The sequence below is a fragment of the Loktanella salsilacus genome (assembly GCF_900114485.1).
Classification (GTDB): Bacteria; Pseudomonadota; Alphaproteobacteria; order Rhodobacterales; family Rhodobacteraceae; genus Loktanella; species Loktanella salsilacus.
In genome coordinates this window covers 1-56,050 of the sequence record NZ_FOTF01000010.1, presented here as the reverse complement: position 1 = coordinate 56,050, position 56,050 = coordinate 1, and the positions used below count along the sequence as shown (strand labels likewise).

Annotated in this window: 57 protein-coding genes, 1 tRNA gene and 1 pseudogene (1 of these 59 cut by a window edge); 29 read left to right on the top strand and 30 right to left on the bottom strand. The window is 61.9% G+C overall.

Annotation, left to right across the window (positions count from 1 at the left end; all coding sequences use genetic code 11):
- Nucleotides 1-266: the 5' portion of a WecB/TagA/CpsF family glycosyltransferase gene (locus BM131_RS20670; protein WP_090189233.1), read on the bottom strand. It extends 1,114 nt beyond the left edge of the window; only the first 266 of its 1,380 coding nucleotides appear in the window; the start codon lies at nucleotides 264-266; its stop codon lies beyond the left edge, outside the window.
- 508 nt (nucleotides 267-774) lie between these two features.
- On the opposite strand from BM131_RS20670, the gene BM131_RS10530 reads away from it, so the two are divergent.
- Nucleotides 775-2,220, top strand: a complete 1,446-nt coding sequence (locus BM131_RS10530; RefSeq protein ID WP_090189229.1) for a GumC domain-containing protein — start codon at nucleotides 775-777, stop codon at nucleotides 2,218-2,220.
- Complete coding sequence (locus BM131_RS10525; protein ID WP_090189227.1) at nucleotides 2,217-3,494, top strand: capsular biosynthesis protein; 1,278 nt, start codon at nucleotides 2,217-2,219, stop codon at nucleotides 3,492-3,494. The genes BM131_RS10530 and BM131_RS10525 overlap by 4 nt, the downstream gene beginning before the upstream one ends.
- 366 nt (nucleotides 3,495-3,860) lie before the next feature.
- On the opposite strand, the gene BM131_RS10520 is transcribed toward BM131_RS10525, so the two are convergent.
- A tRNA-His gene (locus tag BM131_RS10520) sits at nucleotides 3,861-3,937 on the bottom strand.
- Between the two features lie 82 nt (nucleotides 3,938-4,019).
- Between BM131_RS10520 and BM131_RS10515 the strand changes: the two genes are divergently transcribed.
- On the top strand, nucleotides 4,020-4,211 hold the full coding sequence (locus tag BM131_RS10515) for a DUF6324 family protein (RefSeq protein ID WP_090189225.1): 192 nt from the start codon (nucleotides 4,020-4,022) through the stop codon (nucleotides 4,209-4,211).
- 4 nt (nucleotides 4,212-4,215) lie between these two features.
- Here BM131_RS10515 and BM131_RS10510 read toward each other — a convergent pair whose 3' ends face one another.
- From BM131_RS10510 to BM131_RS10480, 7 genes are all read right to left on the bottom strand, one after another.
- Nucleotides 4,216-4,626, bottom strand: coding sequence for a thioesterase family protein (locus tag BM131_RS10510; RefSeq protein WP_090189223.1), 411 nt, complete (start codon nucleotides 4,624-4,626; stop codon nucleotides 4,216-4,218).
- Between the two features lie 4 nt (nucleotides 4,627-4,630).
- Nucleotides 4,631-5,107, bottom strand: coding sequence for an MmcB family DNA repair protein (locus BM131_RS10505; protein WP_090189221.1), 477 nt, complete (start codon nucleotides 5,105-5,107; stop codon nucleotides 4,631-4,633).
- A 267-nt stretch (nucleotides 5,108-5,374) separates the two neighbouring features.
- Nucleotides 5,375-5,923 (bottom strand): HdeD family acid-resistance protein, encoded by a 549-nt coding sequence (locus BM131_RS10500; protein WP_090189219.1) that lies wholly within the window; start codon nucleotides 5,921-5,923, stop codon nucleotides 5,375-5,377.
- Nucleotides 5,924-6,061: 138 nt separating this feature from the next.
- Nucleotides 6,062-6,529 (bottom strand): transcription antitermination factor NusB, encoded by a 468-nt coding sequence (gene nusB / locus BM131_RS10495; RefSeq protein ID WP_090189217.1) that lies wholly within the window; start codon nucleotides 6,527-6,529, stop codon nucleotides 6,062-6,064.
- Complete coding sequence (locus BM131_RS10490; RefSeq protein WP_090189215.1) at nucleotides 6,526-7,053, bottom strand: 6,7-dimethyl-8-ribityllumazine synthase; 528 nt, start codon at nucleotides 7,051-7,053, stop codon at nucleotides 6,526-6,528. The genes nusB and BM131_RS10490 overlap by 4 nt, the downstream gene beginning before the upstream one ends.
- Nucleotides 7,053-8,183 carry a 3,4-dihydroxy-2-butanone-4-phosphate synthase gene (ribB, locus tag BM131_RS10485; protein WP_090189214.1) on the bottom strand — a complete coding sequence of 377 codons (1,131 nt, stop codon included), beginning with the start codon at nucleotides 8,181-8,183 and terminating at the stop codon, nucleotides 7,053-7,055. The genes BM131_RS10490 and ribB overlap by 1 nt, the downstream gene beginning before the upstream one ends.
- 108 nt (nucleotides 8,184-8,291) lie before the next feature.
- The gene (locus tag BM131_RS10480; RefSeq protein ID WP_090189212.1) at nucleotides 8,292-8,888 is read right to left on the bottom strand and encodes a riboflavin synthase; all 597 of its coding nucleotides are present in this window, start codon (nucleotides 8,886-8,888) and stop codon (nucleotides 8,292-8,294) included.
- Between the two features lie 142 nt (nucleotides 8,889-9,030).
- Here BM131_RS10480 and BM131_RS10475 point away from each other — a divergent pair, with 142 nt between their 5' ends.
- The 3 genes from BM131_RS10475 (at nucleotide 9,031) to BM131_RS10465 (ending at nucleotide 13,641) form a co-directional block, all read left to right on the top strand.
- Entirely contained in the window at nucleotides 9,031-10,317 is a 1,287-nt protein-coding gene (locus tag BM131_RS10475) for a capsule biosynthesis protein (RefSeq protein ID WP_245754210.1), read from the top strand.
- A gap of 169 nt (nucleotides 10,318-10,486) precedes the next feature.
- A complete protein-coding gene (locus BM131_RS10470; protein WP_245754209.1) occupies nucleotides 10,487-11,617 on the top strand; it encodes a polysaccharide biosynthesis/export family protein in 1,131 nt (376 codons plus the stop codon).
- Nucleotides 11,618-11,622: 5 nt separating this feature from the next.
- Entirely contained in the window at nucleotides 11,623-13,641 is a 2,019-nt protein-coding gene (locus BM131_RS10465) for a capsular polysaccharide biosynthesis protein (protein ID WP_245754208.1), read from the top strand.
- Here the strand turns inward: BM131_RS10465 and ribD are convergent.
- The 3 genes from ribD to BM131_RS10450 form a co-directional block, all read right to left on the bottom strand.
- A complete protein-coding gene (gene ribD, locus BM131_RS10460) occupies nucleotides 13,638-14,726 on the bottom strand; it encodes a bifunctional diaminohydroxyphosphoribosylaminopyrimidine deaminase/5-amino-6-(5-phosphoribosylamino)uracil reductase RibD (protein WP_175499282.1) in 1,089 nt (362 codons plus the stop codon). The two genes, BM131_RS10465 and ribD, sit on opposite strands and share 4 nt — an antisense overlap.
- Nucleotides 14,723-15,190, bottom strand: coding sequence for a transcriptional regulator NrdR (gene nrdR, locus BM131_RS10455; protein ID WP_090189208.1), 468 nt, complete (start codon nucleotides 15,188-15,190; stop codon nucleotides 14,723-14,725). The genes ribD and nrdR overlap by 4 nt, the downstream gene beginning before the upstream one ends.
- Before the next feature lie 139 nt (nucleotides 15,191-15,329).
- The gene (locus BM131_RS10450; RefSeq protein WP_090189207.1) at nucleotides 15,330-15,734 is read right to left on the bottom strand and encodes a secondary thiamine-phosphate synthase enzyme YjbQ; all 405 of its coding nucleotides are present in this window, start codon (nucleotides 15,732-15,734) and stop codon (nucleotides 15,330-15,332) included.
- Between the two features lie 61 nt (nucleotides 15,735-15,795).
- On the opposite strand from BM131_RS10450, the gene BM131_RS10445 reads away from it, so the two are divergent.
- On the top strand, nucleotides 15,796-16,470 hold the full coding sequence (locus tag BM131_RS10445) for an SDR family oxidoreductase (protein WP_090189205.1): 675 nt from the start codon (nucleotides 15,796-15,798) through the stop codon (nucleotides 16,468-16,470).
- 146 nt (nucleotides 16,471-16,616) lie between these two features.
- Entirely contained in the window at nucleotides 16,617-17,504 is an 888-nt protein-coding gene (gene yghX, locus BM131_RS10440) for a YghX family hydrolase (protein ID WP_090189203.1), read from the top strand.
- Between the two features lie 54 nt (nucleotides 17,505-17,558).
- Here yghX and BM131_RS10435 read toward each other — a convergent pair whose 3' ends face one another.
- From BM131_RS10435 to BM131_RS10410, 6 genes are all read right to left on the bottom strand, one after another.
- Nucleotides 17,559-17,834: an HlyU family transcriptional regulator gene (locus BM131_RS10435; RefSeq protein WP_090189201.1), complete on the bottom strand. Its 276-nt coding sequence runs from the start codon at nucleotides 17,832-17,834 to the stop codon at nucleotides 17,559-17,561.
- 2 nt (nucleotides 17,835-17,836) lie between these two features.
- The gene (gene rpoD, locus BM131_RS10430; protein WP_090189199.1) at nucleotides 17,837-19,816 is read right to left on the bottom strand and encodes an RNA polymerase sigma factor RpoD; all 1,980 of its coding nucleotides are present in this window, start codon (nucleotides 19,814-19,816) and stop codon (nucleotides 17,837-17,839) included.
- Between the two features lie 178 nt (nucleotides 19,817-19,994).
- Nucleotides 19,995-21,968 (bottom strand): DNA primase, encoded by a 1,974-nt coding sequence (gene dnaG, locus BM131_RS10425; RefSeq protein ID WP_090189197.1) that lies wholly within the window; start codon nucleotides 21,966-21,968, stop codon nucleotides 19,995-19,997.
- Between the two features lie 108 nt (nucleotides 21,969-22,076).
- Nucleotides 22,077-23,393 carry an MATE family efflux transporter gene (locus BM131_RS10420; protein WP_090189195.1) on the bottom strand — a complete coding sequence of 439 codons (1,317 nt, stop codon included), beginning with the start codon at nucleotides 23,391-23,393 and terminating at the stop codon, nucleotides 22,077-22,079.
- 1 nt (nucleotide 23,394) lies between these two features.
- Nucleotides 23,395-23,904 carry a PaaI family thioesterase gene (locus BM131_RS10415; RefSeq protein WP_090189192.1) on the bottom strand — a complete coding sequence of 170 codons (510 nt, stop codon included), beginning with the start codon at nucleotides 23,902-23,904 and terminating at the stop codon, nucleotides 23,395-23,397.
- Nucleotides 23,901-24,365, bottom strand: a complete 465-nt coding sequence (locus BM131_RS10410; protein WP_090189190.1) for a PaaI family thioesterase — start codon at nucleotides 24,363-24,365, stop codon at nucleotides 23,901-23,903. The genes BM131_RS10415 and BM131_RS10410 overlap by 4 nt, the downstream gene beginning before the upstream one ends.
- Nucleotides 24,366-24,464: 99 nt before the next feature.
- Here BM131_RS10410 and BM131_RS10405 point away from each other — a divergent pair, with 99 nt between their 5' ends.
- From BM131_RS10405 to BM131_RS10365, 9 genes are all read left to right on the top strand, one after another.
- Nucleotides 24,465-25,598 (top strand): putative manganese transporter, encoded by a 1,134-nt coding sequence (locus tag BM131_RS10405; RefSeq protein WP_090189189.1) that lies wholly within the window; start codon nucleotides 24,465-24,467, stop codon nucleotides 25,596-25,598.
- Between the two features lie 54 nt (nucleotides 25,599-25,652).
- Nucleotides 25,653-26,021 carry a MerR family transcriptional regulator gene (locus BM131_RS10400; protein WP_090189187.1) on the top strand — a complete coding sequence of 123 codons (369 nt, stop codon included), beginning with the start codon at nucleotides 25,653-25,655 and terminating at the stop codon, nucleotides 26,019-26,021.
- Between the two features lie 165 nt (nucleotides 26,022-26,186).
- Nucleotides 26,187-26,588, top strand: coding sequence for a MerR family transcriptional regulator (locus tag BM131_RS10395; RefSeq protein WP_090189185.1), 402 nt, complete (start codon nucleotides 26,187-26,189; stop codon nucleotides 26,586-26,588).
- Nucleotides 26,589-26,618: 30 nt separating this feature from the next.
- The gene (locus BM131_RS10390) at nucleotides 26,619-28,394 is read left to right on the top strand and encodes an acyl-CoA dehydrogenase C-terminal domain-containing protein (RefSeq protein WP_090189183.1); all 1,776 of its coding nucleotides are present in this window, start codon (nucleotides 26,619-26,621) and stop codon (nucleotides 28,392-28,394) included.
- Between the two features lie 54 nt (nucleotides 28,395-28,448).
- A complete protein-coding gene (locus BM131_RS10385; protein ID WP_090189181.1) occupies nucleotides 28,449-28,661 on the top strand; it encodes a hypothetical protein in 213 nt (70 codons plus the stop codon).
- Nucleotides 28,662-28,920: 259 nt separating this feature from the next.
- Entirely contained in the window at nucleotides 28,921-29,553 is a 633-nt protein-coding gene (locus BM131_RS10380) for a glutathione S-transferase family protein (RefSeq protein ID WP_090189179.1), read from the top strand.
- A gap of 14 nt (nucleotides 29,554-29,567) precedes the next feature.
- Nucleotides 29,568-30,779: an acetyl-CoA C-acetyltransferase gene (locus BM131_RS10375; RefSeq protein ID WP_090189177.1), complete on the top strand. Its 1,212-nt coding sequence runs from the start codon at nucleotides 29,568-29,570 to the stop codon at nucleotides 30,777-30,779.
- Nucleotides 30,780-30,783: 4 nt separating this feature from the next.
- Nucleotides 30,784-31,227, top strand: coding sequence for a hypothetical protein (locus BM131_RS10370; protein WP_090189175.1), 444 nt, complete (start codon nucleotides 30,784-30,786; stop codon nucleotides 31,225-31,227).
- Between the two features lie 41 nt (nucleotides 31,228-31,268).
- On the top strand, nucleotides 31,269-33,473 hold the full coding sequence (locus tag BM131_RS10365; protein WP_090189173.1) for a 3-hydroxyacyl-CoA dehydrogenase NAD-binding domain-containing protein: 2,205 nt from the start codon (nucleotides 31,269-31,271) through the stop codon (nucleotides 33,471-33,473).
- A 136-nt stretch (nucleotides 33,474-33,609) separates the two neighbouring features.
- On the opposite strand, the gene BM131_RS10360 is transcribed toward BM131_RS10365, so the two are convergent.
- The gene (locus BM131_RS10360; protein ID WP_090189171.1) at nucleotides 33,610-34,257 is read right to left on the bottom strand and encodes a sulfotransferase family protein; all 648 of its coding nucleotides are present in this window, start codon (nucleotides 34,255-34,257) and stop codon (nucleotides 33,610-33,612) included.
- A 102-nt stretch (nucleotides 34,258-34,359) separates the two neighbouring features.
- On the opposite strand from BM131_RS10360, the gene BM131_RS10355 reads away from it, so the two are divergent.
- Nucleotides 34,360-35,988: an AMP-binding protein gene (locus BM131_RS10355; RefSeq protein WP_090189169.1), complete on the top strand. Its 1,629-nt coding sequence runs from the start codon at nucleotides 34,360-34,362 to the stop codon at nucleotides 35,986-35,988.
- Between the two features lie 49 nt (nucleotides 35,989-36,037).
- Nucleotides 36,038-37,051, top strand: coding sequence for a hypothetical protein (locus BM131_RS10350; protein ID WP_090189167.1), 1,014 nt, complete (start codon nucleotides 36,038-36,040; stop codon nucleotides 37,049-37,051).
- Nucleotides 37,052-37,110: 59 nt separating this feature from the next.
- Here BM131_RS10350 and BM131_RS10345 read toward each other — a convergent pair whose 3' ends face one another.
- The 6 genes from BM131_RS10345 to BM131_RS10320 all read right to left on the bottom strand — a co-directional run bounded on the left by BM131_RS10345 (nucleotide 37,111) and on the right by BM131_RS10320 (nucleotide 43,100).
- Complete coding sequence (locus tag BM131_RS10345; RefSeq protein ID WP_139222614.1) at nucleotides 37,111-38,466, bottom strand: SPOR domain-containing protein; 1,356 nt, start codon at nucleotides 38,464-38,466, stop codon at nucleotides 37,111-37,113.
- A gap of 123 nt (nucleotides 38,467-38,589) precedes the next feature.
- Entirely contained in the window at nucleotides 38,590-39,222 is a 633-nt protein-coding gene (upp, locus tag BM131_RS10340; protein ID WP_090189163.1) for a uracil phosphoribosyltransferase, read from the bottom strand.
- A complete protein-coding gene (locus tag BM131_RS10335) occupies nucleotides 39,219-40,205 on the bottom strand; it encodes an adenosine deaminase (RefSeq protein ID WP_090189161.1) in 987 nt (328 codons plus the stop codon). Before BM131_RS10335 ends, upp begins: the two co-directional genes overlap by 4 nt.
- Nucleotides 40,202-41,377 carry a phosphopentomutase gene (locus BM131_RS10330; RefSeq protein WP_090189159.1) on the bottom strand — a complete coding sequence of 392 codons (1,176 nt, stop codon included), beginning with the start codon at nucleotides 41,375-41,377 and terminating at the stop codon, nucleotides 40,202-40,204. The genes BM131_RS10335 and BM131_RS10330 overlap by 4 nt, the downstream gene beginning before the upstream one ends.
- Nucleotides 41,378-42,679 carry a thymidine phosphorylase gene (locus tag BM131_RS10325; protein ID WP_090189156.1) on the bottom strand — a complete coding sequence of 434 codons (1,302 nt, stop codon included), beginning with the start codon at nucleotides 42,677-42,679 and terminating at the stop codon, nucleotides 41,378-41,380.
- Nucleotides 42,680-42,683: 4 nt separating this feature from the next.
- Nucleotides 42,684-43,100 carry a cytidine deaminase gene (locus BM131_RS10320; protein ID WP_090189155.1) on the bottom strand — a complete coding sequence of 139 codons (417 nt, stop codon included), beginning with the start codon at nucleotides 43,098-43,100 and terminating at the stop codon, nucleotides 42,684-42,686.
- 116 nt (nucleotides 43,101-43,216) lie between these two features.
- Between BM131_RS10320 and BM131_RS10315 the strand changes: the two genes are divergently transcribed.
- Both BM131_RS10315 and BM131_RS10310 read left to right on the top strand, forming a co-directional pair.
- Nucleotides 43,217-43,429 (top strand): DUF3072 domain-containing protein, encoded by a 213-nt coding sequence (locus BM131_RS10315; protein ID WP_090189153.1) that lies wholly within the window; start codon nucleotides 43,217-43,219, stop codon nucleotides 43,427-43,429.
- 80 nt (nucleotides 43,430-43,509) lie between these two features.
- Complete coding sequence (locus BM131_RS10310) at nucleotides 43,510-43,692, top strand: hypothetical protein (protein ID WP_090189151.1); 183 nt, start codon at nucleotides 43,510-43,512, stop codon at nucleotides 43,690-43,692.
- A 107-nt stretch (nucleotides 43,693-43,799) separates the two neighbouring features.
- Here the strand turns inward: BM131_RS10310 and BM131_RS10305 are convergent, their stop codons facing one another.
- Entirely contained in the window at nucleotides 43,800-44,609 is an 810-nt protein-coding gene (locus BM131_RS10305) for a lysozyme family protein (protein ID WP_090189149.1), read from the bottom strand.
- 247 nt (nucleotides 44,610-44,856) lie between these two features.
- Between BM131_RS10305 and BM131_RS10300 the strand changes: the two genes are divergently transcribed.
- From BM131_RS10300 to BM131_RS10290, 3 genes are all read left to right on the top strand, one after another.
- Nucleotides 44,857-47,151, top strand: coding sequence for an NADP-dependent malic enzyme (locus tag BM131_RS10300; RefSeq protein ID WP_090189147.1), 2,295 nt, complete (start codon nucleotides 44,857-44,859; stop codon nucleotides 47,149-47,151).
- 343 nt (nucleotides 47,152-47,494) lie between these two features.
- A complete protein-coding gene (locus BM131_RS10295) occupies nucleotides 47,495-49,387 on the top strand; it encodes a propionyl-CoA synthetase (protein ID WP_090189145.1) in 1,893 nt (630 codons plus the stop codon).
- A gap of 37 nt (nucleotides 49,388-49,424) precedes the next feature.
- Nucleotides 49,425-50,177, top strand: a complete 753-nt coding sequence (locus tag BM131_RS10290) for a hypothetical protein (protein ID WP_090189143.1) — start codon at nucleotides 49,425-49,427, stop codon at nucleotides 50,175-50,177.
- A gap of 63 nt (nucleotides 50,178-50,240) precedes the next feature.
- On the opposite strand, the gene BM131_RS10285 is transcribed toward BM131_RS10290, so the two are convergent.
- Entirely contained in the window at nucleotides 50,241-50,423 is a 183-nt protein-coding gene (locus BM131_RS10285) for a CsbD family protein (protein WP_090189141.1), read from the bottom strand.
- Nucleotides 50,424-50,534: 111 nt separating this feature from the next.
- Nucleotides 50,535-51,299 (bottom strand): NAD kinase, encoded by a 765-nt coding sequence (locus BM131_RS10280; protein WP_090189139.1) that lies wholly within the window; start codon nucleotides 51,297-51,299, stop codon nucleotides 50,535-50,537.
- Between the two features lie 172 nt (nucleotides 51,300-51,471).
- Here BM131_RS10280 and glyA point away from each other — a divergent pair, with 172 nt between their 5' ends.
- Together glyA and BM131_RS10270 are read left to right on the top strand one after the other, a co-directional pair.
- Nucleotides 51,472-52,767, top strand: coding sequence for a serine hydroxymethyltransferase (gene glyA / locus BM131_RS10275; protein ID WP_090189137.1), 1,296 nt, complete (start codon nucleotides 51,472-51,474; stop codon nucleotides 52,765-52,767).
- Nucleotides 52,768-52,906: 139 nt separating this feature from the next.
- Complete coding sequence (locus BM131_RS10270) at nucleotides 52,907-53,563, top strand: DsbA family oxidoreductase (RefSeq protein WP_090189135.1); 657 nt, start codon at nucleotides 52,907-52,909, stop codon at nucleotides 53,561-53,563.
- Nucleotides 53,564-53,702: 139 nt separating this feature from the next.
- Here BM131_RS10270 and BM131_RS10265 read toward each other — a convergent pair whose 3' ends face one another.
- A complete protein-coding gene (locus tag BM131_RS10265; RefSeq protein WP_090189133.1) occupies nucleotides 53,703-54,074 on the bottom strand; it encodes a hypothetical protein in 372 nt (123 codons plus the stop codon).
- Nucleotides 54,075-54,152: 78 nt separating this feature from the next.
- On the opposite strand from BM131_RS10265, the gene BM131_RS10260 reads away from it, so the two are divergent.
- From BM131_RS10260 to BM131_RS10250, 3 genes are all read left to right on the top strand, one after another.
- A complete protein-coding gene (locus BM131_RS10260) occupies nucleotides 54,153-54,902 on the top strand; it encodes an alpha/beta fold hydrolase (protein ID WP_090189397.1) in 750 nt (249 codons plus the stop codon).
- Between the two features lie 204 nt (nucleotides 54,903-55,106).
- Nucleotides 55,107-55,244, top strand: coding sequence for an entericidin, EcnA/B family (locus BM131_RS10255; RefSeq protein ID WP_090189131.1), 138 nt, complete (start codon nucleotides 55,107-55,109; stop codon nucleotides 55,242-55,244).
- 31 nt (nucleotides 55,245-55,275) lie between these two features.
- A complete protein-coding gene (locus BM131_RS10250; protein WP_090189129.1) occupies nucleotides 55,276-55,626 on the top strand; it encodes a hypothetical protein in 351 nt (116 codons plus the stop codon).
- Nucleotides 55,627-55,842: 216 nt separating this feature from the next.
- On the opposite strand, the pseudogene BM131_RS10245 reads toward BM131_RS10250, so the two are convergent.
- Nucleotides 55,843-56,050 (bottom strand): annotated as a pseudogene (locus tag BM131_RS10245) (ISNCY family transposase); the annotation flags it as partial.

Below are 56,050 nucleotides of genomic sequence, written 5' to 3'. Positions count from 1 at the left end.
ATCCGGGCCGCCAAGTCCACGCCGATCCCATCTGGCAACAGCACGTCGGCGCAGCGCACCGCCTTCATATAGGCCCGGTCCCGATGCATCACGTTGCAGCAATGCGCATTGATGAAAAACGCCTTGCGCTTGCCGGGCAGAAGCAACGCATCGACTGCGCCCTGAAGGGTGCTATCAACAAGCGACAGATCAAGCGCCGGAAGATAGGTCTGCGCACCGGCAAAGGCAGTGACATTGGCATCGAAGTCGAAAGTTGCATGTTTCATCTGGGCATCCCGTTTCCAAGGTGGCTGCCATAAGATCAATAAAAAAAGGGGTTTGGCGCAACGGAACGACCGGGTAGATTCGCTGGGCAGAGGATACTGCGACAGCCATACGGCGATGCGGTCCTGTGCCAATGGTTAACGCGCATATACTTTTTGAGTAGAATGCGCGTTAAATTTTCCGGAAATCAGGCCCCGAATGCCCGCACGCCCGTATGCGGAGCCTTTGAACCGCGGACCCGTCATGGGCGAATTGATCGCCAACGACTGCGACCTGTTGCCCGATTCGCTGGGCTTTGGCGCACAGAACGCCCCCTTTTCGTTCATGCGGGCGGTCAAAGCGAAGGTGACAAATAGGCGCATCAAAACGCTGACCGCTAGGATGGCCGGATCGTACGGACCTATCCGGGCGGATAGGCCACCGCGCCCGATGCGACCCGCAGGTGCCCTTTCGCGCGAGTGATGCATGCGGTTCAAATTGTTAGGACCTAGGTTAAAGGAGAGTTAACCCATGTCTTATGCGCCAGCCGACACAACCCTGACCGCCCCCCGGCCGGGCCGCCGCAAAGGCAAGGTCAAGCGCGCTTTTGTCGGCGGCAAGCCCAGCGATCTGGGCCGGTTGCCGCGGTATGCCGCCTTTGCCATTCTTGGCGCCGCAATGATCTGGGCCCCGATCATGGGCTATCTGCGGACCGCTCCGCTAAAATACACATCCTCCACCTCGCTGATCCTGCCCGGCTCTGGCGCTTCTGCGTCATTGAACCTGAACGGAATCGGTCAGGCGTCATCCTCTGCAAACTCGGCGTTTTCCAGCAATGCCGTTAGTCCGACTGAAACCTACAAACGCCTGCTGAACGCAGACCGCATTCTTGCCGCTGCTGCAAAGTCGCTGGACATAGGCCAAAGCGACCTTGGCCAGCCGCGCGTGGAACTGGTCGATCAGACCAGCCTGATCCATTTCCAGATGATCGGCAGCAGCCCGCAGGATGCCCAAGCGCGCGGCGACGCGATCCTGACGGCCTTTTTCCGCGAACTTGACGCCCTTCGGACGGACGAGGTTAACACGCGCCAAGGCAGCAGCCTGCAAGCGATTGCCGACTACCGCGACTCTGTGGCCGGGACCCGGGCAGAGATTTCGACGCTTCAGGATCAAACGGGTTTGTTGTCGGTTCAGCAATACGATGTGCTGCTGGACCGTAACCTCGCGCTGCAGACCGAAATCCGCAGCCGCGCCGCAGCCCTTTCAGAAGCGGATGCTGCTGTCGCGGCGATGTCGCGTCAGCTTGGCCTAGATCCGGAATCGGCCGCCAAGACGCTCAAGCTTTACGCCGACGGCTCTTACCTCGCCCTGATAGACGAGGTCGCGTTATTTGGCACGGAACTTGCCGCAGCATCCGCCCAATACGGCGCGGCGCATCCCAAGGTCGTTGCCGCGCGCGGTGCGCGCGACACAGCCCGCGCTGCCGCCTTGCAACTGGCTGCGGTGACAACCGGGCTGGACACGGCCACACTTTCCACCCTCGACCTTGCCCCGCACGGCGTCCGCGCTGACCTGCTGTCGGACCTGGTGCGCAAGGACGTCGACCGGGCCGGGCTTTTTCAGGAACTGACGACATTGCAGGCGCAATTCGCTGACGGGCAGACAGACCTGACCAGCAAGGCCGCCGCCGCCGCGCAGCTTCAGGATCTGGAGCGCGATTTTTCGGTGGCAGAGGCGGTCTTTGCCTCGGCCATTGCCCGTGCCCAGTCGAGCAAATCGGATGTCTACGCGTCCTACCCGCTGGTTCAGGTGCTGGAAAATCCGTCGCTGGCGGATCGCCCGTCGTCGCCCAATCGCAAACTCGCCGTCGCGGCTGGCATCGCCGCCACGCTGATGATGCTCATGGCCCTTGCGATGGGCTGGGTCCGCCTTGCCTTGATCAGCCGGCTGCTGACCAAGCCCGCAGCCAAGGCATGACCGACCTGAACCCGGTCGAACGTCTGGTTTATCGCACGTTAGTCTGGACCTGGCCCTTTTATGCCATCGGCGCACTTTACGTCGTGGGGCCGGTGCTGGCTTGGACGCTGGGCGGGCTGGCCGTGCTAATCCTTTACCTTGGCAACGCCGTGCGCGCAGATATGCGGGCGGTCGGCCCGGTGCCTGTCGTGGTCTGGCTGTGGATCATCGGCATGGCCATCATGCTGGTTGCCCTGTGGGCCGGACACCTGAACTGGTCGCTGAGCCTGAAGCAGACGATCAAATCCACGATCGGCTGGGCAAAGGGGTGGGCGCTGCTGGCGCTTTTCCCCCTGATCGGCGCTGTGCTGCCGATCAGGCGCAGCGTGCTGGTGCGCGGACAATGTGTTGTTGGCCTTGGCACGCTGATCCTAGCGCCCCTGATGCTGGCCGCGCCCCATATCGGACTGCCGGAACGGATTTTCACCTCGCCGCTCAAAGCCATCGGCGGTCCGGGGCCAGAGTATTTTTCGGTCTATTTGTTCAGATGGGATCCAGGCACCTGGACACCGCGCTGGCAGTTCTACGCGCCTTGGTCGCCCTTCGCCGCGCTGCTGGGCGTTGTTCAAGTGCTCTTCGCGCTAGAAGAAAGCGACCGCCGCTGGCGCCGTATCGGGCTCGCGGCAGGTCTTCTGATGATCTTTGCGTCCAAATCCCGGATGGGCCTTGTGGGTCTGGCGGCCTGCACCGTCGCCCCGCGCATGATGCCCCTTATCCTGCAAAGCTGGGCATGGCGGGTCCTGTCAGGCCTGACGGCCTCGCTCGCGATTAGCGGCGCAGCCTTGGCGGCCGCGGCCAAGGACGCCGTCTCTGCCTTCAAAAATGCGCGCGCCGATAGCACGCGGGTGCGCGAAACGCTGCAACGCATCGCCACCGAACGCTGGCGAGAAGAGGCGGTCTGGTTCGGTCATGGCACCGTGCAACCGGGGTCACACGCGGTTGAATACATGCCCATCGGCAGCCACCACACGTGGTACGGCTTGTTGTTCGTCAAGGGTCTGATCGGTTTCGGCGCATTGCTGGTGCCACTGGTCTGGCAAACACTTCTGACCCTGCGCGACGCGGCCTGCGGCCCACGCGGCCGCCTGCCGATGGGGCTGATGATGACGATCATCCTGCTCACCTTTGGCGAGAACTTGGAGATTGAGGCCTATCTGCTGTGGCCCGCTCTGCTTTTGTTGGGCGTCCATGCCCGCGAGGTTCAACAGGATCCGATGGCGGCGATGAAGCGGTAAAAGACAAGCGGCAACGCGGCGGTTCTAGCGATCACGATCAGCCCCATCTTGGACCAGAAGGCGATATTGACCAGGGCAGCGATCCAGACTGCACGGCGCAGCGCAGGTTCACGACATCGCCGTTTTCATCCATGGAATCAAAATAGACATAGGAATGCGGGTGCACGAGGCGCACGCGCGTGATCTCGCCCGAAAACGCGACCGATTCTTATACCCTCGCAACCCCTAAGCTATGACGGGGTTCACATTGGGGCACGGCGGCGCAAACAAAAGCCGCTTGAAAAGAAGCCATTCGGGCGCAAATCTGGGTAAATTCGGCGCTACTCTAGCAGAGTGCAGCAATATCAACCATGAAAGGAGGATATATGGTACCACGTCCTGGTCTCGAACCAGGGACCTCTTGATCCACAATCAAGCGCTCTAACCAACTGAGCTAACGCGGCACTGCGGCGGATTTAGCGAACCCCATCCATGATTGCAAGAGCCGAAAGCCCCGCGTAAAAGCCAAAAAAACAGGAGGCCCCGATGGGTATCAACGACGAACGCGATTTAGAAGCCAACATGCAGATCGGCCCGACCGAACTGGGCATGGTCCGCTTGTTCATTACATCGGGCACGGTAGAGGTCCCGATGGACTTCGATCCCGAAGAAGCCGAGGAAATTGCAGAAGAAATTCGCGCAGCTGCCGCAGCAGCCCGCGCTGTCAAACCGCGCTAAACCGCTAGGCCGCGCCAGATTTCGCGGCGACTTTTGCATTGAAACGCGCCACGTCAATCGTGGCGCGGCGATGCGTGCCTTCGCTAATTAAACCTGCGGCATCCCACGCTTTGACGCGAAATCGCAGGCTGCGCCCCTCAATTTCGATCAATTCCGCCTCGGCGCGGATCTCCATCCCTTCGGGCGTGGGCGCGATATGGGTGACATTAATGTCCGTGCCCAGCGAATGCTGCCCCGCCTCTTGATGCGGGAAAACGCATTTGATGGCGGTTTCCTCTAGAAAACCGACCAGAAACATCGTCGCCAGCACCGGCGGCATTGTGGAAAAATCGCCAAAGACCCCCGTGACGCCCGGCACCAGCATATTCGCGGTCACAACCATCCGCGCCTCGGCCTTCAAACCCACTGTCAGCATCGTATCACCCCCCGAATGGCAGCACGAATCCCGGATCCCGCGCCGTTTGCGCCCGCACCGCCGCATGGCGCGCGAATTTCTGGATCATGACCTTGCGGCGCGCTGGTGCAAGCTTTGTTTGTGGTCCCATCGTCAGGATTTCCGCGTCATAGCCATCGGCAATCATCAAACCTGTGTCTTCCGGCAGCAGTTCGGTCGGAAATTCCGGCCCGACAGCCCAGAAGAATCGATCACACCACGGCAAATAGCCCTGCCATTTCGAATCAGACTGAAAGTCAGCGCGGGATGATTTGCACTCAATAATCCAAATCTCGCCCTTCGGCCCCAGCGCCATCACATCTACCCGCAGGCCAGAGGTCGGCACCAGTTCCTCGACGCAGACAAAATCATGGCCCCGCAAATGGCGCGACACGCCCCGCGCCAGCAATTGGCCTGGCATCAAAGTTGGCATCGAAACAGGCAGGTTCATATCATCAGGCATGGCGCAAATATGAACAAAACGTAAACATCGGTCAAGGCCGCCAAGGATATTTGCATCCCGCCCCTTGCCGAACCGCGCCCGCAGGCTTACCTCAACCCTTGGCGGGCTTCTGCTCTTCCCGTGCGTATGGGGGCTACATTCCAGTGGCCTTAAGCAAATCCGAGGGCGCTGGCTCTGTCCGGACCCTGGTCCGGTTATCTGGTGCCCACCTGTACATACAGGTCCTCGGGAATAAGTCCCTGCACGGTCGCTGCGGTTCCCGCCACCTCAGACCCGGCTCAGCGCCATCATGGCGATGCCGGTCGACACAAAGTTCACGCCGAGCATGACGCCAACCGCCCACAGCGCTGTTCCCGGCAACCCGGCGATCAGCAAGAAACCAAGGGCCAGCGTGACGATGCCGTTCACGGCCAGCCAACCCCAGCCCTTTTCAGGCCGGTGTTGAATAGCGATCATGCCCTCGGCCACACCCTGCATCAAAAACACCGCGCCCAGCAGCAGCGTCAGCCCAACAAGACCCGTCAGCGCAAAGAACGCCAGATAGACGCCCAGCGCCAGATGCATCAGCGCGATCACGCCAGCAAGCAAGCCAGATCGCCAGCCGCGTGATTGCACCGCATGCCAAAGCAGCACCGCACCGGTGATCAAAAACACCCAGCCCAGCGCGACCTTCGCCACGACAGAAAACACCAAAGGAAACAGGATCGCCAAAACCCCGACGGCGATCATGACGATGCCAACGTTACGGGATCGCCCGCGATGAGCGCGCACCGCATCCATGACACTGGGGGGAAGGCCGGACAGGGGATCAGTCATCGCAAGATACCTCGTAGAAAAAGCGCAGGATCAATGCCCCTGCTTCTTCTGGTCTAAAGTATCTTGGGGTCCGGGGCAAAGCCCCGAAAGGGGTGGGCGGGCGGGCCCGCCACCCCCTTCACATCACAAAACGCGCGCTTAAAAGCCTTCTGGCAGCAGTTCATGCGCCATATGATCCAGCACCGCATTCACAAACCGCGGCTCTTTGCCGTCGGGAAAAAATGCGCCAGCCACATCCACGAATTCCGTGATCACGACCTTGGGCGGCGTATCCTTAGCGATCAGTTCAGCGCCGGCAGCCCGGAACAGCGCGCGCAGGGTGGGGTCGATCCGGCCCAGCGGCCACTTCGCCACCAAGGCGCGGTCAGTCAGCTGGTCAATGCGCGCCTGATCTTCCACAGCCCGCTCTAGCAGGCCGCGAAAGGTGTCGACATCGCCTTCCAGCATTTCCACATCGTCAAAGACCTCGCCAAAGCGGTGGTCTTCGAACTCTGTGATCACACCGTCAACGGTCTGCCCGATGGCTTCCATCTGAAACAGCGCCTGCACCGCAAAGAAACGAGCAGCAGACCGCATTTTGCGCCGCTGGTTATTCGAGATCGTCATACCGTCTCTCCGCCTTTGGCCAGATTTCCGCTCGTAAAGCCCACGGTCTTGCCCGCGTTGCCCCAGCGCCGTTCCAGCGCGATCAAATGCAGCGCGGCAGCCGCAGCGCCGCCGCCTTTGTTCTGGCCATCCGCCTGCGCACGCACAGCAGCTTGCTCGTAATTCTCGACCGTCAGGATGCCGTTGCCGATGCACAGGCCCTGCAGGCCCAGCAGCGTCAACCCGCGGCTGGAATCGTTGCAGACCGTGTCGTAATGCGTCGTCTCGCCGCGAATGATGCAGCCCAGCGCGACATAGCCGTCAAAGTTGCTAAGCCGTTCAGCGATACCGATAGCGGTGGGAATTTCCAGCGCGCCGGGGACCTCGATGACCTCCAACTCCACGCCCGCCTGATCGCAAATGGCCTTCGCCCCTGCGATCTGCTGGTCATAGATGTCTTTGTAATAAGGCGAGGCCACGGCCAGCAATTTCACCGGTGCATCAAACGTCGGCAACGGCATGGAATAGTGCGAGGGTCCGGCCATTATCCGATCTCCGAGATTTTGCGCGTGCCGGTGATTTCCAGCCCATATGCGTCAAGCCCGACGACCTTGGGCCGGGGCGAATTGGTCAGCAGTTCAATCTTATGCAGGCCCAGCGACGACAGGATCTGCGCGCCAAGGCCATACTGCCGCAACGTCTGGGGCGACACCTCGTCATCGGGGACCATTTTCATGTGCAGATCGCGCAGCAGCACCAGCACGCCGCGCCCTTCGGCAGCGATCAGCTCCATTGCGGCATGAAACTCGGCACTGCGGCCGCGCGGGCCGGTGCCGATGATGTCCAGCATCGGGTCCAGCGCGTGCATCCGCACCAGCACAGGGTCATCCGTGGTCACGTCGCCCTTGACCAGCGCGATATGCTCTGCGCCCTGCGTTTCGTCGGTATAAATCCGCATATCCCAGTCACCGCCAAATTCGCTGGTGATGGTCTGGCTGGACTGTTCGCGCACCAGATTGTCGTGGCGGCGGCGATAGGCGATCAGGTCGCTGATCGTGCCGATCTTTAGGCCGTGCAGCTGTGCAAAGGCGATCAGGTCCGGCAGGCGTGCCATTTCGCCGTCATCTTTCATGATCTCGCAGATCACGCCCGACGGGTTCAGGCCAGCAAGGCGGCTGATATCAACGGCAGCTTCGGTATGTCCGGCCCGCACCAGCACGCCGCCTTCTTTCGCCCGCAGGGGAAAGACGTGGCCCGGCGTCGCGATATCGGCGGCCCCTTTGCCAGCGTCGATGGCCACAGACACGGTGCGCGCGCGGTCGTGGGCGCTGATCCCGGTGGTGACGCCTTCGCGGGCTTCGATCGAAATGGTAAAGGCCGTTTCATGACGCGACGAATTATTCGTCGACATCAACTGCAAGCCCAGCGCGTCAATGCGCGAACCCGGCAGCGACAGGCAGATCAGCCCGCGCCCGTGGGTCGCCATAAAGTTAATTGCATCGGGCGTTGCCATCTGCGCCGGGATCACCAGATCGCCTTCGTTCTCGCGGTCCTCGTGGTCGACAAGGATGAACATGCGGCCGTTGCGCGCGTCCTCGATGATGTCTTCAATCTTGCTGATCGCGTCGGACCAGTCGCGTTCAACCGGGCCTGGCGTCTCGAAAGGTTGGGTCATCGGGGATTCCTTTAGCGTGTTGCCTCGGCCAATAGCCCAGCCAAGGCGGTTTGGAAAGATCGTGGCAGCGCTATCAGGACGCAGCCCATGCACAGGTGCCCTGCGTCATCAGTCGTATTCGCGCAGGCGGGCGACGTAGCGGGCCATCGTGTCGACCTCTAGGTTGATCGCATCGCCGACCTTGGTCGCGCCCCATGTTGTCACCGACTTGGTGTGTGGGATGATGTTCACGCCAAAATCGCGGCCATCGACAGCGTTAACGGTCAGCGATGTGCCATTCAGCGCGATGGACCCTTTGGGCGCGATGAACTTGGCAAAGGCGTCTGGCGCGCGAAAGGTGAACCGCGTGCTGTCGCCTTCGTCCTGCATCCCCACAACCTCGGCCACGCCGTCGATATGACCCGACACAATATGCCCGCCCAGTTCGTCCCCGACCTTCAGCGCGCGTTCCAAATTCAGCGTCTGCCCCACGGTCCAAGCGCCTACATTCGTGGCCCCCACGGTTTCGGCGCTAATTTCCACGTCAAACCAGTTCTGCGGTTCTCGGCCCAGCGCGACGACTGTCAGGCATACGCCTTCGCAGGCGATGGACGCGCCGATGTCGATCCCGTCCACATCATACCCGGTGCCAATGCGCGCGCGCAGATCGCCGCGCTGCTCTAGCTCTAGGATACGGCCCATATCGGTGACAATTCCGGTAAACATAACATGCTCCTTCACGGTTTGTTTCGAGGTAGCCCCTCATGCTAAGTCAGACAAGCACCGCATGCCGTGTTAACGCCAACGCGCCTTATTTTTGCCCACCAAAAGGGTTAACCGCTTACAAAGCCCAAGTCAGATTGCCCCCGTGACCGATCCCGTCAACCGTCAGTTTTTGTTCCTACAAGGGCCCCACGGCCCGTTCCTACACCGCCTTGCGCGCATGCTGCGGGCAGCGGGTGCGCAGGTTTGGCGCGTTGGGTTCAATGCGGGCGACCGGGCGTTCTGGTTCGGCGGGCAAGACTACATCCCCTTTCGCGACCCCCACGATCAGTGGCCGGACACCTTTCGCGCCATCGTGGCGCAGCATGACATCACCGATATCGTGCTTTACGGCGACACCCGCCCGATCCATGCCCAAGCGGTCGACATTGCCAATGAACTTGGCCTGCGCATCCACGTCTTTGAAGAAGGCTACATGCGCCCCTACTGGGTGACGTACGAGCGCGGCGGCACCAACGGCCATTCGCGCCTGATGGACATGAGCGTTGATGACATGCGCACAGCGCTGGCCATGTCCGATCTGGAAATGCCGACGCCGCCCGCACACTGGGGCGATATGCGCCACCACGTATTCTATGGCGCGCTGTATCATTGGTTCGTGATGTTCCGGAATCGGGACTACCGCAACTTTACCCGCCACCGCGAATTGCCAGTCGCCGTGGAAACCTGGCTTTACACCAAACGCCTGCTGCTGATGCCCTATATCGCGCTGGACCGGCGCATTGCGACGCTGCGCATCCGCTATGGCGGCTTTCCCTATCATCTGGTGCTGCTGCAGTTGGAACATGACGCCAGCTTTCAAAAGCACTCTCCCTTCACCCGGATGGAAGAGTTCCTGACCGTCGTCATGGACGGTTTCGCCAAAGGTGCGCCGCGGCATCATCGTCTGGTGTTCAAGGCGCACCCGCTGGACAATGACCGCAGCCCGACAAAGCGGATCATCAAACGCCTTGCCGCGCAGGCCGGCGTCAGTGACCGAGTGCATTATGTGCGCGGGGGCAAGCTGGCGCGGATGCTGGACCATGCCCGCACCGCTGTGACCGTCAATTCGACGGCCGCGCATCAGGTGCTGTGGCGCGGCATCCCGCTGAAGGTCTTCGGCAATGCCGTCTATAACAAGCCGGAATTCGTGTCCGATCAGGCCCTGCCCGACTTCTTTACCGCCTCTGACCGCCCCGACAGCCGCGCGTACAAGGATTACCGCCGGTTTTTGCTGGAAACGTCCCAAGTCCCCGGCGGCTTTTATTCCACGCGCGGGCGGCGGCAATTGATGCGGCAGGTCGTCGATATGATGCTGGCGGACGCCGATCCCTATGACAGCCTTGCCTTGGGCAAAACGCCACCGCGCCAGCCCTTGCGGATCGTAGGCTAAAACACACAACACCTTGCGTGGCAGCATCCCGCAGCGACACGAAAGCAACACTAGCGCAAGTCAGACCCCGGCCTGCGTTCTGCCAAACTATCTTTCCCCGCGTCTTTCCCGTAGGTTAAAAAGAAAACACGACCGAGGCAGAACAATAACAGGTCGAGGAGACCGAGCAGTGCTATTCCTGACATTGCGCCTTTCACGAGGCGCCGCCCTCGTTGTCACGCTGGGTATTCTGGCCGCTTGCGCCCTACCCCGCGTGGGACCGAACAAATCCGAAATTTTTGCGGGCTCTGTCCTGCGTGAAGGTGACGCGTTCATCCTGACCGTAGACGACCGCGTCAACGCCATCGCCGCCGTAGCCCCCGCGCTGGGGTTCACCGCCGGGTTCCTGAATGCTGGGGAACTGGGGTCCGATACGATTCGCGCTGGCGACACGCTGGGCCTGACGATCTTTGAAAACGTCGATGACGGCTTGCTGGTCCCGCAGGGCCAGAACGCAAGCGTGCTGGAAGAAGTGCAGGTTGACGGTCAGGGCTACATCTTTGTCCCCTACGCTGGCCGCATTTTGGCCGCTGGCAATACGCCAGAGGCGATCCGCCGCATCATCACGGGCAAGCTGGCCGATCAAACCCCCGACCCCCAAGTGCAGGTTCGCCGCTTGGCCGGTGACGGCGCAACTGTGTCGGTATCTGGCGCTGTGAACGGTCAAGGCGTCTATCCGATTGAACGCCCCACCCGGTCGCTGATCCCCATGCTAGCGGCCGCTGGCGGCGTTGCGATTGAACCTGACATCGCCCGCGTCACCGTGGCGCGCGGCGATCAAAAAGCCGAAGTGTTTTACAACGATCTGTTCAACAATCCGCGCAACGATGTCGCTCTACGCGATGGCGATGCGATCATCGTCAAATCCGACAGCCGCACCTTTACCGTGCTTGGCGCGACAGGTTCGCAGGACCGCGTGACATTCGAAAGCCAGAAAATCACGGCAATCGAAGCGCTGGCGCAAGTGGGCGGTCTGTCCTCGACCCAAGCTGATCCCACAGGTGTCTTCGTGTTCCGCAACGAGCCGGAAGAGATCACAGAGCAGCTGGTCGGCCAAGACGTGACCGGCGTGCAGCGCGTCGTCTATGTGCTGGACCTGACCCGGCCCAACGGCATGTTCATGGCCCGCGACTTTGCGATTCGCGACGGCGATACCGTCTATGTGACCGAAGCGCCGTTTGTGCAGTTCAACAAAGCCATCGCTGCCGCGACAGGTTCGCTGAGCGCCGTTGAATCCGTATCGTCGACAACCGGGCTCTGATCCGCGTGCGTCATGACCTGACATCAGCCGCCGCAGGTGAAAACCTGCGGCGGCTTTTCGTTTATAACGGTGGGTTTCTGACCCAGACCCGCGTGCGGCGCATTCTGGCACTGGCGGGCTGGGACATATCCCTTGGCCTGCCAAGTGACGGCGATACCGTCGGCGTCTGGGGCCATTCCCCCACCGCCCCGCGCGGCGAAGCTGTCGCCGCCAAACGCGCCGCCCCTATTGTGCGCATCGAGGATGCCTTTCTACGCTCTGTCCTGCCCGGCCGGGACGGAGAGCCGCCCATGGGCCTCGTGATCGACAGCCGGGGCATGCATTACGATCCCGCCCAGCCCAGCGATCTGGAATGTATCCTGCGCGATGATCCCCTTGGCGATACCGCCCTGCTGGACCGCGCCCGCGCCGCGATGGATGATATCGCCCGTGCGCATCTGTCGAAATACAACGCTTTTGATCCGGCCCTGCCAGCCCCGGAACCCGGCTATGTGCTAGTGATCGACCAGACGCGGGGCGACGCGGCCGTCGCCGCCAGCAAGGCCGATTCCAACACCTTTCGCGAAATGCTATTCTACGCGCAGACCGACCATCCGAACGCGCGCATCATCATCAAGACCCACCCCGAAACCACTGCTGGCCACCGCCAAGGCTATTTCACCGACCAATACGCCGACCCGCGCATCACGCTGTGCGATGATCCAATCTCGCCCCACGCGCTGCTGGCGGGGGCCGTTGCGGTCTATACCGTGTCGTCGCAACTGGGGTTCGAGGCGATCCTTGCGGGCCATAAACCCGTCGTCTTTGGCCAGCCGTTCTACATGGGCTGGGGCCTGACCGATGACCGTATGCCGCTCGACCGCCGGCAGCGCCGCCTGACGCGGGCGCAGCTGTTTGCAGGGGCGATGATCCTTTATCCGACATGGTACGACCCCTACCGCGATACGCTGTGCGAGCTTGAGGATGTGATCACTGCCCTCGGCGCCCAAGCCCGCGCGTGGCGCGACGACCATACCGGCTGGACGGGACACAAGCTGAGCCTTTGGAAACGCAGCCCCCTGCAAAAGGTCTTTGGCCAGCAACTACCGATGCGCTTTTCTAAGGATGACACCGCAGCGGTGGACAGCCGCCGTCATATGATCTGGGCGTCAAAAGCGCTGCAAGACACCGATATGGTCCGGATCGAGGATGGCTTTTTGCGCTCTCGCGGACTTGGCGCCGACCTGATCCCGCCGCTGTCGCTGGTGCTGGACCCGCTCGGGATTTACTATGATCCAACCCAGCCGTCGCAGCTGGAAACCTTAATCGCCGCCGCCTGCGATCTGCCCGCCGGCGCCCGCGCCCGCGCGGACCGGCTGATTGCAAAGCTGATCAAGGCGGGGCTGTCGAAATACAACCTTGGCACCACCGACCCGCTGCGCGGCCTACCTGCGGGGCGGCGGATCTTGGTGCCGGGGCAAGTGGCGGACGATGCCTCGATCCGGTTGGGCACATCCGATGTGACCACGAACGCGGACCTGCTGCGCGCCGCCCGCGCCGCTAATCCGGCGGCTGTGATCCTGTATAAACCGCACCCCGATGTGGAAAAAGGCCTGCGCAATGGCGCTGTGCCGGACGCCGCCGACTATGCCGACGCCGTGCTGTCCGGCATGGATGCGATCACCGCGATTGGGCTGGTGGACGAGGTGTGGACCATGACCAGCACGCTGGGGTTCGAGGCGCTTTTGCGCGGCAAACGCGTCACCTGCCTTGGCACACCGTTCTATGCGGGCTGGGGCCTGACCGATGATCGCGCCATGCCGATCCCGCGCCGCGCCGCCAGCCCAGACCTGACGGCCCTCGTTCATGCCGTGCTGATCGATTATCCGCGCTACTTTGATCCCGTCACCAGCCTGCCCTGCCCGGTCGAAGTCGTCGTGGACCGCCTGATCGCAGGCGATCTGCCCAGCCCCAGCCGCGCCAATCGCGCGCTGGCGAAATTGCAGGGTGCCTTTGCCAGCCAAGCGTGGCTTTGGCGGCGCTAAGCGGGCCGCCAGTATTGCAACACATCGCCGCCAATCGCTGATACATCCGTGAGGGTGAAACGCGGCGCGTCTTGCAGTTCTTGCACGCCCAGCCCCGACAGCGACGGCAGCCCGTCCGCGCCAATCGCGACCCCGGCCTGCATCACGACCAATTCGTCCACCAACCGCGCCTGCAACAGGCTTGCCGCCAGATGACCGCCCCCTTCGCACAGCACGCGGGTGATGCCGCGATCCGCCAGCGCGCGCAGCACCGACAGCGTGTCGATCCGGTGATGGGTGACCGTGCATTCTAACGTCTGCACGCCAGCCTTGATCCAGTCGCGGGTGTCGGCATCCGGGCCGTGGCACAGCCAAACCGGCTGCGCGCGGGCGGTTTGGGCCAACCGCCCGTTGATCGGCAAATGCAAATCCCGAGAGATCACGACGCGCACCGGTTGGCGCACCTCACCCAGATCGCGCACGTCTAGCATCGGATCATCCGACCGCGCCGTGCCCGCGCCAACCAGCACCGCATCATGGCGCGCGCGCAGTGCATGCACCGCCCGCCGCGCTTGCGGCCCCGTGATCCAGCGGCTTTCACCGCTTGCTGTCGCGATGCGCCCGTCCAGACTGTTAGCGAGTTTCAGCGTCACAAAAGGTCGCCCCTGCGTGACGCGCTGCAAAAAGCCTGCGTGATCGCGGGCGGCCTGTTCCTGCATCAACCCCAGTTCAACAGTGATCCCGGCCTCGCGCAAGCGCACCAGTCCCTGCCCCGCCACACGCGGATCAGGATCGCCAATCGCCACGACAACCCGCGCCACGCCAGCCGCAATCAATGCATCGGCGCAGGGGGGTGTTTTGCCAGTATGGGCGCAGGGTTCTAGCGTAACATAGACCGTAGCGCCGCGCGCAGCGTCACCGGCTTGCTCCAGTGCCACGCGTTCCGCATGGGGACGCCCGCCGCGCTGGGTGGCCCCGCGCCCGACGATCACGCCATCCTTGACGATAACGCAACCCACCGCGGGGTTCGGCCAGACCTGCCCCATCCCGCGCCGCCCCAAGGCCAGCGCCAGCGCCATAAAGCGGGCGTCAGCGGCGGCGGTCATGCGTCTGGTTTTGTATTCGGGCGCAGATCGTTCATGAACTTCTCGAAGTCGTCAGCCGCTTGGAAGTTCTTGTAAACGCTGGCAAACCGCACATAGGCGACGGTATCGATCCGCGCGAGGCTTTCCATCACGATCTCTCCGATCGTGCCGGACGGGATGTCAGTTTCGCCCATGCTTTCAAGGCGCCGCACGATGCCGCTGATCATCTGGTCCATCCGCTCCGGCTCTACCGGGCGTTTTTGCAGGGCGATCCGGATGGAGCGTTCCAGCTTGTCGCGGTCGAAATCCTCGCGCTTGCCAGTGGACTTGATCACCACCAGATCGCGCAGCTGCACGCGCTCATAGGTTGTAAAACGTCCACCACACGCCGGGCAAAACCGCCTGCGCCGGATCGCGACATGATCCTCTGCCGGACGGGAATCCTTTACTTGAGTATCGACGTTTCCGCAAAAGGGGCACCGCATAGCCAGTCCTCGTATTCTGTCCGCCTCTTGGGGTATGCCCCAAGTTATCCACAGCGACTATAGGGGCAGCCCTAGGCTTTGGGTAGGGGCCAGAATCAGACCCCGCATATGGAGGCCGCGTGTGAGTCTTTTGTGCACGTCACCCTAGGTGCGCCACAACCTGACGTCGGTGCGGCGCATCGCGATGTTCGAACAAATAAATGCCCTGCCACGTGCCAAGCACCATGCGCCCATCAGCCACCGGAATGCTAAGCGATACAGGCATCATCGCCGCCTTGATATGGGCGGGCATGTCGTCCGGCCCCTCGTAGGTATGGGTCAGATAGGCCATCGCGGGGTCCGTCGTCGGCGGCACAAGTTTTGCGAAAAAGGCGCGCAGATCGGTCTGCACCTCTGGGTCGGCGTTTTCCTGTATCAGCAAACTGGCAGAGGTGTGGCGCACGAAAAGCGTCAGCAGACCCGTCCCCTGCACCCACCCCGCCACGTCGCGGGTGAATTCGTAAAGCCCCTGACCTTGCGTCGATATCGTGAAAAGATGCTGCATCATTTGAACCTGTGCCCGCGCCGCGCGTTGAGCCGGCAACACATAGCATAAGGAGCACGGCATGGCCGGCAAGACACTCTTCATCACGGGCGCATCCAGCGGCATCGGCGAAGCCACCGCGCGCAAGGCCGTCGCGGCAGGATGGAACGTCGGGCTGTTCGCCCGGTCCAAGGACAAACTGACCGATCTGGTGGCCGACCTTGGTGACAACGCCATGGCGTTGCCTGGCGACGCAACCAGCTATGACGACCAAGCCAAGGCGTTGAAAGCGCTCGCTGATCGCTATGGCGACGTGCATGCCGCCTTTGCCAACGCCGGGCGCGGCACATCCAGCGGCGGCGCCGAGGGCGGCAATATCGAAGACTGGCAGGGCATGGTGGATCTGAACATCATGGGCCTGCTGAAAACGGTCAAAGCGGCCCTGCCCCATCTGAAAAAGACGCGGGGGCATATGGTTCTGACCGGATCAGCGGCGGGCCGCGCGCATATCAAAGGCTCTGTCTACGGTGCGACGAAATGGTTCGTGCACGGCTATGCTGGCAATTTGGCGGAAGAAATGCGCGAATGGGGCGGTCGCTGTACCGTCGTCGCGCCGGGCATGGTTAACACCGCCTTCTTTGACGAACCCAAGCCCGACAAGCTGCAACCGGCCGATGTGGCGGATGCGGTGATGCTGGCGCTGAACGCATCGCAGGTGAACGACGTGCGCGAAGTCTTTTTGATGCCGCGCGGCTAAGTCTGGGCATTCCGATTTTTCGCCGAAAAATCGGCCTTTGACGCGGGCGGCGATCATCATTTGGTGATCACCGCCCGCTTTTGCTTTGGCTGTCGCAATTTCTGCCTAAGCTGCCCGCATCCCATCGCCACATCAAAGGATGCGACATGACCCGACTGACCGCCAAGGACTTTGACCCCAAACTGCTAGAACTTTACGATTTCTACGCCCACGGCATGATCACCAAGCGCCAGTTTCTGGATGGCGCAGCCAAGTTCGCCGTTGGCGGCATGACCGCCGCGGGCATCCTTGGCCTGATGGCCCCGAACTATGCGCTGGCCGAACAGGTGTCGTTCAATGACGAAAGCATTGTGCCGGAATACATCACCTACCCATCCCCCAACGGGCATGGCGATGTGCGCGGCTATCTGGTCCGCCCCGCGAACGCGGAAGGCCCCCTGCCCGCTGTTGTCGTCGTGCACGAAAATCGCGGCTTGAATCCGTACATCGAAGACGTCGCCCGCCGTCTGGCCAAGGCAGGATTTATTGCGCTAGCGCCCGACGGCCTTAGCTCTGTCGGCGGCTATCCCGGCAATGACACCGAAGGCCGCGATCTGCAGCAGACCGTCGATCCGACCAAATTGATGAACGACTTCTTTGCCGCTGTTGAATTCATGATGACGCACGAGGATTCTACCGGGGCCGTCGGCATCACCGGCTTTTGCTATGGCGGCGGTGTCGCCAACGCTGCGGCTGTCGCCTACCCAGAGCTGAAAGCCGCCGTGCCCTACTATGGCCGTCAGCCTGACGCGGCGGATGTGCCCGCGATCCAAGCGCCCCTGCTGATCCACTACGGCGGTCTGGACGAGCGGGTGAACGAGGGCTGGCCCGCGTATCAGGCCGCTTTGGACGCCAACGATAAGAATTACGAGGCGTTCATCTACGAGGGGGCCAACCACGGCTTCCACAACGACAGCACACCGCGTTATGACGAAGAAGCGGCAGAGCTGTCGTGGCAGCGCACCGTGGATCACTTCCGCAAATATCTGGTGTAAAAGCAAAAAGGCGGGGGTTTTGCCCCCGCCTTTTCAAAATTTAGTCCGTGCTGTTTAGTTTCCGAACAGGCGCATCCCTTGTTCGTCGATCATCTGCTTGGCCTTGCGCAGGGACGCGGCGCTCGCCTCGTCTTGGCTTTGCAGCGTATCGGCGCGGATCATCTCGTGCGTCTTCGCCGTGCCCTCATCCGTCGCGGTAATCTTCGCCGCGATGCGCCAAACCTGACCGTCTTTGATCGGCTGAGGCGTGATGTGAAAACCGTTATAGGCTTCGCCGGCGGGCGCTGCTGGTGCAGCAGACCCGCCGAAAAGTTTTGACAGCCAACCCATCGTTACTGATCCAGGAACGACCGCAGCTTGCGGCTGCGCGACGGATGCTTGAGCTTGCGCAGCGCCTTCGCTTCGATCTGACGGATCCGTTCGCGCGTCACGCTGAACTGCTGACCGACTTCTTCCAGCGTGTGGTCGGTGTTCATGCCGATACCAAAACGCATGCGCAGCACGCGTTCCTCACGCGGGGTCAGGGATGCCAACACGCGGGTCGTGGTTTCCTTCAGGTTTTCCTGAATGGCGGAATCCAGCGGCAGGATCGCGTTCTTGTCTTCGATGAAGTCGCCAAGCTGGCTGTCTTCCTCGTCGCCAATCGGCGTTTCCAAGGAAATCGGCTCTTTGGCGATTTTCATCACCTTGCGCACTTTTTCGAGCGGCATCTGCAGCTTTTCGGCCAGCTCTTCCGGTGTCGGTTCCCGGCCGATTTCGTGCAGCATCTGGCGGCCCGTGCGGACCAGCTTGTTGATCGTCTCGATCATGTGGACCGGAATCCGGATCGTGCGCGCCTGATCCGCGATAGACCGGGTGATCGCCTGACGGATCCACCACGTTGCATAGGTGCTGAACTTATAGCCGCGACGGTATTCGAACTTATCCACGGCCTTCATCAGGCCGATGTTGCCTTCCTGAATAAGATCAAGGAATTGCAGGCCGCGGTTCGTGTACTTTTTCGCGATGGAAATCACGAGGCGCAGGTTCGCCTCGACCATTTCCTTCTTGGCCTGCCGGGCTTCTTTTTCGCCCTTCTGGACTTGGCTCACGATGCGGCGGAATTCGGTGATGTCGACGCCGACGTATTGGCCGACTTGGGCCATATCGCCGCGCAGCTCTTCGATCTTGTCGGTGGACCGTTCAATCAGCGCCTGCCAGCCGCGACCGGCCTTTTCGCCGATCTCTTCCAGCCAGTTCGGATCAAGCTCGCGGCCGCGATACGCGTCGATGAATTCGCGGCGGTTGATCCGGGCTTGGTCGGCCAGTTTCACCATGGCAGAGTCGATCTGCATGATGCGGCGGTTGATGCCGTATAGCTGGTCGATCAGCGCTTCGATACGGTTGTTGTGCAGGTGAAGTGAGTTCACGCGTTCCACGATTTCCGACCGCAGCGACTGGTACAGCGCCTCTTCGTTGGTGGAAAAGCTGCTGTCTTCGTTCAGGGTCGCGGACATCCGCGCGTCCTGCATTTCGGACAGTTTGCCAAAATCGCTGGCGATGATTTCCAGCGTTTCCAGCACGCGCGGCTTCAGCGCGGCCTCCATCGCGGCCAGCGACATGTTGGCCTGCTCGTCGTCATCCTCGTCGTCGTCTTTGGCAATCGGGTTGCCGTCGGCGTCAAGGTCAGAGCCGCTATCGCTATCTTTGGACGGCGCGTCGGCCCCCGGGGTGACGACGGGCACTTCGCTGTCGTCGTCGCCCAGCTGGTTGCCGAATGTGGTTTCAAGGTCGATGACGTCGCGCAGCAAAATGTCTTCGGTCAGAAGTTCGTCGCGCCAGATCGTGATCGCCTGAAAGGTCAGCGGGCTTTCGCAAAGCCCAAGGATCATCGTGTTGCGGCCAGCCTCGATACGCTTGGCGATGGCGATCTCGCCCTCGCGCGATAGCAATTCGACGCTACCCATTTCGCGCAGATACATGCGGACGGGATCGTCCGTGCGGTCCAGCTTTTCAGCTTCAGCGCCGCCAAGGGTGACGTCGCGGCCACCTTGGATCGTGGCGATGTCAGTCGGGCCAGCGGGCTCTTCGCTTTCCTCGGACTCTTCTTCTTCGGTGACCTGAATGCCCATTTCGGACAGCATCGACATGACGTCTTCGATCTGGTCAGAGCTGACTTGCTCGGGCGGCAGGACGGCGTTCAACTGGTCATAAGTGATATAGCCACGCTCGCGCGCGTCTTGAATCATCTTTTTGACCGCAGCCTGGCTCATATCAAGGCTGATGTCGCTGTCGGCATCGTCCTTGCGGTCGTCGTTATCTTTGGCGGCCATGTGGCGGGCTCCTCGTGTCGCGGGCGACGATGCGTCAGGGCGAATCATCTGGTCCGGTGATTCGGTTAGATCGAATCAACGCTCTGTGCGTCCGATTCGCAACCGCAATTGGGCTGATTTCCCAGCCCTGTTGCACCATATCCAAAGCAGTATCCACCCCGGCGGACCGCTAATGATACTACTTAGGGTCGCCGCCGGGTTTTGCAATCGTCAGGCTTTCCCAAAGCGCGCGGGAAATTTTCAGCTGTTCGCTGTCCAATGTGGCCCCGTTTTCGGCGACGACCATCTCGGCGCTGCTGCCGCTGGCGATGACGTCAGAGTTATCCAGCGCCTCTTTCGCCTGCCGGATACGCCAAGTCAGGCTCTCGTCTGCGGCGTCGATGGCATAGCGCGCCTCTTCTTCTTCGCGGGGCATGGCGCGGCTGGCGGCGAGTTTGGCAAAGCTTTCGGTCAGGCAGCTTGCCGCAAACGTTGTGTCACCCGGCTTGCACAGGCCCGATGTGATCTGCACCATCCGGTTGCCGACAAGGCTGGCGACGACGTCATGGCCCAGCTCTTGTTCCAGCGCTGCGCGCAGATCGGCCCCGTCGGGGGCACGCAGAATCGCATTGCGCATCTGCACATGGTTCGGATCGCTGCAATCCATCAGCTCTAGCGCGGCGATGAACTTGGGCAGCACCGCAGGCGTCGCGATCAGCGTGGCCAGAACGACAGCTTCGCGCATATGGCTTTGATCGCCGATCCCCGCCCCAAGGGCAGAGCTGCGGTTGCTGGCCACAGGGGCGCGGTCACGCTCCCACGGTTGTTGCTTGGGGTTCCACGCGGCCGATTTGCGCGGCGTGAACGCCTTGCCGCCCTGCTGGGGTTTGCGCGTGCGGAACAGGTCCCAGCGCATTTCCTTGATCGCCTCGCCATAATGGCTGCGGATAGACGGATCGACGATCTGCTTAATCTTTTCGCGCAGGGTTTTATCCAGCGCCGCCTTGCGTTCGGGGCTGTCGAAAACCTTGCCTTCGGTCTCTCGCTGCCACAGCAGCTGCACCATGGGGATCGCGGCGTCGATGATGTCCTGCATCGCCTGCTTGCCCTGCTGTTTCAGCACATCATCCGGGTCCATCCCGGCGGGCATCATGGCAAAGCGCAGGGATTGCCCCGCGACCAGCAGCGGCAGCGCCAGATCAATCGTGCGCATCGCGGCGCGCAGGCCAGCGGTATCGCCGTCCAGCGCGATGATGGGTTCGGGCGCAATGCGCCACAGCATGTGCAGGTGATGTTCCGTGACAGCGGTGCCAAGGGGGGCAACGGCGGCCTCGAACCCGGCCTCTGCCAGCGCGATGACGTCCATGTACCCTTCGGACACGATCAGCGGCTGCCCCTTGCCCGCAGCGGTGCGGGCCTTTTGCACGTTGTACAGCGTGCGGGATTTGTCGAAAAGTTCGGTTTCCGGAGAGTTGTAGTATTTCGCCTTGGCATTGGGGTCCATCGCCCGCCCGCCAAAGGCAATTGCCCGCCCCCGCGCGTCGCGGATCGGGAACATGATGCGGCCGCGAAAGCGGTCATAAGGCGCGCCGCCCCGGTCGCTTTTGGCGGCAAGGCCAGCGGCGATTATTTGATCGACAGGCACGCCCTTGGCCGTCAGCGCCGCCAACACGCCGCCATTGTCAGGGGCAAAACCGATATCCCACCGCGCCAGCGCGTCCTTGTTCAGGCCGCGCCGTTCCAGATAGGCGCGCGCGTCAGTCGCGTTCGAGGTGTTCAGGTTCAGGCGGAAATGCTGCACCGCCTGTTCCATCACGTCAGCCAGTTCGCTGCGCGTGTCGGCCTTTTCCTGCGCGCGCGGGTCGCGTTCGGGCATCGGCAACCCGGCTTCGTCCGCAAGGATTTTGACGGCTTCCATGAAGTCGACGTTTTCGGTTTCGCGCACGAAAGAGATGGCGTCGCCTTTGGCGTGACAGCCGAAGCAGTAGTAGAATCCCTTGCGGTCATCGACGTGAAAGCTGGCGGATTTTTCCTGATGGAACGGGCACGGCGCCCACATGTCGCCTTTGCCCTGATTGGACTTTTTGTTGTCCCACATGACTTTGCGCCCGACGACCTGTGTCAGCGACAGGCGGGTGCGCAATTCGTCAAGGAAACCGGGGGGCAAGGACATGGCGCATTTATCGCGCTAGGGCGCGGCAGAGTCGAGGGGGTCCGCGATCACTTTGACAGGTGAGAGGGGGCCCTGCCCCCGCCGCTGGCGCGGCCCCCCGAGGTATTTCTAACCAGAAGAAGGGGGAACCGCACTGCGTTCAAGCGCGGGGTAGCGCAGGCCAAGGGTGATGCCGCGAAAGACAAAAGAGGCTAGCAAGCCAAGCCAGAGGCCGTGATTACCGAAAGCCGTCATCAGCGGGATGACGCTCGCGAAGTAGAGGATGGCCGAGATCACCATCATATTGCGCATGTCGGTGGTGCGGGTCGCGCCGATAAAGATGCCATCCAACATCCATGCGGCGACCCCGATCAGCGGGGCCGCGACCATATAAGGTAGGTAGTGGCGTGCGGCGATTTGCACGTCCGGGGCGGTGGTCATGGTGTCGATGACGATGCCGCCTGCCAGCGCAAAGGCCAGCGCCATCGCGGCGCAGATGCCCGCGGCCCAGCCAGAGGTGAGCACCGACGCGCGGCGCAGGGCCTGCCGATTGCGGCGGCCAAGGGCTTGCCCCACGAGGGATTCGGCGGCGATGGCAAAGCCGTCGAGGGCATAGGCGGTGACGTGCAGGAATTGCAGCAGGATTTGGTTGGCGGCGAGCTGGACGTCCCCGAAGTCCGCCCCCCAGAACAGAAAGCTGACAAAGATCGCTTGCAGCAGCACGGACCGGATCATGATGTCGCCGTTGACGATGCTCATCCGGACCAGCTTGGCGCGGTCAAACACGCGCGGCCAGTCGCGCCATGCGGGCACACGGAACGCGGCGCGGCACAGCCACAGGCCCAGCGCAAAGCCGCCCCATTCGGCGATGAAGGTCGCCCATGCGACGCCCGGCACGCCCCAGTCCAGATGCAGCACGAACAGCAGATCGAGGGCGATGTTGGCCCCGTTCATGAGCACCTGAATCGCGAGCACCGCGCCGGTGCGTTCCTGCGCGATCAGCCAGCCGGTGATGCCATAAAGCGCGATGGCAGCCGGGGCAGACCAGACGCGGATGCCCATGTATTGCCGCGCGAGGCTTTCAACCTCGGCGCTGGCGGGTGAAATCGCGAAGGCCCCGGCGAAAAGCAGCGATTGCGCGGCGATGATGACGGCGCCTGCGGCAAGGCCGATCATTAAGGCGCGGGACAGCAGGGCTGCGACCTCTGGCGTGTCATCGGCGCCGACGGCCTGCGCGGTCAGGCCCGATGTGCCCATGCGCAAAAAGCCGAAGACCCAGTAGATGGCCGTCAGAATGATCGCGCCAATGCCGACTGCGCCAATCGGGGCCGCCTGCCCCAGCTGGCCGACAACGCCGGTATCGACGACGCCAAGGATCGGAACGGTGGCGTTTGAGATCACCACCGGCAAGGCGATTTGCAGCACACGCCGGTGGGTCAGGGTCACGTTATTCGCCTTTTTCGCCGCGCAATGGCATCAGGAAATGCCCCGTTGCCTGCGCAAATAGGCGCGAGCGGTTGTCCTGCCATGCCTCGACATGGACAGAGGCATAGCGCCGCCCGCTGCGGTTGACCCGCGCGCGCGCATAGGCGTCGCGCGGCAGGCCAGAGCGCAGGTAGTCCACGTTAAAGTCGATGGTTTTGGGCAGGCGGCGGGGGACGGGTTCGGCGCCGGCCTCCATGTCTTCCCAGATTCCCGTCCATGACAGTTCTATGATGGCCGCGACCTCTAGGAAGGCTGCGGTGACGCCGCCGTGCAAGGCGGGGATCATCGGGTTGCCGATCAGCTTGTCCGCGTAGGGCAGCACGGCTGTCAGCTCGTCCCCGTGGCGTTCGAATTGGATACCAAGGAACTGGATATAGGGCACGCCCTGCACCAGACTTTGCAGCATCGCATCGCGGCGCTGTTTGACGACTTGCACCGGTTCTGGCCGGGCGCGTTTGGGGGGGACGCTCATTTGCCGGACCTTTCCACGGTAAAGGCGCCTGTGGCGCAGGCCACCGGGCGGTCCGTGTCGTCATCCAGCGCCACAGCGCGCACAAAGGCGACTGATCGCGTGACGTGGTAACAGGTGGCGCGGGCGGTAATTTTCTGACCCGGCGTTGCGGGACGCATATAGTCGATGCGCAGATCGATCGTCGCCGTGCCCATGCCTGCCGCCGGATGCAGCATGACCGCCGCGCCGCAGCAGGTATCCATCAAGGCCGACACAGCGCCGCCATGGATCACTCCGGTTTCGGGATCGCCCACCAGACGTGCATCATAGGGCATGGTGATCACGGCCTCGCCGTCGCCGACATCCGTCAGCGACATCGACAGGGCGCCCGCATGGGGGATCATCGCGATAAACTGCGCTGCAATCTTTTTGCGGGGATCCTTGATTGTCTGATCGGGGGGCGGCGCGGGTGCGTCGGGCATAATACTCGCCTCTTTAAGTTTGCGACAACTTGGCACTTGCGTGGCAGCGCGCAACCCTTATGTTCTGTTTTGAGAATAATTCGCAACTGGATAGTTAGCATGAGCGCGACAACGACCAACGCCCCATCCGCACCGCGGTTTGGTATGTTCCGCCCGCGCCGGGCGGCGGTGGCGCTGATCTTGCTGGCGCTTGCGCTGGCCCCGGCCCCGCTGGGACCGCTGACACGCGGGCTGATGACCGATGCCTTTACGCAGGTTGCGGGCTTTGTCGCGGCCACGTTGATCCTGTTTTACGGGGCCGAGCGTCTGTTTCGCTTTAACATCGGCCGGTCCTTGCAGAACGCAAAGGGCTGGCAAGTGCCGCTGGCGGCGCTGCTAGGATCAACGCCGGGTTGCGGCGGCGCGGTGGTCGTGGTGGCGGCCTACAGCTCTGGTCACGTCGGATTTGGCGCCGTGGTGGCGACGCTGACGGCCACGATGGGTGACGCTGCGTTCCTTCTGATCGCGACCCGGCCTGACGCGGCGCTGGTGGTGCTGCCGCTGTCCTTTGTGGTTGGAATCATCTCTGGCTGGGTGGTGGACGCCCTGCCCGGCCCGGCACGTCAGCCGCGCAACGTCGGGTCTGGCGCGCTGGCCCCGCTGATTGGCCGCACCCGCGCAAAGGACGTGATGTTTGCCGCCTTTGCCCTGCCCGGCCTGATTATCGGTGTCACACAGCTTAGCGGCGCTGACGTGGGCGCAATCTTTGGCCCGATCATGCCGATTGTTGGCCTTGGCGGCACGGCAGCGGGCCTGTTCATCTGGTCCACCTCAAAGCTACACGCCATGACCAATGACGCTGACAGCCCCATCACCCGCATGGCAGAGGAAACATCCTTTATCGCGGTGTGGGTTATCGGGGCCTATCTTGCCTATGATTATATCGTGGCCTTCAGCGGCTTTGACCTAGAGGCGATGTTCAACTCTGTCGCGCCGCTTTTGCCATTGATGGGCGTGCTGGTCGGCCTGATCCCCGGCTGCGGGCCGCAGGTGCTGGTGACAACGCTGTATGTCGGCGGGTTGATCCCATTCGCGTCGCTGATGGGCAATGCGATTTCCAATGACGGCGACGCGCTGTTCCCGGCGATCGCGCTAGACCCCGGCGCTGCGGTGCGCGCGACGGTCTATTCGACGATCCCCGCGGTTATCGTCGCCTATGGTTTCTATTTCTTTGCGCCCGGTTTCATGAACTGACTGTTTGCCCCTGCGCCGCCGCGGCGCTAGGTTATCGGCAAGAGGAGACGCGCAATGCCCACGAGCCGTTTGTCATTCAAAGAAATGTGCGCCCGTTACGACGTGACGCCGCGCACACTGCGATACTATGAATACATCGAGCTTTTGTCGCCCGACCGCGAAGGGCGCGCCCGATTCTATAACGGCCGCGATCAGGCGCGGATGACGCTGATCATGCGCGGCCGCCGCTTTGGCTTTGCGCTGGAAGACATCCGCCAGTGGCTGCTGATCTACGAAAAAGAAGGCACGGCGGCCCAGATGCAAGCTTGGGTCGAACTGGCGGACCGCCAGATGAAAGAACTTGCCGAACAGCGCCGCCAGCTGGACGAGACGATGGGCGAATTGCAGCGCCTACGTGACGAGACCGCAGCCTCGCTGGGCTAAGCCGCGCTTATAAAATTGCGCGTGACCTTGGGTAAACTTATCTGACCTTTCGTCACGCAATTTCTGACGCCACGTCATGTTTACGTTAACGTCAACATTCATTGTAGAAGTATGCTTAAGCGTTGATCTGACGGTTTGACCCGCCAGAGCGAGAGAGTTTTTGACATGCCGACCGAGACCCTAAATATCCGCGAAATGTGTGACGCCTTTGACGTCACGCCCCGCACCTTGCGCTTTTACGAGGCGAAGGAACTGCTGTTCCCGCAACGCGAAGGCCAACGCCGCCTGTTCACCCGGTCCGACCGGGCCCGGCTGAAACTGATCCTGCGCGGCAAGCGCTTTGGCTTCAGCCTTGAAGAAATTCGTCAACTTTTGGACCTATACCAAATGGATGACGGCCAACTGACGCAGCTTAGCCAATCCTACGCCTTGGCTGAAAAGCATCTGGCCGAAATGGAAGCGCAAAAAGCCGAGCTGGATGAAGCCATCGCAGAGCTGAAGACCCAAATGGAATGGGGCGCAGCCAAGTTAAAAGAGATTTCCGGCCAAAAGCACAACGCAGCTTAAGCCGCACACCGCCTTAAGGGAGAGAGACCTATGCCTAGCTATACCGCACCGCTCAAGGATTATCAGTTCGTCCTGCACGATCTGCTGAAAGTGTCCGAACAGGACGTCCCCGGTTACGCTGATCTGGACCGCGACTTTACGGGCGCCGTTCTGGAAGAAGCCGGCAAGATCTCCTCTGATGTATTGTCGCCGCTGAACGTGGTGGGCGACACGATGGGCTGCGTGCTGGAAAACGGCGTCGTACGCACGCCAACCGGCTTTAAAGCAGCCTTTGATCAAGTCCGCGAAGGCGGCTGGACCGGCATGGACGTGCCGGAACAGTACGGCGGCCAAGGCCTGCCCTACATCATGCACACCGCCGCGCAGGAACCGATGGTCAGCGCCAACATGGCGTTTAACATGTATCAGGGCCTGACCCACGGCGCGCTGTCCGCAATCCTTGCCCATGGCAGCGACGCGCAAAAGGACATGTACGCCCCCAAGCTGGCGTCCTGCGAATGGACCGGCACCATGAACCTGACGGAACCGCATTGCGGCACCGATCTGGGCCTGATGCGCACCAAAGCCGTCCCGCAGGATGATGGCAGCTTTAAAGTTTCCGGTCAGAAGATCTTTATCTCTGCTGGCGATCACGACATGGCTGAAAACATCATCCACCTTGTGCTGGCGAAAATCCCCGGCGGCCCCGATGGCATCAAGGGCGTATCCCTGTTCATCGTGCCTAAGATCATCGTGAACGAAGACGGCTCCTTGGGTGATCGCAACGGCGTCAGCGTCGGCAAGATCGAAGAGAAAATGGGCATCCACGGCAACTCGACCTGCGTCATGAACTATGACGAAGCCAAGGGTTACCTGATCGGTGAAGAGCATAAGGGCATGCGCGCCATGTTCGTCATGATGAACGAAGCGCGTCTGGGCGTTGGCCTGCAAGGCTATGCCCAGTCCGAAGTCGCCTATCAGAACGCCGTGGCCTACGCCAAGGACCGCCTGCAAGGCCGCGCCGTGACCGGCGTGCAAAACCCCGACGGCCCCGCCGATCCGCTGATCGTGCACCCCGACATCCGCCGCAACCTGATGGACCAGAAGTCCTTTAACGAAGGCGCGCGCGCGTTCACCTTCTGGGGTGCCTCCTTGCTCGACCGTGCGCACCAGAATAGCGACAAAGATGCAGAGGGCCTTGTGTCCCTGATGACGCCGGTCATCAAGGGCTTCCTGACCGACAAGGGCTTTGAATACGCCGTCGCCGCGCAGCAGGTTTACGGCGGCCACGGCTATATCGAAGAATGGGGCATGTCCCAATTCGCCCGCGACGCCCGCATCGCCATGATCTACGAGGGCGCAAACGGCGTGCAAGCGCTGGACCTCGTGGGCCGCAAGCTCGCCATCGACGGCGGCAAGCACCTGATGGGCTTCTTTGAGATGGTGAAATCCTTCATCAAGGAAAACGAAGGCAATGAGGCGTTGAAGAAAGACTTCCTCGACCCGCTCAAAGCGGCCAGCAAAGACATGCAAGCCGCCGCAATGTACTTCATGGGTTCGATGAAAAACCCGAACAACGCATTGTCGGGGTCGTATGACTTCATGCACCTGATGGGCCACGTCTGCCTTGGCTACATGTGGGCCCACATGGGCAAGGCCGCGATGGAAGCACTGGACGGCGGCGCAAGCGACACCGACTTCTTGAACACCAAAATCGCGACCGGCCGCTACTACATGGCGCGCCAACTGCCCAGCACCGCGCTGCACTTGGCACGCATCAATACAGGGGCCGATACGGTCATGGCACTGGAGGCTGCAAACTTTTGAGGCTAGCGGCGGGGGCAACCCCGCCCTACCCTGCCGCCAAAGGAGAACCGCCCCATGCCCAAACGCCTACGCCTCACCCGCCGCTTTCCCGTCGCCATGACCGAGGACGGCTACCGCCGCCTGAAGAAATTCGCACGAGAGGCCGGTCTGGACGAAGGCGAAGCGCTATCGTTCTTGTTCGAAAACTTCGACAGTATTCTGAACGAGGATACGTTTGGGCATAGACTGCGGATTTTCAATTCGGAGCTGGAGGCGCGTAAGAAATAGCGGAGGCGAGGTTTGAAAGCACCGACCCTCCGGGGGGAGTATTTCGGGCAAGATGATACGGCGACCACCTTGCCCGGATGCGTTTACTCGTTCTCAGAGCGGCATCACCTTGCGCGGTCATCGGCTCTCCAGCCTGTACCGTAAAGTGATAAAAACAGAACAACGTTAACATAGGGTTGCGATGGTTCGGTATCATCTTGCCCTAAGTACTCAAATCGCAACCGCCCCACCGGGCGCTGCACATCACGGGAGGCACCACATGACGATTAAGCTGCATTGCTTTGGCGAAAGCGGGAACGCCTATAAGGCTGCGCTGACCATGACCCTTGCGGACGTTGAGTGGGAGCCGGTGTTTGTCGATTTCTTCAACGGTGCCAGCCGAACCCCTGAGTTTCGCAAGTTGAATATCATGGGCGAAGTTCCTGTGATGGTGGACGGCGATTTGGTGATCAGCCAGTCGGCGGTTATTCAGGATTATATCACGTCCAAGACATCCAAGCTGGGCGGCAAAAGTGCCGATCAGCGCCGCGAGGTTTTGCGCTGGATGTTCTTTGACAACCACAAGGTCAGCGGCGTGGCCGGCACCCTACGGTTCAACATGAATTATCTGCCAGAGGCGAAGCGCAGCAAAGAGGTGAACGACTTTTTGTTGATGCGTCTGAAGTCCGCGCTGAAAATCATGGACGCGCATTTGGCGGGCCGTGAATGGCTCGCGACAGAAGAGCTGACCATCGCGGACATCGCCTGCTGCGGCTACCTTTTTTATACGGAACCCTTTGGATTTGACCGCAAAGAATTCCCCAATATCGACGCTTGGCTCGACCGCATCGCGGCGACGCCGGGCTGGAAACACCCATACGATCTGATGCAGCGCAGCCTTCCGGCAGCCTGAAGAAAGGACCTATCATGACCGAAGCCTATATCTACGACGCCGTGCGGACCCCTCGCGGTAAAGGCCGCGCTGACGGCAGCCTGCACGAAGTTACCTCTGCACGCCTGTCCGCTGGGGTGTTGAATGCGCTGAAAGAGCGTAACAATCTGGAAGGTCACGCCGTCGAGGACGTGATCTGGGGCAATGTCACCCAAGTCGGCGAGCAAGGCGGTTGCCTTGCCCGGACCGCCGTTCTGGCGTCCGATCTGGATCAATCCATTCCCGGTCTTGCGATCAACCGTTTTTGCGCATCCGGCATGGAGGCTGTGAACCTTGCGGCCAACCAAATCCGCGGCGGGGCCGGTCAGGCTTATATCGCTGGCGGGGTCGAGATGATGGGCCGCGTTGCCATGGGCAGCGACGGCGCGGCGATTGCGGTTGATCCTTCAATCGCGATGGACACCTATTTCGTCCCGCAGGGCATCAGCGCCGATATCATCGCCACCGAATACGGCTTTAGCCGCGAAGATGCCGATACGCTGGCCGTTGAATCGCAAAGGCGTGCCAAGGCCGCTTGGGATGACAAGCGCTTTGCCAAGTCGATCATCACGGTGCGCGATCAGAACGGCCTTTCGATCCTTGATCACGACGAATACATGCGACCCGGCACGGACATGCAGTCGCTGGGCGGGCTCAAGCCTGCGTTCAAAGACATGGGCGAAACCATGCCCGGCTTTGATAAGGTCGCGCTGATGAAGTACCCGCACCTTGAGCGGATCAACCACATCCACCACGCGGGCAATTCGTCCGGCATCGTGGACGGCTCTGCCGGTATCCTCGTCGGGTCCAAGGAATGGGGCGAGGCGATGGGCCTGAAACCCCGCGCCGTGATCCGCGCCACGGCCAAGATCGGCACCGATCCTACGATCATGCTGACCGGTCCTGTGCCTGTGACGGAAAAGATCCTTGCTGACAGCGGCATGAGCATTTCCGACATCGACCTGTTCGAAGTGAACGAAGCCTTCGCCTCTGTGGTGCTGCGGTTCATGCAGCGGTTCAACGTCGATCCGTCCGTCGTGAACGTGAACGGCGGCTCCATCGCGATGGGTCACCCGCTGGGCGCGACCGGCGCAATGATCATCGGCACCCTGCTGGACGAGCTGGAGCGGACTGGCAAATCCACGGGTCTGGCCACGCTGTGCATCGCATCCGGTATGGGTGCGGCCACGATCATCGAGCGAGTCTGACGCGATGTCGGGTCCGAACGCCGAAGCCATTCTGCAAACCTGGCTGGACGAGGTCATCGTTCAGGTCTTTGCAAATGATTTTGATGGCTGGGCCGACACGATGGGTTGCCCTCTCGTGACGGTCAGCTGCCAAGGGCGTTCGGTGATCGGCACAAGGGACATGCTGCGCGAAAAGTTTGACCAATGGCGCACACTATTCGAGGTCCAGCGGGTCACTGATATGATCCGCGTCGCGCAGCACGCCACCTTTGTCACCGAGGATCAGATCCACGGCGAATATACCACCGAAACGCTTAGTCACGGGCAGCGGATTATTCCCGGCTTCTCCTCGACCATTACGTTGACGCTGCAGGGGCGGCGTTGGCGGGCAACCGAATTGATCAGCGGCATGACGGGATCGCACCGCCATCTGCTTCACGCAAAACCGCAAGGCAACGCGCCGTCCTGACTGGCACTTGCGCTGCAAACTATCTTGAAAGGGACTATCCCATGACCGATTTCACCATGAACACCGACGCCAACGGCGTTGCCGTCATCACCTGGGACACCATCGGCAAGTCGATGAACGTCATGAGCCAGCAAGGCTTTGCCGATCTGGACGCCCTGGTCGATCAGGCGCTGGCGGACGAGGCTGTAAAGGGCATCGTCATCACCTCTGGCAAAGAGGGCTCTTTTGCGGGCGGCATGGACCTGAACATCATCGCCAAGATGCGCGACGACAGCGACGATCCTGCGCAAGGCATCTTTGACGGCGTCATGGCCATGCATGCCGTACTGCGCAAGATCGAGCGTGCGGGCATGGATCCCAAGACCCTGAAAGGCGGCAAGCCCATCGCTGCCGCCCTGCCCGGCACCGCGCTCGGCATCGGTCTGGAAATCCCGCTGGCCTGTCACCGCATCTTTGCCGCCGACAATGCCAAGGCCAAGATCGGCCTGCCGGAAATTATGGTCGGTATTTTCCCCGGCGCGGGCGGCACGACCCGCATTTCGCGCAAGCTGGGCGCGATGGCCGCATCGCCCCTGCTGCTGCAGGGCAAGATGAACGACCCCAAAGGCGCGATGCGCGCTGGGGTGATTGACGAGGTCGTGCCGGCAGACGAACTGCTATCCGCCGCTAAGGCATGGGTATTGCAGGCCAAGGACGCAGACATCGTTAAGCCTTGGGACCAGAAGGGCTATAAGATGCCCGGCGGTGCGCCCTATCACCCCGCTGGCTTCATGACCTTCGTCGGTGCCTCTGCCATGGTCAACGGCAACACGATGGGCGTCTATCCCGCCGCCAAGGCGCTGCTGTCCGCCGTCTATGAAGGCGCGATGGTCCCCTTTGACACCGCGCTGAAGATCGAGGCGCGCTGGTTTACCAATGTCCTGCTGAACCCGTCGTCCTCTGCCATGATCCGCAGCCTGTTCATCAACAAAGAGGCGCTTGAAAAAGGCGCAAACCGTCCTGATGTGGCCGATCAAAAGGTCAAACAGATCGGCATCATCGGCGCTGGCATGATGGGCGCGGGCATCGCGCTGGTGTCCGCCATGGCAGGCATCAAGGTCGTGCTGATCGATGCCAAGCAAGAGGCGGCTGACAAGGGCAAATCCTATACCGCGGATTACATGGACAAAGGCATCGCCCGCAAAAAGGCAACTGCCGAGAAGAAAGAGCAGGTCCTGAGCCTGATCAACGCGACCACCGACTACGCCGCGCTGAAAGACTGCGATCTGATCGTGGAAGCGGTGTTCGAGGACATGTCCGTCAAAGCCGAGGTCACCAAAAAGGTGCAGGCCGTCACTGGCCCCGATTGCATCTTTGCCACCAATACATCGACCTTGCCGATCACCGAACTGGCCGCAGCCGCCAATGATGCGGACAAGTTCATCGGCATCCACTTCTTTAGCCCCGTGGACAAGATGAACCTGGTCGAGATCATTCGCGGCAAGGCCACCGGCGATGTCGCCGTAGCCAAGGCGCTGGATTTCGTGCGCCAGATCCGCAAGACACCGATCGTTGTGAACGACGCGCGCTTCTTCTACGCCAACCGCTGCATCATCCCCTACATCAACGAAGGCATCCGCATGGTCGCCGAAGGGGTAGAGCCTGCGCTGATCGAAAACGCAGCGAAACTGGTCGGCATGCCGCTGGGCCCGCTGCAGCTGGTTGACGAAACCAGCATTGATCTGGGCGTCAAGATCGCCAAGGCGACCAAGCTGGCGATGGGCGATGCCTATCCCGACGGCGCTGTGGACGAGGTGTTGTTCGCCATGGCCGATCAGGGCCGGATGGGGCGCAAGTCGGCCTCTGGCTTCTATGCCTACGACGACAAGGGCAAGCGCGCGGGCCTATGGGACCAGCTGGCCGTGCAATATCCCGTTGCGGACGAACAGCCCGACCTGACCACCGTGCAGCACCGTCTGCTGTTCGCGCAGGTGCTGGAAGCCGTGCGCGCCCTGGAAGACGGCGTGCTGACCGACATTCGCGAAGGCGACGTCGGCGCGATCCTGGGCTGGGGCTTTGCGCCATGGTCCGGCGGCCCGTTCAGCTGGCTCGACATCATCGGTGCGCCTTATGCGGCGGACCAATGCGACCAGTTGACGGAAAAGTTCGGCGACCGCTTTGCCTGCCCCGCGCTGCTGCGCGAAATGGCAGACAAAGGTCAGAGCTTTTACGAGCGGTTTGGGCCGAAGGCTGACAAGGCCGCATAAATTGCGGTTGCGGGCGCAGGTTGCGCCCGCGCTGGCGGGGGGCTTTGCCCCCCTCTTGGCCAGACGGCCAATTCACCCCCAAAGGTATTTGGGACCAGAAGAATGGAAGGACCGTGCCTTGGGGTGCGGTCCTTTTTTATATTGGCGGGTCGAAGTGGTAGTTTGACCTTGCGATATCGGCGGCGCAAAGGCGGGCGATAAGGGCGGCATCGGCGTCCGCATAATAGGGCCGCCAGTCCTTTGCGCGCTGTGATGTGTTGGCGATGGGCAGATCGAAGCGAAAGCCGAGGTGGGCGAAGATGGGGTCGAGATCAGTTTTCGCCTGTTCCAGACGAATGAAATCCGTGCCGCGCATCACACCTGCCGCATCCGTGACATAGGACGCATAGGGCTGGGCCAGTAGGCTTGCGACGGTATGAGGGTGGTTCAGGAAGGCGCTGAAACCATGAGACCGTGCAAGCGTGACGGCGCGGTGGGCGAAGGTTTGCGCCTGTAGCCAGTGATAGTAGCTGACCATCCGGTCCCACGGATTACGCACCAGCGTAAAGATGCGCCAACCCGTCATGTCGCAAATACCCTCCGCATCGCGCAAGCGGCTATGTTTCCACAGCAGCCCCGGCGCGGTCAGGCCCTGCAGGCGCGCTTTGCGGCGCTTGGCTTTGGGTGTGTTGCCGATCAGGATGTCGTCCTTCATCGCCCGCGCTTCCAGCGCGAGAGCCATGGCGGTACCGCCGGTCTTGGGTATGTGGACAAAGGCATAGCGCCGTCCGGACGACAGGATCATCGGTGCGTGCCGCTTGCGTCAGTCATCACGGCCCCCATTGCCAAGTTCAAACCTCTGCCCCACTCTGCCAAGCGAGGGCATCAAGGTGAAGGGGGATCGCACATGGGTTGGATGACGGACGAGACGGGACTGGGCAAAACAGCTGCGAATTTTGTAGCGCTGACGCCGCTGACCCACCTGCGGCGCGCGCGGGATGTTTTTGCGGATCACACCGCGCTGGTCTATGGCAACACCGCGTTGACCTACGCCGAATATGCAGACCGTATCAGTCAGTTGGCCCATGCGCTGACCGGGCTGGGTGTGGCCCCCGGCGATGTCGTATCGACGCTCTTGCCCAACATACCCGCCCAGTCAGAGGCGTCATTTGCCGCCCCTGCCTGCGGGGCGGTCGTGAACACGATCAATACCCGGCTGGACGCCGACACCATCGCCTATATCTTTGACCACAGCGGGGCCAAAGTCGCCCTGATCGACAGCCAGTTCATCGCGCTGGTCGAAACCGCGATCACCCTGATGACCACCCCTGCCCCGATCCTGATCGAGGTCCCCGACGCTGTGGCCGGTATCCCCGCCACCGGGCGGCATCGCCTGTATGAGGACCTTGTCGCCAGCGGCGCGCCAGATTTCGCGTGGATTATGCCGCAGGATGAATGGGAAAGCCTCGCGCTGAACTATACCTCTGGCACCACCGGGCGGCCCAAGGGCGTCGTGTATCACCATCGCGGCGCTTACCTTGCGACGATGGGCAACCAGATTTCGTGGCGCATGCAGCTGTTCCCGGTGATGCTGCAGATCGTGCCGCTTTTTCACTGCAACAACTGGACGCATACATGGATGATGCCGCTGCTGGGTGGCACCGCCGTGTGTTGCCGCGACATCACCGCCGCTGCGATCTATGCGGCGATTGCCGATCACGGCGTCACCCATTTCGGCGGTGCCCCCATCGTGCTGAACCTGATCGTCAACGCGGCTGACGCCGACCGCCGCGCCTTTGATCACACGGTCGAGGTGTTCACCGCTGGCGCGCCGCCTGCGGCCGCCTTGCTGGCCGCTGTGGGCGAGCTGGGGTTCAATATCACGCAGGTTTACGGGCTGACCGAAACCTATGGCCCGGCAACGGAATGCATCTGGAACGCGGCGTGGGACGCGCTGCCGGGGGAAGAGCGGGCAGCCATCAAGGCGCGGCAAGGCGTGCTGATGCCGATGATGGATGACATCTATGTCGTCGATGACGGGATGCAGGGCGTGCCGCGCGACGGGGAAACGCAGGGCGAGATTGTGATGCGCGGCAATGCGGTGATGAAAGGCTATTATCGCAACCCCGCAGCGACGGAAAAAGCCTTTGCCGGCGGCTATTTCCATACCGAAGATTTGGCTGTCCAGCATCCCGGCGGCTATATCCAGATCACCGACCGGGCCAAGGATATCATCATCTCTGGCGGGGAAAATATCTCCTCTGTCGAGGTGGAAAGCGCGCTGATGCACCACCCCGCCGTCAGCCTGTGCGCCGTTGTCGCCCAGCCCGATGACAAATGGGGCGAAGTGCCCTGCGCCTTTATCGAGCTAAAGGCGGGCCGTACGGCCACGGCGGAAGAGCTGATCGCCCATACCCGCGCCCGTCTGGCGGGCTTCAAATGCCCCAAACGCATCGTGTTCTGCGAACTGCCAAAAACATCTACCGGCAAGATCCAGAAGTTCGAATTGCGCAAGCTTGCGGGCCGCACCCCCTAGGCGTGCGCGGCTGCGTGGGTTAGGGTCTGAGTAACTAAAGACAGGCAATATGACCGCACTTTCGCAATACGACAGACTAGAAAGCCTTGGCCTGTGGCGCGCCGCGCGCACCGACCAAAGGCGAGAGGTCATCGTCTCTTTCGGGAACGCCACGCTTGTGGTGTCGGACGCGGCCGGGCGGCCCCTGTCGCATTGGTCGCTGCCAGCGATTGTGCAGCTTAATCAAGGCGTTGTCCCCGCCGTTTTTGCCCCCGATGCGGATGCAGCAGAATCGCTGGAAATCGACGATCCGATCATGATCGACGCCATCAACACAGTGCGCGGGCAGATCGTCAAAGCGCAGCCGCGCCGTGGCCGCCTGCGCCAAGGGCTGACCGCAGCCGTGCTGATCGCCGTGACCGTGGCTGCGGCGACTTGGGGGCCTGCTTTGCTGCGCGATCAGGCGGCAGGATCGCTTAGCGATCTGCGGCGAGCGCAGGTTGGGGCAGCGGTTCTGGGGCATCTGCAGGCCAGCACGGGCCCCGCCTGCCGGGGCGCGCAGGGGCGCGCGGCCCTGCAAACGCTGCAAACGCGCCTGTTCGGCATGAACCGCACAGGGCAGGTCATCGTCCTACCCGGCGTCTTGCCTGGACCCGCCAGCCTGCCCGGCAATCTGTCGGTGATCGACCGCGCGACTCTGGTGCGCTACGACGATCCCTTTGTGACCGCCGGCGATATCGTCGCCGCGCGCACACGCGATGACGATCCCGTGCAAGATATTTTGCGCCACGCGGGCCTGCGCGCGACGGTGCACTTGCTGACCTCCGGCGCTTTGCCAGATTCCGCGCTGGCCAGCTATGCGGCCTATCTGCTGGATCAGGGCCAGCCGCCTGTCACCGAACCGCAGCTGATCGCCGCCTTTGGTGCCGCAAAAATCCCCACCGCCCCCTATGCCGAACTGCGCACCGCGCGCGGCCAGAACGGGGCGCGTCTGATGACAGCCAAACCGCTGGGCGGGTCAGAGCCGCAGCCGGTGCTAACGGATGCCGCATGGCTGCAGCTGCAATCCATCTGCGATAGCTAAACGAAAAAGGGCACCGCGGTGATCCGCAGCGCCCTTTTGAAAAGTCCCAGACGTGAAACTTAGCTGCGCAGGTAAGCGTCTGCAAAGCCCATGCCGCGCACCATGCCAAGGGCGCGGTTCAGGTCGGCGGCAGACCGGAACGGACCCGCTGCAATGACCTTAACGCTACCCGACTTGGCAGAAGCGACAGGCAGACCAGCGGCCTGCAGACGTGCAATCAGCCGCGCCGCGTTCGCCGGATCGCCAAAGCTGCCGACCTGCACATAGCGGTGACCGGTTGTCGCAGCGGCTGGCGCTTGGACTGCGGCGCGCGCGACAGAGCGGCTGCTGACACGGGCTTGCGTCTTTGGCAGGCCGCGTTGGTGGTTAATGCGGCCATCGTCCCAGACCTGCGCATAGCCATTGGGCACCGTGACGCGGCTGGCCGGGATGTTAGAGGCAGGTACAGGACCCGCACCAAAGAGCGGCTTTGCGGTCCGCGTAGACACCGTCGCGGTACGCGGCAGCGCAGCGCTGGCCAAGGCGGTTGCGCCGCCCGATGGCGACAAGGCTTGCGGGCCGCAGCGCACAGGATAGCGACCGTCAGAATTGAACCCGTCGATCCCGCAGGCACTGGCGGAAGCAACCGTCGGTGCCGCAACACGCGCCTGCGGCACGCTGGCGACCACGGTGGCGGCGGGCACGTCGCAGACGATGGGTTGGCGGGTCGCGGCATTGATCAGCGTACGGCCAGTTGCCACCTGCTGCGCACAAGCGGCAGCCAGCGTCAGACGCAGCGGTGCGGGGCCAGCGGCCACCAGCGGCGGCTGCATCACAGCAGCCACGCGCGGCGCGCCGCCGCAATCAATCGGCTGACCTGTGCTGGCGCTGATATAGCCGCGCTGAACGCCGCTCTTGCCTTCGCACGCCTCTGCCAGCGTGATGCGGCGCGGCGCGGGAGGACTGACGACGCGGGCCGTGGCGGGCTGAACAGTCGCGGATGGCGTGGCAGCACGGATTGTCGGCGCAGCGGCCGCAGGTGCAGCAGCGGCAATGCGGACGGGTGCACTTGCACGCGGCGTGGCCGCACGGGGCGCAGGCGCAGCAACTGGGGCTGGCGTATTGTTCACCGTGATGATCGGCACATTTGGCAGCGGATCGGGCATCGGTGCCGCAGCAGTGCGCGTCGTGGTCGGCTGAAAGTTGCACAGCTGCTCTCGCGCACGGTTCACGCGCGGCACCCAATTCACACGGCCATCCATGCCAGCGCGTACAAAGGCACAGCCCTTGCTGTCGACATATTGCGTGCCGGTGTAAGAGCTGGGCGGGAATTCGGCCGGAATTGCCACGCCCTGCGCCGCAGCGCCGGTGATACCGACACCCGCCGCCATAGTCGCAGCTAAAGCAATCGCACTGGCAAAACTGGTCGCAGACATAGACACCCCCACAAGATATTGTGGTAAGATCGCAAACAATCCCCAGCAAGTAAAGGCATTATCACCTTGATAATGCCTTAATTCTCGAATCCATGCACAGAATCGGTTGGCTGATCGGAACGCCTACTTGGTGCCGAACATCCGATCGCCCGCGTCGCCAAGTCCGGGCACGATATAGCCCTGCTCGTTCAGGCAGTCATCCACGGCGGCCGTGACGATTGGCACATCGGGATGCGCCTCTTTCATGCGGGCAATCCCCTCTGGCGCAGCTAGCAGGCACAAGAACCGGATATTCGTGGCGCCCGCTTTTTTCAGCAGATCAATCGCCGCGACCGACGAATTGCCCGTCGCCAGCATCGGATCGACGGCGATGACCATGCGATCCTCTAGCGATTGCGGCACCTTGAAGTAATACTGCACCGGCTGCAGCGTTTCTTCGTCCCGGTAAAGCCCGACAAAACCAACGCGGGCGCTGGGGATCAGCTCTAGAATACCGTCCATCAGGCCGTTACCGGCCCGCAGGATCGACACCAGCACCAGCTTTTTGCCGTCCAGCACCGGGGCATCCATCATCTGCATCGGCGTCTCGATCCGCTCGGTCGTCATCGGCAGATTGCGCGTGACCTCGTAGGCCAGCAACTGGCTGATTTCGCGCAGCAATTGGCGAAATCCCGCGGTCGAGGTTTCCTTGCGCCGCATCAAGGTCAGCTTGTGCTGCACCAGTGGATGCTTGACGTGGGTCAGGTGTTCGGTCATGCCGCTGCCTCCAGTTTTTTCAAGATCGCATCGCGGGTTGCCACGTCGCAAAAGGCCGCGTTGGCGGCGATGACATTCATGGCACGAAAATCGGTTTCATCCCAGCCAAAGGTCTTTTGCAGGCCTTCCAGCTCTTCCGTCATGGTCGTGTGAAAGAACGGCGGATCGTCGGTGCTGATCGTGACCTGCACGCCAGCGTCGCGCAGACGCTCAATCGGGTGCGCGTCCCAGCCGGTGACAGCCTGCAACACAACGTTCGAGCCGGGGCAAACCTCTAGCACGATGCCGCGGTCAACCAGTTCCTGCACAAGGGCCGGATCTTCGATTGCTTTGATGCCGTGACCCAGGCGCTCGACGCCCAGCGCCAGCGTCTCGCGGATGCGGTCGGGGCCACCCCATTCGCCCGCATGGGCGGTCAGGCGCAGGCCCGCTTCTTTTGCCAGATCAAAGCTATAGGAAAAATCGCCGGGGCGTCCTTCAAGCTCTGCGCCAGCCATGCCAAAGCCGGTCAGGAAACCGTCTGCTGTTTCCGCCGCGACCCGCGCGGCCTTTTTGCAGGCGTCGGGGCCGTGGTGGCGCACAGCCGTCGCGATGCCGCGCAGCACGATGCCGTCCTCGCGCTCTGCATCCTTGGCGGCCTGCGCAATCGCGGCCAGATAATCGCGCCACGCCACCAGATCGCCGCCGCCGCAGAAATCGGGGCTCAGGAAGCTTTCAGTATAAATCACGCCATGCGACGCGCTTTCCGCCAGCACGGCGCGGGTCAGGCGATAGAATTCTTCCGGGCCGGTCAGAACGGTGCACGCCTCGTCGTAGATCGACAGGAAATGCGCAAAGTCGCGGAACAAATAGCCGCCATCCGCGTCGAAAATCGCGCTCAGGTCGACCTTCTTTTCGGCAGCCAAACCTTTGATGAACTCAGGCGGCGCAGCCCCTTCGTGGTGCAGGTGCAGTTCGACTTTTGGGAGTGTTCGCAGTGTCATAGAAAGGATTTTCCTGGTCCGGTATGTGGAATATTCAAGTGGTCTGCCACGCTGGCGGCCACATCAACGAAAGCAAGTTGCCCAAGGGCCCGCGCGCCGATGCCGTGCACCAGTACAGGCACCTGTTCGCGCGTGTGATCGGTGCCGGGCCAGCTGGGATCGTTGCCGTGATCGGCGGTCACGATCAGCAGATCGCCATCCCGCAGACGCGGCAGCAGATCGCCCAGCGCGCCATCAAACCATTCCAGATGGTCCGCATAGCCCGCAATATCGCGGCGGTGGCCATAAAGGCTGTCAAATTCGACGAAGTTGGCAAAGGTGAACGAGCCGTCTTCGGCCGTGTCGATCAAATCGGACAGATGCCCCATCAGCGCGCGATCTTCGCCTTTGCGGTTCTCGTCGATGCCGCGCATGGAAAAGATGTCGCCGATTTTGCCCACGGCATAAACCTTGCGCCCTGCCGCCTGCGCATTGTCGCACAGCGTCGGGCTGGGCGGCGCGATGGCGTAATCCTTGCGGTTTGCCGTGCGCTTAAAACGGCCCGGCGCGCCAAGGAAAGGCCGTGCAATGACGCGGCCAACCTTCATCGCATGCAGATGCGGGGCCAAGTCTTTGCACAGCTTCAAAAGCCGGTCGAGGCCGAAGCTTTCCTCGTGCGCCGCGATCTGCAACACCGAGTCCGCCGAGGTGTAAACGATCGGCCAGCCGTCCTGCAGATGCGCCGCGCCATGCGCGTCGATGATCGCCGTGCCGCTGGCGTGGCAATTGCCGTGGATGCCGTCCGTGCCCGCAAGCTTGCAGATCAGCGCTGTCAGATCGGCAGGCAGCGCGGGCTGCGTGTCGGGGAAATAGGTCCAATCCCATGGCACCGGCACGCCCGCCAGTTCCCAATGACCGGACGGCGTGTCCTTGCCGGGGCTCACCTCTTGCGCGGCCCCCCAGGCGGCGGTCGGTGCGGCATCAAGGCCCGGCACGTCATCGCCGCTGGCCAAACGCACCGCCGCGCCCAGGCCCAGCGAATCCAGGATCGGCACGGTCAGGGCCTGCGCCTGCGCGATATGCGCCACGGTATTGGCCCCGGTGTCTGGCAAGCTGCCGTTAAAAAATGCGTCCGCGTCTGGCGCGCCGCCAATGCCGACCGAGTCGATCACAACCAGAAAAGCACGTGTCATCTAAGTTATCCTGTCCAGTATCAGCGGCCCCACATGCGGCGCAGCGCCAATGGTAATCGCCGCCTTGACCGCATCGCAGGCCGCCTGCGCGGCATCATCGTTGCGGGCATTCACCACCGCCAGCACATCACCAGCGGCCACGCGTTCGCCAAGATTGCGCACATCGGTCAAACCGACGGCGGGGTCAATGCGGTCGCCCTCTTTTTGCCGCCCGCCGCCCAGTGCGACGACGGCAAGACCCAGTGCTTCGCCATCAATCGCGGCGACATGGCCCGCGGCACTGGCCTTGACCGCCAGCGTGACCGGGGCCTTTGGCAAATGCGTGCGCCAGTCCTGATCCATATCGGGCGGGCCGCCCAATGCGGCGATCATCCGGGCGAACCTATTCAGCGCCGTGCCGTCAGCCAGCGTGCGCTCTAACGCGGCGCGGGCCTTATCCTCTGGCCAGCCCGCAAGGCCCAATGCCTCGCAGCCCAGCGCCAGCGCGAGTGTCACCAGACGCGGCGCGGCTTCCGGTGCGCCGGACAGGATTTCCATGCAAGTCGCAAGCTCTGTCGCATTGCCCAGGCTGGGGGCGAGCGGCTGGTTCATGTCCGACAGAACAGCGACGGTCGGGCACCCTGCCCCGCGCGCGGTTTGCACCAGCGCCTGCGCCAGCGCGCGCGCCTCGGCTTCGGTTTTCATGAAAGCGCCGCTGCCGAATTTGACGTCCAGCACCAAGGCCCCCAGCCCCGCCGCCAGCTTTTTCGACAGGATCGAGGCGGTGATCAGGTCCACGGAATCCACCGTCGCTGTCACATCGCGCACCGCATACAGCCGCTTGTCCGCCGGCGCGATGCGCCCCGTGGCGCTGACAATCGCGCAGCCGACCTCGGCCACGATGGCGCGCAACCGCGCTTCGCTGACGTCGGTGCTGACGCCCGGAACGGCCTCTAGCTTGTCTAGGGTGCCGCCGGTGTGGCCCAGCCCGCGCCCCGAAATCATCGGCACAAAGACCCCGCAGGCCGCCAACATCGGCGCTAGGATCAGTGACACGCAATCGCCCACGCCGCCGGTCGAATGCTTGTCGACAACCGGCCCCGCCAAATCCCACGCCAGCACATCGCCGCTGTCGCGCATCGCCGCCGTCAGGCCAACACGCCCCGCGTCCGACAGCCCGTTCAAACAGACCGCCATGGCAAAGGCCCCAGCCTGCGCGTCAGACACCGCGCCCGTCGCCAACCCCTGCGCAAAAGCCGATAAATCGGCCTGCGGCGGCGTCTGACCCTTGCGCACCTGCGCTATAATCGCCCTAGCATCCATGATCTTAGACCTTGCTCATATAGGCCTGATCGAAGGCCCCGGGCAGCAGCGCGGCGACCGTCGTCTCTTGCGTGACGCCGTCGAGCGTCGTCAGCGTAACAGGCACGTCGCCCCCGCAAAACTCCGCAAGCTTCTGGCGGCACCCGCCGCAGGGGCTGATGGGCTTGGGGCTATCCGCGATAACCGCAACGGCCGCGACATCGCGCGCGCCTGCGGCGCACATGGCTGCAATTGCGCCCGCTTCGGCGCAGGTGCCTTCGGGATAAGCGACGTTCTCGACATTGCAGCCGACGTGGATGCTGCCGTCGGTCATGCGAATGGCAGCCCCCACCAAAAAGCGGGAATAAGGCGCGTGCGCATTCAGGCGTACAGCGGTCGCGGCCGCGATCAGATCGGCGGTTGCGGGGTCAGAATGGGACATGAAAGGAATCTCCGGTATTTGGGATAACAGTGAAGCCCAGCGCCCCCGGATGCAAGGCGACAAGGGGAACCCAAACGCATGACCCAGCGTTGAACCATCACAAGAAGGAGGCCGATATGATACCGCCCACCGCAAAACCGATCCTTGCTGACGACGCAGGCAATCTGCCGCAGGGCAGCGACAGCCCCATGACCGGCGATCAGGCCGATCTGCTGCAAGTGCTTTGCGGCGAAGCGTCTGAACCCTTTGACGCCAGCCTGACCCAATCGCAGGCGCTGGCCCGGATCGAAGAGCTGCGCGGCCACCTGAATACGGACCTGAACCTTTAACTGTTACAGCTGTTTCCCCCGAGGCTGTTTTTAACGATCGCCATTTTTGCAAACCGAACACTTTTTATAGGAGCCACAAGATGACGACCGGACCAAACATGACCGAAGACCACCACATGATGAACGGTGAACAAGCCGCCATCTTGCAAGAGCTGTGCGAAAAGACCGGCCATCCGTTTAGCGATCAGATGACCTCTGACCGGGCGGACGATATGATCAATCGCCTGTCGTCGCAGTTGGATGCTGAAACGTCAAAGCGCTGATCAACGCGGCATCACGTTAAAGGCACAAACGTGCCGCGCGATGGCGACCCTACGCCATTGCACCAGTATCTGACGATGCATTGATCCGCGCCCAATCGCAGAACCATCTATCCGGGAAAGATCATCGCCATTTCCGCATCAAACCGGGCCCATGTCATTGTCGCCTGATTACCTGCATATCCATGGTAGTGGCTTTTGCCTGTGGAATTTGGTAATCCGGCCCAAATCTTAGCCAGATTGTTCATAAAGGTGCGCCGCCCGATGCGTCCGGCCTGCACCTCTCGAAATCCGGCCTCTTCCAGCAGCACATCTGCCAGCGCGTCCTGCACCTCGGCCGAGAACCGCGCGCGATGATCGATCCCCGTGATATCCACCAGCCGCCGCAAGGTAGCCGGGATAAACTGATAACGGCCAATGGCATGGGGCTGGCCCGGTGTCGCCTTGATCCATGCGTAAATCTGCTCGATTGTCATGTCAGTAGGCCGCGCTGCGGGCTTACGCGTCGCGCCATATTGCACTGCGTCATAACCGTGACGCCCCGCCTCTGCCGCGGCAATCAGATGCCGGACCCGGTCCGCCGGTGCGCCCCCAGATAGCGCCCCTGACGGAGCACCAGACGGAGCAGAGCGGATGAAACGCACATCATCCACCACCTCGCCGCCCCCGGATTGGGACCGCAACCGCACGGGATAAGGCGCGAAAAAGCTTTTCCCCTCGTCCCCGACAAAAAGGCTGGCCACCGTAACAGGGGGCTGTGCCGTGTCCTGCCGGGGCGCGATACTTACCATAGCAACCCGCCCCTGCAGGATCGGTGCCCGTCCCGCCAATGACAACGCATCTGCTGGTGCGATTTCCGGCACAGCGATCACCAGTCCCAGCAGGAATGTCATCAACGACAGCTTTCTGAACAGCGTCATGAGGGGCCCTTTTCACTTCATTCCGGGCGAACCTGTGCGATAAATGTTGATAAATCGTTGGCGGCAGAAATATTTGCCCTTAGCCGGCGCGCTGTTCCCCGCGGCAGTTCAGGGCCAGCCATCAGCCAAAAATCGCGGCAAGACACGCATCCTATGCGAAATGATCCCTTTGCACCGTTGCGCTGACCTAGCGTCCGACATGGCGATGGTTTAGGGGTAAACTATCGCTTGAAAGGACCGCCCGGCCATGACCCCCGCCGATAAAGACGACACCCCATCAGACAGCCTGCGCAAGGCGGCTTTGGACTACCACCAGTTCCCGCGCCCCGGCAAATTGGAAATCCGCGCGACCAAGCCACTGGCTAACGGCCGCGATCTGTCGCGCGCCTATTCCCCCGGTGTCGCAGAGGCCTGCCTCGAGATTAAAAAAGACCCCGCCACGGCCCGCGATTACACCACACGCGGCAACTTGGTCGGCGTCGTCACCAACGGCACCGCCGTGCTGGGCCTTGGCAATATCGGCGCGCTGGCGTCCAAGCCTGTCATGGAAGGCAAGGCCGTCCTGTTCAAGAAATTCGCCAATATCGACTGCTTCGATATCGAATTGAACGAACCAGACCCCGTCAAACTGGCCGAAATCGTCTGCGCGCTTGAACCCACTTTCGGCGCGATCAACCTTGAAGACATCAAAGCCCCCGACTGCTTTATCGTCGAAAAAATCTGCCGCGAGCGGATGAACATTCCCGTCTTTCACGACGACCAGCACGGCACCGCCATCGTCGTCGGCGCGGGCATCACCAACGCCCTGCGCATCGCGAAAAAGGATTTTGCCGACGTCAAAGTCGTGTCCACCGGCGGCGGCGCTGCCGGTATCGCTTGCCTGAACATGCTGCTCAAACTGGGCGTGCAGCGCAAGAACGTCTTCCTTTGCGACCTGCAAGGCCTTGTCTACAAAGGCCGCGAACTCGACATGACTGACCAAAAGGCGGAATACGCCCAAGGTGATCAGCCGCGCACATTGCTTGACGTGATCGACGGGGCGGACGTGTTCCTTGGCCTGTCCGGCCCCGGCGTGCTGACCCCCGACATGGTCGCCAAAATGGCCGAAGTGCCGATCATCTTCGCCTTGGCCAACCCGAACCCGGAAATCGACCCAGGTGCCGCCCGCGCGGTGAACCCGCGTGCGATCATCGCCACAGGCCGGTCGGATTTTCCGAACCAAGTCAACAACGTGCTGTGCTTTCCCTTCATCTTCCGCGGGGCCCTCGACGCAGGTGCAACCACGATCAATGACGAAATGAAGATCGCCTGCATCGAAGGCATCGCCGCCATGGCCCGCGCGACCACCAGCGCAGAAGCCGCCGCCGCCTACAAAGGCGAGCAGCTGACCTTTGGCCCCGAATACCTGATCCCCAAGCCCTTTGATCCGCGCCTGATGGGCGTCGTCGCCAGCGCCGTGGCCCAAGCCGCCTGCGACACCGGCGTCGCCACCCGGCCCATCGCAGATATGGACGCCTACAAGCGCCAACTCGACGCCTCGGTGTTCAAATCCGCCTTCATCATGCGCCCCGTATTCGAGGCAGCCCGCACCGCCAGCCGCCGCATCGTCTTTGCCGAAGGCGAGGACGAACGTGTCCTGCGCGCCGCTCAAGCGATCATGGAGGAAACCACCGAGGAGCCGATCCTGATCGGCCGCCCAGAGGTGATCGCCGCGCGCTGCGAACGTGCCGGCCTTGATATCCGGCCCGACGTCGATTTTAAAATCGTGAACCCGGAAAACGATCCGCGCTACCGCGATTACTGGGGCACCTACCATGAAATCATGGCCCGTCAGGGCGTGACCCCTGACCTGGCCCGCGCCATCATGCGCACCAACACCACCGCCATTGGCGCGGTCATGGTCCACCGCGGCGAGGCGGATTCGCTGATCTGCGGCACCTTCGGCCAATACTTGTGGCACCGGAACTACATCCAACAGATCCTCGGTAATGAAACCCTGCACCCCGTCGCAGCCTTGTCGCTAATGATTTTGGAAACCGGCAACCTGTTCATCGCCGACACCCAAGTCCACGAAGAGCCGACGCCAGAGCAGATCGCCGAAACCGTCATCGGTGCCGCCCGCCACATCCGCCGCTTTGGGGTCGAGCCCAAGATCGCGCTGTGTTCGCACAGCCAATTCGGCAATATGGACAGCAACTCTGGCCGTCGCATGCGCGCGGCGATGGACATCCTGCACAGCCAGCCTCGCGATTTCAGCTTTGAAGGCGAAATGCACATCGACAGCGCCCTCGACGTCGAACTGCGCAACCGGATCTTCCCCGGCGCACATCTGGACGGCGCGGCGAACTGCCTTGTCTTTGCCAATGCCGACGCGGCCTCTGGCGTACGCAACATCCTGAAAATGAAGGGCAACGCGCTCGAAGTCGGCCCGATCCTGATGGGCATGGGCAACCGCGCCCATATCGTGACCCCGTCCATTACCGCCCGCGGCCTGCTGAACATGTCCGCGATCGCAGGCACGCCCGTCTCGCACTACGAATAGGCCTGCCGCAGCTAGCGACCTTAAGACCGCACCTGCCGCCGCCCAAAAAGCGGCGCGCAGGTGCGGCCTGACCGTTTCGCAAATCGTGCCAAATCCACACCGCGCCCTCTTCTTCTCGTCCCCAATATCCCGGGGCAGCGCCCCTTGCCTCCCCCCTTCTTCTGGTCCCAAATACCTCGGAGGTCTGGAGGCAGCGCCTCCAGTTGGCCCGCCCGGGCCAATCAACCCACCCCGGATTTGTCAATAAATTCACACATCCCCCGCCCTAACCCGCACACCGCCCTTGCCCGCCGAAACCCGCCCTTCTATCCCTAACCTAGCGACGTTTGGGAGGACGGGACTTATGACTTACGCTGACGTATACAAAAGCTGGCAAACCGATCCAGAGGCGTTCTGGATGAAGGCCGCGCAAGCGATCACTTGGGTGAAACCACCGTCCCGCGCCCTCGATGACAGCAAAGCGCCAATCTACAGCTGGTATGCCGATGCGCAGGTGAACACCTGCTACAACGCGGTTGACCGCCATGTCGAAAATGGCCGCGCCGATCAGGTTGCCATCATCCACGACAGCCCGATGACGCACTGCGTCAGCCGCATGACTTTTGCAGAGCTGCAAACCGCCACCGCATCCCTTGCTGGCGCGTTGCGCGCTCAGGGCATCGGCATGGGCGACCGGGTCATCATCTACATGCCGATGGTGCCAGAGGCGCTTGTCGCCATGCTCGCCTGCGCCCGCATCGGTGCAGTGCATTCGGTCGTCTTTGGCGGGTTCGCCGCCCACGAACTGGCGGTCCGCATCGACGACGCAACGCCCAAGGCGATCATCGGTGCCTCTTGCGGGCTAGAGCCGGGGCGCACCGTTGCCTATAAACCGCTGATCGACGGGGCCATCGCGCAGGCCAAGCACAAGGTCGACTTCACTGTCATCTTGCAGCGCGAGCAGTGCCGCGCCGATATGACGGACGGCTTCGACCACGACTGGCACGCCGTGCAGCAGGGCGTCACGCCAGCCGAATGCGTCCCCGTCGCCGGCGATCACCCGGCCTATATCCTCTACACGTCTGGCACCACCGGCGCGCCCAAGGGCGTCGTCCGCGCCACAGCGGGACACCTTGTCGCGCTGAACTGGACGATGAAAAATATCTATAACGTCAACCCGGGCGAGGTGTTCTGGGCCGCCTCCGACGTCGGCTGGGTCGTGGGCCACAGCTATATCTGCTATGGTCCGCTGATCCACGGCAACACCACTGTTGTCTTCGAAGGCAAGCCTGTCGGCACCCCCGATGCGGGCACCTTCTGGCGCGTGATCCAAGACCACAAGGTCCGCAGCTTTTTCACCGCCCCCACCGCCTTTCGCGCCATCAAGCGCGATGATCCCAAGGGCGAGCTGATCAAGGACTACGACATCTCCTCCTTGCGCGCCCTCTATCTTGCTGGCGAACGCGCTGACCCGGACACGATCATCTGGGCGCAAAACGTGATGAAGGTCCCGGTCTACGACCACTGGTGGCAGACCGAATCCGGTTTCCCCATGGTCGGCAACCCCGCCGGGATAGAGGCGCTGCCCGTCAAAATTGGCAGCCCCACCGTCGCCTTGCCCGGCTATGACATCCGCATCCTTGACGAAGGCGGGCACGAGGTCCCGCGCGGCACGCTTGGCGCCATCGCGATCAAACTCCCCCTGCCCCCCGGCACCCTGCCGACCCTGTGGCGGGCAGAGGATCGCTTTATCAAATCCTACCTGACCACCTTCCCCGGCTACTATGAAACCGGCGACGCAGGCCTGATGGACGAGGACGGCTATCTGTACGTCATGGCGCGCACCGACGACGTCATCAACGTCGCTGGCCACCGCCTGTCCACCGGCGCGATGGAGGAGATCCTTGCCAACCACCCCGACGTCGCCGAATGCGCCGTCATTGGCGTCACGGACGAGCTGAAGGGTCAACTGCCCATGGGGTTTGTGTGCACCAACAAAGGCACCAGCCGCACGGACGCGGACATCGTAAAGGATTGCATCCGCATGGTCCGCGAAGAAATCGGCCCCGTCGCCGCCTTCAAACTGGTCGTCGTGGTGGACCGTCTACCCAAAACCCGCTCTGGCAAAATCCTGCGCCGCACGATGGTCAGCATCGCCGATAACGCGGACTTTAAGATGCCCGCAACGATTGACGACCCGGCGATCTTGGACGAAATCCGCACGGCATTGAAACCGCTGGGGTATGGCGGGGCGTAATTAGGCGCTTTGCGAAAAAAAGAAGGCGTGCGGTATTGTGATCGTTCTTATCGTCGTCGCCAGCCTCTTTTTCCTTATCCCGACAGCGGTCGGCACGCGCCTGTGGTTAGCTTGCGCAATGCTGGCGATGACATTTGTGGTGATGACGCCGGTGACACCGTTGTCCGAGGAAGGGGTACTCGACTTTGTCGGGCCCATTTTACTCTTTGCTTTACTAGGCACCGCAACGCTCGCACTCGGAGCGCGTTGGATACTTGAGTTAGTTTTGTCATTTTCGGCCAGTGAATATGCAGACCGAGACGCGTGGTCATTTGATTATGTCCTGGCCTGTATTGCTGGATTTTGCTTGGGATTGGGCCTGCCGCTCGCTTTGGCGGTGATGACACGCGGCGCTCCGGGCGGGCTGGCGCTGCATATGGTTGTTGCAGGGGCCGCCGCACTTCTGATCATTCCGGCGTGGCGAACATTATCGGGCTTGGCCCGACCCTTTACCCTGACTTTGTTGGCGGTTTTCACCTTCAGGATCATATCGGGAGCACTGATGTGGCCCGATATGATCGACCGCGATGCATTGGACCGCAGCGCAGGCGCACCATTTTGCCTGCGTAGCGCCGAAGGGCCAGTCACCATGGCGGAAAAGATGCTGTTAACCATGCCAGCCAGCGCAGGCGCGTGGCCCGGTCTTGTCCTGACAGTCATGACCCCAAGAGGTCCAGAGCATGCGCGTTGGTCGCTGCGCGGCAAGCGGTTTGTCACGCTATCTTTCCGCGATTTTGGGCCCTGCCCTTAACACCGCCAACAAAAACCCCGCCTGTTTGCACAGACGGGGTTCCAGAATAAGTCGCTTGGGTCTTTAGATATCGTCGCCCAGCGCACCCTTCACGGTGCCGGTCACGTCTTGCACAGCGCCCTTGGCTTTCTGCGCTTTACCTTCGGCTTCCAAACGCTCGTTGTCGGTCGCGTCGCCGATGGCTTCTTTCACGGAACCCGCAGCTTTGTTGCCTGCGGCTTTCATTTTGTCAGTCAGTTCGCCCATGAGGAAATCTCCTGTTTTGGTCGGGGGTTGGCGTCAATCATTGCCGCGCTTCCCGTCTGCTGAACAAACCAGCGGCGGCGTATTAGGTTCCGCACTGCTCTCGTTTTCGTGTCAGGTGAATTGCTCTTGGAACAGGCGTTCCTCTAGCCCGTGGCCGGGGTCGAACAGAATGCGGTGGCGGATACTGGGGTCGGACTGAATCTCGACGCTGACCACATTGCGCACGGATTTGCCGTCGGCATCCGCCATCACAGGCCGCTTTTCCGCGTCCAGCACGTCAATCCGCACCACCGCCTTTTTCGGCAACAGCGCCCCGCGCCAGCGCCGCGGCCGGAACGCGGCCATCGCCGTCAGCGCCAAGACGTCCGACCCAATCGGCAGGATCGGCCCATGCGCGCTGTAGTTATACGCCGTCGATCCCGCAGGGGTGCACACCAGCGCGCCGTCGCAAACCAGCTCTGGCATCCGCAGCGTACCATCCACGGTGATGCGCAGCTTGGCCGCCTGCGGACCTGCGCGCAGCAAGGACACCTCGTTAATCGCCAGCGCCGTGTGCATCGACCCGTCCGCCGCCAGCGCCGTCATGATCAGCGGATTGATAATCTCTTCTTTTGCGTCCTGCAGCCGCTGCGCCAGCTTTTCATCCTCGTATTCATTCATCAAGAACCCGACCGTGCCGCGGTTCATCCCGTAGACCGGGGCATCCAGCGCCTGCGTAGCGTGTAGCGTTTGCAGCATGAAACCATCGCCCCCCAAGGCAACAATATACTGCGCCTCTTCGGGTGCGACGCTGCCATGGCGCTGGGTCAACTCGGCCAACGCCTCTTGGGCAAGGGGGGCGTTGCTGGCCGTAAAAGCGATCCGCAATCGGGGCATAGAGGCGTCATCCTTAACAAGCGTGCCGGGTTTTGTCGTCTGATCCCATCTGAAACGCAAGCACGCGCCATCGCAGCAGATTGACCTAGCGGGACGTTTTGCCGCTTTTGACCTTGCGCCAATTGGCGTAGAAGGCGTGCAAACCTCGTTATCATGCCCGAAAGGAACAGCCATGAACGCCCCCACCCGTGACGACGGCTTCTTCACCGAATCTTTGGCAAGCCGTGATCCTGAAATTGCAAAAGCCATGGACGCCGAACTTGGCCGCCAGCGCAAAGAGATCGAGCTGATCGCATCCGAAAACATCGTCAGCGCCGCCGTCATGGAAGCGCAGGGCGGCGTGATGACGAACAAATACGCCGAAGGCTACCCGGGCCGGCGCTATTACGGCGGGTGTGAACATGTCGACGTGGCTGAAAACCTTGCCATCGACCGTGCCAAGCAGTTGTTTTCCTGTGACTTTGCCAACGTGCAGCCGAACTCCGGCTCTCAGGCAAACCAGGGTGTGTTCCAGGCGCTGCTGCAGCCCGGCGACACGATCCTTGGCATGTCGCTGGACGCTGGCGGCCACCTGACCCACGGCGCAAAGCCGAACCAGTCGGGCAAATGGTTCAACGCCATTCAATACGGCGTGCGCGCGCAGGACTTGGAACTGGACTACGATCAGGTCGCCGAACTGGCCGCTGAACACCAGCCCAAGATGATCATCGCTGGCGGCTCTGCGATTCCCCGCATCATCGATTTTGAGAAAATGCGCGCGATTGCAGATTCGGTCGGCGCTTATCTGCTGGTCGATATGGCACACTTTGCCGGTCTGGTCGCAGCGGGTCTTTACCCCTCGCCCTTCCCGCACGCGCATGTGGCCACCACGACGACGCACAAAACCCTGCGCGGCCCGCGCGGCGGCATGATCCTGACCAACGATGAAAACATCGCGAAAAAGGTGAACTCGGCCATTTTCCCGGGCATTCAGGGCGGCCCCCTGATGCACGTGATCGCCGCCAAGGCCGTCGCCTTCGGCGAGGCGCTGCGCCCCGGCTTCAAGGACTACCAAAAGCAGGTCGTGCTGAACGCACAAGCGCTGGCAGACGAGCTGATGAAATGCGGCCTTGATATCGTTACCGGCGGCACCGACACGCACCTGATGCTGGTCGACCTGCGCCCCAAAGGCGTCAAGGGTAACGCGACCGAATCCGCCCTTGGCCGCGCCCACATCACCTGCAACAAAAACGGCATCCCCTTCGATTCCGAAAAGCCGACCATCACCTCTGGCGTGCGCCTCGGCTCGCCCGCAGGCACGACACGCGGCTTTACCGAAGAAGAGTTCCGCCAGATCGGCCGCTGGATTGGCCAGGTCGTCGACGGCCTTGCCGCCAACGGCGAAGAGGGCAACGCCGAAGTCGAAGCGCAGGTCCGCGCCGAGGTTGAAGCCATGTGCGACCGCTTCCCGATCTACCCGAACCTGTAATTTTTGCAGAAATCCAACAAAGGCCGTCGCACCCTGCGGCGGCCTTTTGCGTTATGCGGCAATGACTTCGCGCAGCGCCCCCTTGATTTACGCGCCGCACCGCCCCACCTCAGGCGGACCAATTCCAAAGGATACCGCCATGACTGACCGCCCAGAGCCCCTTCGTATCGACATCGTATCAGACGTGGTCTGCCCGTGGTGCATCGTCGGCTATCGCCAGCTGAAACAAGCGCTTGATGCCAAAGGCACCGACTATGACCTGCACTGGCACCCGTTTGAATTGAACCCCGGCATGCCTGCGTCTGGCCAAAACATGTCCGAACATATCATGGAAAAATACGGCAGCACCGCCGCCGAGTCGGAAGCCAACCGCAAGCGCCTGACCGATTTGGGCAAAGAGCTGGACTTCGACTTTTCCTTTGGCCCCGACACGCGGATGCACAACACATTCAACACGCATCAGCTGATCCACTGGGCAGACACATTGGACCGCGGCCATGATCTGAAACAGGCGTTCTTCTCGGCCCACTTCACCGACAACGCCGATCTGTCCGACACCGATGCCCTCGTGAAAATCGCAGCCTCCATCGGCCTAGACGCGACCGAAGCCCACGCCGTGCTGGACGATCAACGCTACGCCGAAGCCGTTCGCGCCGAGGAAAAGTTCTGGACCAGCCAAGGCATCAGCGGCGTGCCCGCTGTGATCTTTGATCGCAAACACCTCGTCACCGGGGCCCAAGGTGCCGAAAACTACGGCAGCATCCTCGACCAACTGGCCGCCCTCCCCGCCGCGTAACGGCCCCCCTTCTTCTGGTCTAAAATACCTCGGGGGGTCGCCGGTTGGTGCGCCACTGGTTCAAGAACCAGCCGGCGGCGGGCAGCGCCCCCAAGGATCGGCCCAGCTTTGCTGGGTCGATCCACCTCGCTGCACAATTCTAAATCCGCCCCTGCACCCGCAACACCCAAATCACCACCACAAACACTGCGATCCCGGCTGCTGACCAAGCCGCAAGCTTGCGCAGGATCCGCGTCTGCCGCAGTGCCCCGCGATCAATACCGCTCAGATGCACCAGCACCCGGTCGGCACATCTGCCGGTCGCCGCCGTATCGGCCATGCGCGCCAGCCTCGGGTTGCCCTGCGCCACATCCGCCCGCACCACAGCCCGTAGATCGCGGATCACAGCGCGCGGCAGGCTGCGGCCAACCTTGCTGGCCTGCTGTTCCAGCGTGCGACCATTCAGCCCCAGCTTTGCCTGCAGCTCGGACCGGATACGCGCATTTTTGCGGGAAAGGGTGTCAGCAACCATGCCCCTGTGGTAGCGATGGGGCCGCGCCCTCTCAAGCCCCGGGGCGGCGCGCAACCCAACATGATACAGGCCTGCGACATGCTGAACACAATCACCCACGGCACCCCGACTGACTTGGCCCCCCTGCTGATCGTCCACGGCCTGTTTGGCTCTGCCCGAAATTGGGGCGTGATTGCAAAACGGCTATCGGACACCCGCCAAGTCGTGGCCGTCGACATGCGCAACCACGGCGACAGCCCGGCGATGGACAGCCACAGCTATGCCGACATGGCCGCCGATCTGGCCGAGGTCATTGCGGGGATCGCCCCCAAGATGGACGTCATGGGTCATTCGATGGGCGGCAAGGCGGCGATGATGCTGGCGCTGACCCGGCCTGCGCTGATCAACAAACTGATCGTCGCTGACATCGCGCCGACCCCTTACGATCACTCTCAAGACGGCCCGCTGCACGCCATGCTAGGCGTGAACCTATCGCAGATCACGTCGCGCAAGGATGCCGCCGACCAGATGGACGTTGACGCAGGCACGGCGGCGTTCCTGCTGCAAAGCCTTGATCTGCAAAACAAACGCTGGAAGCTGAACCTTGACGTTCTGGCCCGCGATATGCCCCAGATTGTCGGCTGGCCAGCGCCTGCGGGCCAGTTCGACGGCCCCGCCTTGTTTCTGCGCGGCGCAAACTCATCTTACGTCCCGGACAGCGCGGCACCCGCCATCCATGCCGCCTTTCCCGCCGCTTTGATCGAAACCGTGCCAGACGCAGGCCATTGGCTGCACGCCGAACAGCCCCGCGCGGTTGAGGCCGCCGTGCGCGCCTTTCTGGACGCCTAGATCACCGCAGAGGTCAGAAAAGCGGCAAGGCACAGCCCGCCCATCAGGCTGACAAAGATATAAGGAAGGCTTTGCATCGGATCGCTCCTGCGGTTTGGTGTTTGTGCCACATAATACGCAGCCGCTGCATCTTTCCGTCGCGCGCGATTGCACAATGTCATAAGACTTGGAAAATCATTCCCCTTCGCGACCGGAGACACTCGCATGACACGCATTCTTTCGCTTTTTGCCGTTCTGACAGCCCTGACCGCCTGCAACACCATCGCAGGTGCTGGCCAAGACCTGACCGCGACGGGCACAGCGATCACGACCCAGACCCGCGCCGTGCAGTCGGATCTGTAACCCCACCCTGTCCTAGAAAGCCTATTTTACCATGTTTACGCTTCGCACAGTTTTTGTCGTTATTATCGCCGGTATCATTGGCACGATCTTAAATTCCATCGCCATCAACATCATGGCGGGCGCTGACGTGATGCCGCTGATCACGTCACTTGGCCGCAACCTGATTGCGATCATCGTGGCCCTGCTGCTGATCCCGGCCTTTGCACGCGGCGGCAACGTCGCCGCTTGGGCCTTCGCCCTGATCGCGCTGACCGTGATCCCGTCGCTGCTGGCGAAATTCGTCTTTGGCGCCGCTGCCCCGTGGCAGTTCGTCCTGACGGTGAACTTCATCTACGCCTTCGTCGCGACGCTGATCTATGCGGTGTCCTACCGCAAACACTAAGCGCTGCTGACACCACACTATAACGGCCCGCAGTCACCGCTGCGGGCCTTTTTCATGCCCCGCTCGGCGTTAACCGCTTGGTCACACTGTTGTTGCAACCAAGTTAGAATGTCCCTCGGTGTGCAAAGTAGAAATGTCTCAGGTGCGGTGTTGCAGCATGGCTGGGCAGGGCGGAGACGTCATCTATCGCAGCCCTGAACAGCCATGCTGTTTCGGTCATTCGGCGGGATGTGGCGCGGCAGTTTCACCTTTTGTCTTTGCCCGGCGGGCGAGTTTCGAGTTCCAGCCTTCGGTATTGCGTCGGCCGTTCGGGACGTAGACCGTCGCCTGCTTGCCCGCACGACGCGGTTTGGGCGGTGCCTTGTCCTGTTCGGCCTTGATATGCTCCAGCACTGCGCTGAGATGCTTGTTCTCGGTGATCGCC

Coding starts and splice junctions, on each gene's coding strand:
- BM131_RS10500 (WP_090189219.1), bottom strand. CDS start 5,923: ATGACTGATCCCCTGTCCGGCCTTCCCCCCAGTGTCATGGATGCGGTG.
- BM131_RS10360 (WP_090189171.1), bottom strand. CDS start 34,257: ATGATCCTGTCGTCCGGACGGCGCTATGCCTTTGTCCACATACCCAAG.
- nrdR (WP_090189208.1), bottom strand. CDS start 15,190: ATGCGGTGCCCCTTTTGCGGAAACGTCGATACTCAAGTAAAGGATTCC.
- BM131_RS10445 (WP_090189205.1), top strand. CDS start 15,796: ATGGCCGGCAAGACACTCTTCATCACGGGCGCATCCAGCGGCATCGGC.
- BM131_RS10415 (WP_090189192.1), bottom strand. CDS start 23,904: ATGAGCGTCCCCCCCAAACGCGCCCGGCCAGAACCGGTGCAAGTCGTC.
- BM131_RS10280 (WP_090189139.1), bottom strand. CDS start 51,299: ATGCCCCGATTGCGGATCGCTTTTACGGCCAGCAACGCCCCCCTTGCC.
- BM131_RS10435 (WP_090189201.1), bottom strand. CDS start 17,834: ATGGGTTGGCTGTCAAAACTTTTCGGCGGGTCTGCTGCACCAGCAGCG.
- BM131_RS10385 (WP_090189181.1), top strand. CDS start 28,449: ATGCCCAAACGCCTACGCCTCACCCGCCGCTTTCCCGTCGCCATGACC.
- BM131_RS10365 (WP_090189173.1), top strand. CDS start 31,269: ATGACCGATTTCACCATGAACACCGACGCCAACGGCGTTGCCGTCATC.
- BM131_RS10260 (WP_090189397.1), top strand. CDS start 54,153: ATGCTGAACACAATCACCCACGGCACCCCGACTGACTTGGCCCCCCTG.
- ribD (WP_175499282.1), bottom strand. CDS start 14,726: ATGACCGCCGCCGCTGACGCCCGCTTTATGGCGCTGGCGCTGGCCTTG.
- rpoD (WP_090189199.1), bottom strand. CDS start 19,816: ATGGCCGCCAAAGATAACGACGACCGCAAGGACGATGCCGACAGCGAC.
- dnaG (WP_090189197.1), bottom strand. CDS start 21,968: ATGTCCTTGCCCCCCGGTTTCCTTGACGAATTGCGCACCCGCCTGTCG.
- BM131_RS10375 (WP_090189177.1), top strand. CDS start 29,568: ATGACCGAAGCCTATATCTACGACGCCGTGCGGACCCCTCGCGGTAAA.
- BM131_RS10480 (WP_090189212.1), bottom strand. CDS start 8,888: ATGTTTACCGGAATTGTCACCGATATGGGCCGTATCCTAGAGCTAGAG.
- BM131_RS10410 (WP_090189190.1), bottom strand. CDS start 24,365: ATGCCCGACGCACCCGCGCCGCCCCCCGATCAGACAATCAAGGATCCC.
- BM131_RS10250 (WP_090189129.1), top strand. CDS start 55,276: ATGTTTACGCTTCGCACAGTTTTTGTCGTTATTATCGCCGGTATCATT.
- BM131_RS10310 (WP_090189151.1), top strand. CDS start 43,510: ATGACGACCGGACCAAACATGACCGAAGACCACCACATGATGAACGGT.
- BM131_RS10255 (WP_090189131.1), top strand. CDS start 55,107: ATGACACGCATTCTTTCGCTTTTTGCCGTTCTGACAGCCCTGACCGCC.
- ribB (WP_090189214.1), bottom strand. CDS start 8,183: ATGACCCAACCTTTCGAGACGCCAGGCCCGGTTGAACGCGACTGGTCC.
- BM131_RS10525 (WP_090189227.1), top strand. CDS start 2,217: ATGACCGACCTGAACCCGGTCGAACGTCTGGTTTATCGCACGTTAGTC.
- BM131_RS10490 (WP_090189215.1), bottom strand. CDS start 7,053: ATGGCCGGACCCTCGCACTATTCCATGCCGTTGCCGACGTTTGATGCA.
- BM131_RS10450 (WP_090189207.1), bottom strand. CDS start 15,734: ATGCAGCATCTTTTCACGATATCGACGCAAGGTCAGGGGCTTTACGAA.
- BM131_RS10345 (WP_139222614.1), bottom strand. CDS start 38,466: ATGTCTGCGACCAGTTTTGCCAGTGCGATTGCTTTAGCTGCGACTATG.
- BM131_RS10325 (WP_090189156.1), bottom strand. CDS start 42,679: ATGGATGCTAGGGCGATTATAGCGCAGGTGCGCAAGGGTCAGACGCCG.
- nusB (WP_090189217.1), bottom strand. CDS start 6,529: ATGACGATCTCGAATAACCAGCGGCGCAAAATGCGGTCTGCTGCTCGT.
- BM131_RS10515 (WP_090189225.1), top strand. CDS start 4,020: ATGGGTATCAACGACGAACGCGATTTAGAAGCCAACATGCAGATCGGC.
- BM131_RS10300 (WP_090189147.1), top strand. CDS start 44,857: ATGACCCCCGCCGATAAAGACGACACCCCATCAGACAGCCTGCGCAAG.
- BM131_RS10380 (WP_090189179.1), top strand. CDS start 28,921: ATGACGATTAAGCTGCATTGCTTTGGCGAAAGCGGGAACGCCTATAAG.
- BM131_RS10320 (WP_090189155.1), bottom strand. CDS start 43,100: ATGTCCCATTCTGACCCCGCAACCGCCGATCTGATCGCGGCCGCGACC.
- BM131_RS10335 (WP_090189161.1), bottom strand. CDS start 40,205: ATGACACTGCGAACACTCCCAAAAGTCGAACTGCACCTGCACCACGAA.
- glyA (WP_090189137.1), top strand. CDS start 51,472: ATGAACGCCCCCACCCGTGACGACGGCTTCTTCACCGAATCTTTGGCA.
- BM131_RS10530 (WP_090189229.1), top strand. CDS start 775: ATGTCTTATGCGCCAGCCGACACAACCCTGACCGCCCCCCGGCCGGGC.
- upp (WP_090189163.1), bottom strand. CDS start 39,222: ATGACCGAACACCTGACCCACGTCAAGCATCCACTGGTGCAGCACAAG.
- BM131_RS10355 (WP_090189169.1), top strand. CDS start 34,360: ATGGGTTGGATGACGGACGAGACGGGACTGGGCAAAACAGCTGCGAAT.
- BM131_RS10395 (WP_090189185.1), top strand. CDS start 26,187: ATGCCGACCGAGACCCTAAATATCCGCGAAATGTGTGACGCCTTTGAC.
- BM131_RS10505 (WP_090189221.1), bottom strand. CDS start 5,107: ATGCCTGATGATATGAACCTGCCTGTTTCGATGCCAACTTTGATGCCA.
- BM131_RS10305 (WP_090189149.1), bottom strand. CDS start 44,609: ATGACGCTGTTCAGAAAGCTGTCGTTGATGACATTCCTGCTGGGACTG.
- BM131_RS10285 (WP_090189141.1), bottom strand. CDS start 50,423: ATGGGCGAACTGACTGACAAAATGAAAGCCGCAGGCAACAAAGCTGCG.
- yghX (WP_090189203.1), top strand. CDS start 16,617: ATGACCCGACTGACCGCCAAGGACTTTGACCCCAAACTGCTAGAACTT.
- BM131_RS10390 (WP_090189183.1), top strand. CDS start 26,619: ATGCCTAGCTATACCGCACCGCTCAAGGATTATCAGTTCGTCCTGCAC.
- BM131_RS10510 (WP_090189223.1), bottom strand. CDS start 4,626: ATGCTGACAGTGGGTTTGAAGGCCGAGGCGCGGATGGTTGTGACCGCG.
- BM131_RS10295 (WP_090189145.1), top strand. CDS start 47,495: ATGACTTACGCTGACGTATACAAAAGCTGGCAAACCGATCCAGAGGCG.
- BM131_RS10315 (WP_090189153.1), top strand. CDS start 43,217: ATGATACCGCCCACCGCAAAACCGATCCTTGCTGACGACGCAGGCAAT.
- BM131_RS10400 (WP_090189187.1), top strand. CDS start 25,653: ATGCCCACGAGCCGTTTGTCATTCAAAGAAATGTGCGCCCGTTACGAC.
- BM131_RS10330 (WP_090189159.1), bottom strand. CDS start 41,377: ATGACACGTGCTTTTCTGGTTGTGATCGACTCGGTCGGCATTGGCGGC.
- BM131_RS10270 (WP_090189135.1), top strand. CDS start 52,907: ATGACTGACCGCCCAGAGCCCCTTCGTATCGACATCGTATCAGACGTG.
- BM131_RS10265 (WP_090189133.1), bottom strand. CDS start 54,074: ATGGTTGCTGACACCCTTTCCCGCAAAAATGCGCGTATCCGGTCCGAG.
- BM131_RS10405 (WP_090189189.1), top strand. CDS start 24,465: ATGAGCGCGACAACGACCAACGCCCCATCCGCACCGCGGTTTGGTATG.
- BM131_RS10370 (WP_090189175.1), top strand. CDS start 30,784: ATGTCGGGTCCGAACGCCGAAGCCATTCTGCAAACCTGGCTGGACGAG.
- BM131_RS10350 (WP_090189167.1), top strand. CDS start 36,038: ATGACCGCACTTTCGCAATACGACAGACTAGAAAGCCTTGGCCTGTGG.